The following is a 56024-nucleotide window of genomic DNA, read 5'->3' as shown; positions in this document are numbered from 1 at the left end:
GCGCGCACCGATGGTGATGCAGGAGGGCAGCTATCAGTGGTTTCGCAAGAAAGGCGAGGGTGCCTACAACGGTGATACGGAAGATCTGAAAACCAGTGGTCAGGTGTTGCTGGATTTCATCACACAGGCCGCGAAGAAATATCACACCGAGCCAAGCAAGGTTTACCTGGTGGGTTTCAGCCAGGGCGCGATCATGTCCTACGAAGTGGCGTTGCGTCACCCCGAGGCCGTGGGTGGGATCGCCGCGTTGAGCGGTCGGATCTTGCCGGTGCTCAAGTCCGAACTCAAACCTGAAGAAAAGCGCCAGTCATTGGCAATCTTCATTGGCCATGGCACGGCAGACAAACGCTTGCCTTTCAACGATGGCACCGAGGCTGAAAGCCTGTTGAAGAGCCTGTCACTCAAACCCGAGTTTCACGCCTACCCGGGCGTGGGCCACAGCATCAGTGCCACCGAGATGCAGGACTTGAGCGCCTGGCTGCAACGCCTTAATCCCTGATTTTCACTTGCCCGAGACGATTTGCTTGATCAGCGCTTCGTGGCCGGCATTGTCGCTGAGGCGGGATATCACCTGAACCAATGCCATGCGCGTGCCCGAGGCCGCCATCAGTGTGGTATCGAGGGTCTTGCCGCCGCCCTGGGTGGCGGTGCTGTCGATTTGCCTTACGCCCAGGCCGGTGCCTTTTTGTGTGAAGCTTTTTTCGCTGAGTTTGGTGAAGTCCGGCAATGCCTTGGTTTGCTCGGTGGCAAAGTCGGCGGCTGCGGCGTCCAGGAACGCCCCGTCGTTGTCCTTGGCATTAACGCCGCCGGGGACGGTGTTCTCGGCGACGATGACCACGGTCTTGGTGGTCTCATTGGTGTACATCGTGCCGCTCGCACCGGTCGGGCTGGCCGGAAGAGGGTTGGCAACAAAGCCCTTGGGCAAGGTGAACTTGAATTTAGCGCCCAGCAGCGAAACCTTCGGCGCCGGCCCGGTATCGGCTGCCTTGGCAGCATAGGCATTCAAAGTCCCCAGGCTGGCCACCGCAGCCAGCAACAGGACAACGGCTTTTTTACTCAACAGTGACATTCGTACTCTCCAGGGTGGACTCGCGGTGGGGGGCGATCATCCCATGGAGGCTGTCGCGTGTTCCAGCGCGAGCTAACGGACGGTCAGGTCAAACCCGGCGTGGGCTGCCACTTCCAGGATGGCTGTGGAAGGGTCCGCCGACGCATAGATGATCCGGCGCCCTGGCGGATTCCAACGGCCACCGGCCTTTTGCGCACCGACCCCGCTGGCCCAGGTGTTTTTAAAGGCCTCGCGATCCAGGCGCCAGGCATGCCATTTTCCATCCCAGGGCAGAGGGTTCATTGATAGACCCCGTACTCGATACGGGTCAAATAACCTTCCACTCGCTCGAAACCGAGCGCGTTGTCGAGGAGTTCCAAAGGGATCTGGCCTTCCAGATGCTTGCAAGGGCTGTTCAGCCATTGCTCGGCAAATGGTTTTCCGCCAAACACGCTATAGGCGTGATCGAGGAGCTGGGCATACTGAAAGGCTACGGGGTTTTGTTGCTGGTTCAATCGCATGGTGGCGCTCTCCTTGGCCATACCGTCTTTTGTCGTGACAACGCTACGCCTTGGGCTTCCGACGGCCAACCGGAAAAACATGTGGGAGAAATCTAGGAATAAGGGGTTTTTGTCGTCACTTGTGGGAAAGGTAAAAGGCCTCAGGTTGAGCAACCCTTATCCTGTCCGGGCTGGTTGGTTTAACAGGCGTTTAGTCACACCCAGCATCATCACCGATACCGCGATACCGAGCGCAAAACCACCGCCCAGGCCCAGTCTCGGCAAGGCCATCGCCACGACCAGGCAGAACGCGGCGAACGAATACATGCCGGTTGCCGTCGCCCGCAGCAGGGCGGCCGTGAAGGCCGGCCCGCGGCTCTGCTGGGAGAACACCGCCATCACACTGCCCAACACCGGAAACACCGCGAGCAGACCGCTCCAGCGTTCACCGACGGTGCTCGCCAGCCAGGTGACGGCGAGGGTCAGCAGGGCGCCTGCGATCATGCGCAGCAGCAATTTGTCGGATTTCGGCGCAGGGCCCGACACCACGGGTTGCACGGCGGGGAACAGGTACGGTGCCGCCAGCAGGGCGGTTGCAGCCGCGATCACCGAGATCACCAGGGAGGCCGGTATCAGCGACAGCACCCCGGCCGCCGTCGCCCAGACCAGCAATGAAACCGTCAGCGCCCACGGCCATCCGGCACGTTGGGCGACCTGGGCGTAGCAGATGCAGAAGGCGATCATCGCAAACATCGCCGACAAGGCTGCCGTCGCCGACTGCGCGGCGAACGCATCGCCCTGTTCGACGGCGAGGAAAAACAGAATCGGCCCGACGACCACTGGCAAACCCGACAACCAACCCGCAACACTCGGACCCCAGCGTTTACCGGCCAGTGAAATCAGCAGCAGAAAACCGGGAATGACCAGCAGTTTGAGCAACAGCACGCGTACACCTCCAACCTGTGAGTCGGCAACGTTAGCACCGTGGTGAATGGATTGCTCTATATCCGTATTAATTTTGTATACAACATGCGCCCCTGTAGGAGCGAGCTTGTCGAGGCGTCGAACCGTCGCGATGGTCGTTAACGGTGACGTGGGCTGTCTGGATGCCTGCGGTGTCTGGGGCTACCATCGCGGGCAAGCCCGCTCCTACAGGCCGTTGTATCTTTGTCCGATCGGCGCGAAACGTCTAAGCTGCCTCTCCCGTCTGTTTCTGGAATGCCTGCGTGAAATTCAGTTTGCCAAAAATCGCCACTGCGCCTTTTTGCCCGCCGGAAGTCGCGGGCAGCGTTGCCGTTGATCCGCATGCGTCTTTCTTCAAGCGCGTGCTGCGTTTTGCCGGCCCAGGCCTGCTGGTGTCCATCGGCTACATGGACCCGGGCAACTGGGCGACCGCCATCGAGGCTGGTTCGCGCTTTGGCTACAGCCTGTTATTTGTAGTGTTGCTGGCAAGCCTGGCGGGGATGGTGGTGCAGTGTCTGTGTTCACGCCTTGGCATCGCCACAGGGCGCGACCTGGCGCAGTTATCCCGCGAGCGCTACAGCACCCGAACCGCGCGGACACAGTGGGTACTGGCGGAAATCTCGATCATCGCCACCGATCTCGCCGAAGTGCTCGGCTGTGCGCTGGCGTTCCACTTGCTATTGGGCTGCTCGCTGAGTGCAGGCATCGCCCTCACGGCGTTCGACACCCTGCTGGTGCTGGCCCTGCAGAACCGCGGCTTTCGCCGACTGGAAGCGATCATGCTGGTGCTGGTGGGCACCATCGGTGCGTGCTTTTTCGTAGAGCTGCTGTTGATCAAACCTTATTGGCCGGACGTTGCCCGGGGATTCACCCCATCACTTTCCGCCATCGGCGACGCCGCGCCGCTGTATCTGGCAATCGGGATTCTCGGGGCGACGGTGATGCCGCATAACCTGTATCTGCACACCTCGATCGTGCAGACACGGATGATCGGCAAGGATCTGGCCAGCAAACAGGATGCGGTGAAACTGGCACGCATCGACACCATTGGCTCCCTGGCGCTGGCCTTGCTGGTCAACGCCGCGATCCTGATTCTCGCCGCGGCGGCCTTCCACAAGACTGGGCATACCGATGTGGTGGACATCCAGGACGCCTATCACCTGCTCGACCCGCTGGTGGGCGGAGCATTGGCCAGCGTCCTGTTCGGCGTGGCGCTGCTGGCGTCCGGGCAAAGTTCGACGTTCACCGGCACCATCGCCGGGCAGGTGATCATGGAGGGTTACCTGAACCTGCGAATTCCCTGCTGGCAACGCCGGTTGATCACCCGAGGACTGGCGCTGATACCGGCGTTCATCGGCGTGTGGCTGATGGGCGACAACGCGATTGGCAAACTGTTGGTGTTGAGCCAGGTGGTGCTGAGTTTGCAGTTGCCGTTTGCCCTGTATCCGCTGATCCGCATGACCAACGATCACCAGTTGATGGGGCCGTTCGTCAATCGTTTGCCGACACGGGTGCTGGCGTGGGGGCTGTTTGTGGTGATCAGTGGGGCCAATAGCTGGTTGATCCTGCAATTCCTGAGCTGAGGCCCACGCCCCACAGGCAGGCCCGGATCCAACGCCAGAAAAAAAGAACCCGGTGACACCGAAAGGTGCACCGGGTGTTTTGCCAGGCTGCGACGGTTCTTCGTGGGTCCCCGTACAGCCTGTCGAACGCGTTGGGGTTACGCCCGTTCCAGCGCCAGTGCGACGCCTTGGCCCCCACCGATGCACAGGGTGGCGAGACCTTTTTTGGCGTCGCGCTTGATCATCTCGTGCAACAGGGTCACCAATACGCGGCAGCCCGAGGCACCGATCGGGTGGCCGAGGGCAATGGCGCCGCCGTTGACGTTGACCTTTTGCAGGTCCCATTCCAGGTCCTTGGCCACCGCCAGCGATTGGGCGGCAAAGGCTTCGTTGGCTTCGATCAGGTCGAGCTGGTCGATGGACCAGCCGGCTTTGTCCAGGCAACGGCGCGTGGCCGATACCGGACCGATGCCCATGATCGCCGGGTCTACGCCCGCGTTGGCGTAGGCAGCGATTTTCGCCAGTACCGGCAGGCCCAGTGCCTTGGCTTTTTCGGCGCTCATCAGGATCACGGCGGCGGCGCCGTCGTTCAAGGACGAGGCGTTGCCGGCGGTCACCGAGCCGTCCTTCTTGAAGGCGGCTTTGAGCTTGCCCAGGGATTCGGCAGTGGTGCCTGCCCGTGGCTGCTCGTCGGTGGCGAAGGACAGCGGCTCGCCCTTGCGCTGCGGGATCAGGATCGGCGTGATCTCATCGACGAACCGTCCGGACTCGATGGCGGCCGTGGCTTTTTGCTGAGAAGCGGCGGCGAAAGCATCCTGTTGTTCGCGGCTGATGTTGTATTTCTCGACCAGATTCTCGGCGGTGATGCCCATGTGGTAGTCGTTGAACGCATCCCACAGGCCATCGCTGATCATGGTGTCGACAATCTGGGCGTGACCCATGCGCAGGCCGGTGCGCGCGCCGGGCATCACGTAATTGGCCAGGCTCATGCTTTCCTGGCCGCCGGCAATGATCACGTCGGCATCGCCGCAACGGATCGCTTGGGTGGCCAGGTGCAGGGCCTTGAGGCCCGAGCCGCAGACCTTGTTCAGGGTCATCGCCGGGACGGCGAAGGGCAGGCCAGCCTTGATCGAGGCCTGGCGCGCAGGGTTCTGCCCGGCGCCGGCGGTCAAGACCTGGCCCATGATCACTTCATCGACTTCAGCAGGGTCCAGGCCGGTTTGCGCCAGCAACTGGCGGATCACCGCGGCACCCAGGTCCACGGCGGATACGCTGGCCAGCGAACCCTGGAAACTGCCGATGGCGGTGCGCGTGGCGGCAACAATGACGACTTCTTGCATGGAAGGATTCCTCACTGGTCAGCGAACTGCATTTCTGGAACGTGCTCTGGCACGATCAGTTTACCGGCGGTTTTGGCAACGATTTCCTCGACGCTGACACCTGGCGCACGTTCCTTGAGAATGAACGCGCCGTTTTCGATTTCCAGGTAAGCGAGGTCGGTCAGTACGCGCTTGATGCAGCCCGCGCCGGTCAGCGGCAGGCTGCATTGGGACAAGAGCTTGGATTCACCGTCCTTGGAGGCGTGGGTCATGATGACGATGATGTTGTCGGCGCCGGCTACCAGGTCCATGGCGCCGCCCATGCCTTTGACCAGTTTGCCGGGAATCATCCACGAAGCGATATTGCCTTGCACATCCACTTCGAAGGCGCCCAGCACGGTCAGGTCGACATGACCGCCGCGAATCATCGCGAAGGATTCGGCGGACGAAAAGATCGAAGCGCCAATACGCGCGGTCACGGTTTGCTTGCCGGCGTTGATCATGTCGGCATCGATCGTTTCTTCGGTAGGAAACGGGCCCATGCCGAGCAGGCCGTTCTCCGATTGCAGCATGACTTCCATGCCTTCGGGAATGTAGTTGGCGACCAGGGTCGGAATGCCGATGCCCAGGTTCACGTAGAAGCCGTCCTGCATTTCACGGGCGACGCGTTGAGCCATTTGTTCGCGGGAAAGTGCCATTGTTGTTATTCCTTCATTCGGTCCGGGGGCAGGAGATCACTTGCGTACGGTGCGTTGTTCGATGCGTTTTTCGAACGTGCCGCAGATGATCCGGTCGACGTAGATGCCAGGGGTGTGGATCTGCGCCGGGTCCAGCTCGCCGGGTTCGACGATTTCTTCGACTTCGACCACGGTGATCTTGCCCGCCGTAGCGGCCAGCGGGTTGAAGTTCTGGGCGGTGTGACGATAGATCACGTTGCCGAAGTGGTCGGCCTTCCAGCCCTTGACGATGGCGAAGTCGCCGGTGATGGACTCTTCCATCAGGTATTTACGGCCGTGGAATTCGCGAACTTCCTTGCCTTCTGCAACCGGGGTGCCGACGCCGGTGGCGGTAAAGAAGGCCGGAATGCCGGCACCGCCAGCACGCATTTTTTCGGCTAGGGTGCCTTGCGGGGTCAGGATGACCTCGATCTCGCCTTTGAGCAGTTGCTCTTCGAACAGCTTGTTCTCGCCCACGTAGGAGGCCACGACCTTGCTGATCTGCCGGTCGGTCAGCAGCACACCCAGGCCAAAACCGTCGACACCGCAGTTGTTGGAGACCACGGTGAGGTCGCGGGTGCCCTTGCGCTTGATCTCGGCGATGAGGTTTTCCGGAATACCGCACAGGCCGAAGCCACCCGCGATCACGGTCATGCCGTCTTCAAGACCTGCCAGAGCTTCCTCGTAGGAACTCACGCGCTTGTCGAAACCTGCCATATGCACCTCTTTTATTCTTTGTGGGCGGCTGGCTAGCCGTATGGAATGAAGTGTCTCGCCGGGATATTCATTTGTTAAGTTGATTTTTAAGGTTGATTGATAGATAAAACTCAACAAAACACCGCTTCATGCTTGCAGCTTAAAGCTTGTAGCTTACAACTGGAGCCCCAGGACATGACTGTCAAGCAGATCCGCGCTTTCCTGGCCGTGGCCCAGAGCCTGAGCTTTGCCGTGGCCTGTGAGCGCTTGCACCTGTCGCAATCGGCCCTGAGCCTGACCATCAAGGCGTTGGAGGAGGGGCTGGGCGGCCGTCTGTTTACACGCAACACGCGCAATGTGGCACTCACCGCCGAGGGCGAGGCGCTGGTGCCACTCGCCCGTCGTTTGATCGCCGACTGGGACAACGCGGAGGATGAACTGCGCCAGCGGTTCACCCTGCAACGCGGTCGCGTGACCCTGGCGGCGATGCCTTCCTTTGCCGGCAACCTGCTGCCGCCGATCCTCAAGACCTTCCGCGCCCGCTATCCGAACGTCAACGTCACGGTCAACGACGTGATCAACGAGCAGGTGCTGGAGCTGGTGCGCGATCGGCAGGTGGAACTGGGCGTGGCGTTCGAGCCGAGCATGACCACCTCCCTTGAGTTCACACCGTTGTATCGCGACCGGTTTGTCGCGGTCGTGCCGCTGGATTCGCCATTTGCCAGCCGCGAAGACATTGACTTCCAGACGCTGCTGGAACAGCCGTTCATCACCCTGCAACGACCCTCGACGGTACGGGTGATGCTCGAAGAACATTTGCAGGCGCGGGGCATGAAGCTGCCGGTGGAGTTCGAAAGCCATCAACTGGCGACGGTGGGCCGCATGGTCGCCAGCGGCCTGGGGGTGAGCGCGGTACCGGCTTTGTGCGCCGGGCAGATGCGCGAACTGGGCGCACGCTGCATCACCTTGCAGGAACCCGTGGTGGAACGGGCGATTGGCGTGCTGACCAAGCCCGGGGTGGAGCTGTCTGCGGCGGCCCAGGCGTTGTTTGATGTGCTTCGCGAGTCGTGGAACTTGTAATCACCGTTCCCCTGTAGGAGCGGGGAGTTCAGGTGTTCAGTCGCTGCGCCAATAACGGCAACAACTGCTCGCAGGAACCCTCGATCTTCAGGTCGAGCAAATCGTCCGCCCGGGTCTTACCCAGGTTGATCGCGATCAGTGGCTTGCCTTGATCCACCACCGCCCGGCACAGGCGGAAGGCCGAGTAGGCCATTAGCGAAGAGCCGACCACCAATAGCCCAGCGGCGTTTTCGACCGATTCCATGGCCTTGGCCGCCGTCTGCTGCGCCACGTTCTCACCAAAAAACACCACGTCCGGTTTCATCCGTTCCCCGGCGCAGTGGGGGCAGTGCGGCACCTGGAAACGTGCCTCGAACGCTGCATCGAGCAGGGTGTCGCCATCGGGTGCCTGCACGGCGTCGACGCCGGCCAGATAGGGGTTCTGCGCCTCCATCAACCGCTGGATTGAATCACGCTCGCTGCGCTGCCCGCAGTCCAGACACAGAACCCGATGCAGGCTGCCATGCAGTTCGATCACATGGCGACTGCCGGCCTGGTCGTGCAAGGTGTCGACGTTCTGGGTGATCAGGCCGCCTATCTGCCGCGTGCCTTGCAGCGTGGCCAGGGCTTCGTGCGCCGCATTAGGTCGCGCCTGGCGCACCCGCGGCCAGCCGAGCATGGCCCGGGCCCAGTAACGGCGGCGGGACTCCGGGGCACCGAGGAATTCCTGGTACATCATCGGTTGCCGGCCCCGGCGCACGCCCTGGTTGTCGCGGTAGTCAGGAATACCGGACGGGGTGCTGATCCCGGCGCCGGTCAGTACCGCGAATGGCTGCTCGGCCATGAAGTGCTGGAGGCGATCAAGCTGGTCATGGATCGGGCGGTCGAGCATGTTCAATACTCCGGGTCACCTTGAATCCATGCACATTACCACCTCACCCCCCTGTAGGAGCGAGCATGCTCGCGATAGCGGTGTGTCATACAAAACTGTATTGCCTGACACACCGCATCGCGAGCATGCTCGCTCCTACAGAATAAGGGGGGTTATTTCCTCGCCTCCAAGATCAGGTTGAACGGCGTTTCTGTCGCCCGGCGGAATGTGCTGAACCCCGCCTCGGTGAACACTTGGCGCAATCGTGCCTCGCCTGCCTGGGCGCCGAGCCCGAGCCCGACTTCCTGGGACAGCGAATTGGGCGTGCAGATAAAGGTCGAGGCGGCGTAGAAAAGCCGTCCCACCGGGGTGATATTGTCGTCGAGCCGGTCGTTGGCGAAGGGTTCGACCAGCAGCACCGTGCCGTTGGGTTTCAGCGACTGGCAGGCATGACGGGCCGCGCCCACCGGGTCGCCCATATCGTGCAGGCAATCAAAGTAACAGACGAGGTCATAGTCATTGCCGGGGTAACTCTTCGCGGTACCCTGGAAGAACCGCGCCCTGTCGGACACACCGCCTTCCTGGGCACGCTGGGTGGCGACGCTCACGGACGGAGCATGGTAGTCGAAGCCAACGAACTGCGACTGCGGGAACGCCTGCGCCATGATCACCGTCGAGGCGCCGTGTCCGCAGCCGATGTCCGCCACCTTGGCACCGGCCTGCAGTTTTTCGACTACGCCGTCCAGGGCCGGCAACCATTCGGCCACCAGGTGTGCGCGATACCCGGGCCGGAAAAAACGCTCGGTGCCGCTGAACATGCACGGATGGTGGTCGCCCCAGGGCAAGGCGCCGTTGCCGCGCATGGCGTTGACCAGTTTATCCTTGTCGTGGAAGAACGACGCGACCACGCCGACACCCCCCGCCACGTACACCGGCGACGCTTCGATCGCCAACGCCAGCGCTTGTTCTTCCGGCAGGCGGAACTGGCCGTCGTGGTGTTCCATGTAGCCCGAAGCCGCATGGGCGCTGAGCCATTCGCGTAGCAGGCGGGCGTTACAGCCGGTTTTGCCCGCAAGGGCCTCGGGGCTAATCAATTGGCTGTCGGCCATGGCCCGATACAGGCCGAGCTCTTCGCCGAGGATGACATTGGCGAGCATGGCCGCGCCGCCCATGTCGCTCACCAGTTTGCCCATGAAATCGTTAAGCCTGGCCTCGTCCATCACGTGCGCTCCTGTTGCAGGGTCCAGGGTCATGTTGTCGGAGGCAGCGGGCTCTGGGCGGTGGTTGTGGGTTCATTGAGTTTAGTTCGCCGGCAGCGTGCAGGTGACCTGAGCGACGAAAGTACCTCTGATAACCACTTTTCTCTGTGGGATTCATGTATCGCAGTGTATCCAGGCACCCTCTCGATACACTCCCCACCATTTCCCGCTCGCCCCCGAACACAGCCCAGATACAAAGCTGCGATGAACTGTTCAGGTCGTTTGGCACCTACCGTCCGGGGATAACAATGAGCACGTTTAAGCCTGAAACAGACCTGAAATCCGAACCCGTGCAGCGTTTGCGCGTCGAGCAGTACACCAGCGGCCTCATCGGCCCGAGCCAGCCGATGCTGGGCCCGTTGGCCGACGGTGGCACCCTGGTCACCGGGACGCCGCCTGGCTGCTGGGGGCCGATGATTACGCCGGCTTTCGAGGGCGGGCATGAAGTGACGCAACCGGTGGCCATCGCGGGTGCCGAGATCGGCGACGCCGTGGCGATCAAGATCAAAAGCCTGCGCGTCACCTCACAGGCCACGTCCTCCGGGGTGATGAGCTTTGTCGAAGGCCGTTACCACGGCGATCCTTTCGTTGCCAAATTCTGCTCCAAATGCGGCACCGAACACCCGGCGAGCCACGTCGAGGGCATCGGAGAGGATTCGATCCGCTGCAATACCTGTGGCGCAGAAGTCAGTGCGTTCCGGTTCAGTCATGGTTACGTGATCGTGTTCGATGCGCAGAACCAGGTCAGCCTGACCGTCAATCAGGATGTGGCCAACCGCCTGGCCGGCAATGCATCACAAATGTCGGCGCTTCCGGAATTCGCCGCGCAGCATTCGATCCTGTCGCTGGCCCGTGCCGATATTCCCGGTGTTGCCGCGCACATGCGTCCATTCCTCGGCAACATCGGTACAACGCCGTCCCGAGATCTGCCGGATTCGCACAACTGCGCCGATTTCGGCCAGTACCTTATCGGCGCGCCGCACCGTTTTGGCATGACCCGCGAAGAGCTGCACGCGGCCAAGACTGATGGGCACATGGACACCAATTCGATCCGCGAGGGCTGCGTGTTGATCTGCCCGGTGAAAGTACCGGGAGCCGGTGTGTACATGGGCGACATGCATGCCCAGCAGGGCAATGGCGAAATCGCCGGGCACGCCACCGATTGCTCCGGCGAAACCGAAGTGCAGGTGCAGGTGATCAAGGCGCTGAGCCTGGAAGGCCCGATCATCCTGCAAAACCTCGACGACCTGCCGCCCATGGCCCGGCCGATGACCGCTGAGCAGCGGCGCAACGTTCGCGAGCTGGGCGCACGCTGGGGCCAGACCGAAATCGAACAGAGCGGCCCGATCACCTTCATCGGAAGCGGCGAGAACCTCAACGTGGCGGTAGAGAACGGTCTGCAACGTGCCGCCAGCGTCACGGGCTTGCCCTACGACGAAGTGCTCAACCGCGCGACCATCACCGGCTCCATCGACATCAGTCGCTTGCCGGGCACCGTGCGCGTGACGTTCCTGTGTCCGATGGATGTGCTCGACCGCATGGGCATCGGCCATCTGGTGCGTGAGCAATACGACCTGACCCCTTGAGATCGACATCATGCAAACCTCTGTTGCCTCAATCAAAACCAGCGTCGGGCTGGGCCTGCGTCGCGGTTTGATGAAAGATCTCCTGGCGGCCCCGATGGGTGATTTCGACTTTCTGGAAGTCGCGCCGGAGAACTGGATCGGCATCGGTGGTGCCCATGGCGCGGCGTTGCACACCCTGGCCGAACGTTATCCGCTGTCCTGTCACGGCCTGTCGCTTTCGTTGGGCGGGCCGGCACCACTGGATGTCGGGTTCCTCCGCGAGGTCAGGGTGTTCCTCGATCACTACAAGGTGCCGTTGTACAGCGAGCACCTGAGTTACTGCAGCGATGACGGTCACCTGTACGACCTGTTGCCGCTGCCGTTTACCGAGGAGGCAGTGCATCACGTGGCTGCGCGGATCCGTCAGGCACAGGACATTCTCGGCCGGCGCCTGGCCGTGGAAAACGTCTCGTATTACGCCGCACCCCGGCAGGACATGGACGAGGTGACCTTCACCAACGCGGTGTTGCGCGAAGCCGATTGCGATCTGCTGCTGGACGTCAATAACGTTTACGTCAACTCGATCAACCACCGTTTCGATCCGCAGGCCTTCCTGGCCAACATCGACGCGGGTCGGGTGGTGGCCATGCACGTGGCCGGTCATTTCGATGAGTCGGATACCTTGAAAATCGACACCCATGGCGCATCGGTGAAACCGGCCGTGTGGTCGCTGCTGGCAGCGGCCTACGCGCGTTTTGGCGCCCAGCCGACGCTGCTGGAGCGCGATTTCAACTTCCCGGCCTTTACCGAACTGGTCGGCGAGTTGCAGACCATTCGCCGCTTGCAAACGGAGGCTTCGAATCGTGGATAAATCAGCCCTGTTCGATGAGCAAACCAACCTGGGTCGTTACCTGCGCGATCCCGATCACTGTGCGCCACCGGTCGGGATGGACATCGCACGGGTGCAAGTCTACCGGGACCTGATTTTCAACAACCTTTCGCTATTGCTCAGTGGCACCTTTCCAGTGTTGATCAGGATTCTCGGTGATGAGCGCTGGCGTGCGCTGATGCGCGCTTTCCTGCGTGACCATCGTGCGCGCACGCCGAAATTCGGCGAGATCGCCCAGGAGTTCGTTGAATTCCTCGCCTCGCAACCCGCCTTGAGCGGGGAGGCCTGGCCGCCGTTCATGGTGGAGTTGGCACACTATGAATGGGTGGAAATGGCGCTGCAGCAGTCCGAAGCCGAGGCGTTTCCAGCCAGTGATGTCGGGCAGTTGTTGGGCCGCGCCTTGCGGGTTTCGGCGCTGGCATGGCCCCTGGCCTACACGTGGCCTGTGCATCGGGTGGGATCGGACTACCAACCTGAAACACCGCCGGCCCAGCCGACCTTGCTGCTGGTGCGGCGGGTGGAAGACTGGAGCGTGAGGTTTTCCGAATTGAGCCCATTGGCCTGGCGGTTGTTGCACCGTATTGGCGAGTTTCCTCAATTGAGTGGGGCAGAGCAGTTGCAGGGGTTGGCGGTTGAGGCCGGTGCGGTGGGATCGAATGAGTTCATCGAGAACGGCGCGGCGTTGTTGCGGCAGATGCATGCAGAAGGTGTCATCAGCCCGGCGTGATAATTCCCCTGTAGGAGCGAGCTTGCTCGCGATAGCGGCGTATCAGTCTTCATGGTTTTGACTGGAAAACCGCTATCGCGAGCAAGCTCGCTCCTACAGGGGAAGTTGTTACGTCACCGAAAAAAAGTACCGCGTCAGGTGAAAGAAGATCGGCGCGGCAAAGCAGATCGAGTCCATGCGGTCGAGCATGCCGCCGTGGCCCTTGATCATGGTGCCCCAATCCTTGGCACTTAGACTGCGCTTGATCGCCGACATCACCAGCCCGCCGAGAAAACCCATGGCGACGATGACAAACGACATCAGCAGCGACTGCCAGAAGCTGAACGGTGTCATCCAGAACATGCAGCCGCCAATCAGGGTGGCTGACAAGCCGCCGCCGACCAGTCCTTCGACGGTTTTCGACGGGCTGACCAGCGGCGCCACCTTGTGTTTGCCGAACAGCTTGCCGAACACGTACTGCAACACGTCGCTCAACTGCACCACGAACACCAGATAGAACAGGAGCAGCGCGTTTTGCCCCTGGAAGCCTTCGAGGTCCAGGAGCAGCAGGGCCGGTGCGTGGCTGATGCAGTAGATGCAAATCATCACACCCCATTGGATTTTTGCGGTCCTTTCCAGAAACGCGTCCGTGTCCTGGCTCAGCACCGCAATCGCTGGCAACAACAGGAAGGCGTACACCGGAATCAGCAGGGTGAACATCGAATACCAGTGCGTGCCGATCAGCAGGTACTGCAGGGGGATGAGGATGAAAAACGCGGAAAACAGTGCGTTGTGATCGCCCAGGGTGGTTGGCGTCAAGGTGATGAATTCCCTGAGCGCGAACAGCGAAATGAAGGCGAACAGCACGACGGTCGCATTGCCACCCAACTGGTAGGACACAAAGAAGATGATCACCATTCCCCACCAGGCATTCACCCGCTGGTTGAGGTTTTCGATGGTCGCCACCGAGCTTTCCGATGTCGCGCGCCGGGCCAGCACACGGCCGATGATCGAAGCCAGCGCCAGCAGGCAGGCGATGGCGAAGAAGAACCACAGGAACTTGGCTTCAAGACTCATTTGGACAGCCTCACAATGGCTTCACGCGCCCGCTCCAGAAACGCTTGTTTTTCCTCATGCGCGATGCGGGGCAGAGGGTCGCCGATGCGGATGGTGCAAATGATGGGCAACGGCACATGCTTGCCCTTGGGCATTGAACGGTGCAGGTTTTCCAGGTAGATCGGTACCAGGTCAACGTCCGGGAAGGTCTCGGCGAGCCGGAACAGCCCGGATTTGAACGGGCCGGGCAGGGCCTGGCTGGAGCGGGTGCCTTCGGGAAAGATGATGATCGAATGACCGTCGCGCACCACGTCGAAAATCGGCTCCAGCACATTCACTCCTGGCTCGGGGTTGCGTTCGATCAGTACGGCGTTGAGGCCTTGCTGCGAGATGTACGACAGGAATCGGTTCTTGCCCCAGTAATCGGCGGCGGCCACCGGTTTCACATTCTTGCGCGCTTCGGGAGGCAGGGCCGCGATGATCGCCAGGGTGTCCATGTGGCTGGTGTGATTGGCAAAGTAGATGCGCTGGCGCGACAGGTCCGGGGGGCTTTCCCAGCGCGCCGTCACGCCAATGAGAAAACGCAGGACGGAGATCAACGCATTACTGATCCACATGGGCGGCCCCTTTGAGTTGCCTGGCGATGGCCAGCGTGCGCGTGACGCAAGTGGCGGCGGAGCCGACGGCGATGATGATCAGCGCGATCAACAAGACGTAGTGGCTGGCGTAGACCGCCGCTTCGACGGCGTTGAGCAGCAGCGCCAAGGTCATCACCGCCATCCGGTGCTGCTTGGCCATCGGGCCGATGAAGCTCTGCGCCAGCCCGATGGAGCCGCCAAACACCCGCACGTAAGCGGTCAGCGCCGCCGCCAGCGCGGCAAACCAGCCCAGGTCCGAATAGCCGATGGCGTAGCCGAGTCCGACGATCAGCAGGCTGTCGGCGATGCGGTCGGGAAATTCGTTGTACAGGCTGCCGATAGGGGATTGCTTGCCGCCTTCGATCGCCACCATGCCGTCGAACAAATTGCACAACAGGCGCAGTTGAATGCCAATGGCGCAGAGGATCGAGCCAGCAACGCCTGTGTCGATGTTCAGCGCGCTGATGCCGATCAGCGCGAAAACGATGCTCGCCACGGAAATCTGATTGGGGGAGAGGTCGCGCTTGACCAGGATGTCGGTGATACGTCTGGCCCATCCCGAAGAACGGGTCTTGATGGGCCGGCGGTTTTCATCCATTGGCATGTCCTTGGCAATGATGAAGAGGGGACTGGAGTTTCAATATAGAGGCTTTCCGTGGCCTCTGCTCTGTGCTGCCTTGAACTTGTAGGAGCGAGCTTGCTCCGGGCGGCGTTCCGACGATGGTGGCCCACACACCGCGGGGATTCAGACAGCCATCATCATCGTTGACGACCATCGCAACGGTTCGACGCCTCGACATGCTCGCTCCTGCAGGTCAAGGTTTCAGGGGGCTGCTTGGCAGGGTCAATTCTGCGCACAGGCCGCCACCTTCGCGATTACTCAGGGTCAGCGATCCGCCGAGTGCCAGTGCCAGTTGTTGCGCAATGGCCAGGCCCAGGCCCGTACCGCCGGTGCTGCGGTTGCGTGAGTTTTCCACGCGGTAGAAGGGCTCCATGACGTGGGCCAGGTCTTCTTCGGAAATGCCAGGGCCGCGGTCCAAGACTTTCAGCGAAAGCTTGCCGTCAGCCCCGGTTTGCACCTGCAGCTCGGCTGCACCTGCGAATTTCAGCGCGTTGTCGGTCAGGTTCACCAACACCCGGCGCAAGGCATGCGGGCGGGTGTCGATGACCGCGTCGCTTTTTCCGCTCAGTTGCACGAGCTTGTTCATGTCCTGATAGTCGAACACCAGGCTGTCGAGGAAGGAGTCCAGATTGGTGCGACGTGTCTCTTCGGTGGCGCCATGCACACTGCGGGCATAGGCCACGCCTTCGCGCACCAAGTGCTCCATTTCGCTGAGGTCATTCCACAGTTTGTCTTTTTCGCTGGAGTCGTCCATGAACTCGGCGCGCAGTTTCATGCGGGTGATCGGCGTTTGCAGATCGTGGGAAATGGCTGCCAGCAGTTGCATGCGCTCCTTCAGGTACGCGGCGATGCGCGCCTGCATGGCGTTGAAAGCCCTGGCGGCGTGGGTCACTTCGGTCGGACCGTTTTCATCCAGAAGCACCGGGTGGGTGTTGGGGTCCAGGGTTTCCACGGCTTGCGCCAGGCGGGTGAGGGGGCCAATGGCGATGCGCACGGCCAGCCAGGTGCACAGGATGAGCAGCGCCAGTTGACCGAGCAACACAAAGGGTAACCACGGTGATAGCGGCACCATGCTCGGGCGAACATCGATGGTCACCGGGCTGCCATCGGCCAGTTTCAGGTGGACCTGAAAGCGTTTGATCGGGCCGGGAATATCGGTCACGGTCATGGGGTAGTCCATACCGATTGCGTCCTTGATCGATGTCACTGCAATCGGTGTGTCGTTCATGGCGCTGCCTGGCGAACCTTCATCGAGCAGGTAGCGATAGTTACGCCGGTCCAGCTGTGGCAACCAGCTTGCCCGCTCATCTGCCGGCAAGCGGTCGAGGATGGCAATCGAGGTGGAAACATCGGTTTCGAGGTTGCCGAGCATGGTGTTTTTGGCACTTTCGTAGCGCTCGTAATATTGCGCGCCGAAAGACAGCGCCTGCGCCAGGATCAGACCAACCAGGAAAATCAGCGACAGTCGCGAGGCGAGGGTACGGGGCCAGCGCAGCGGGTATTTCATGAGAGCTCACCGAGGATTTCCACTGGCAGGGAAAACACATAGCCCTCACTGCGCACGGTTTTGATGTAGGCCGGTTCGCGCGCATCGTCCAGCAAACGCTGACGCAAACGGCTGACCAGCAGGTCAATGGAGCGGTCGAACAGGTCAGCGTCGCGACCCTGGGTCAGGTTCAGCAACTGGTCGCGGGTCAGCACCCTCTGCGGGTGATCGAGGAACACCCGCAGCAGTCGATATTCCGCGCCGCTCAGGGCAACCATGGTGTCGTCCTTGTCCAGCAAATGTCGGGCTGAAGTGTCCAGGCGCCAGCGTCCGAAAGCAAGCAGCCGTCCGCTTTCGGTCACGACGAGGTTGGGTGGCAGCATCCGCGTCCGACGCAACACGGAGTTGATACGTGCCAGCAGTTCGCGGGCGGCAAACGGCTTGACCAGATAGTCGTCAGCACCCATCTCCAGGCCGATGATGCGATCGGTTTCATCATTGCGTGCCGTGAGCATCAGCACTGGGGTCGCCTTGTGTTTACCGGCGCGAATCTCGCGACACAGCATCAGACCATCGTCGCCCGGCATCATGATGTCGAGCACGATCAGGTCTACCGGCGTCGATTCCAGGAACGTACGCATCTGCCGGCCATCCGCGACGACCGTGGTGCGCAAACCGTTTTTCTTCAGGTAGTTGCCTACCAGTTCTCGGATTTCACGGTCATCGTCAACGATGAGAATGTGATCGACGTGTTCCATGGTGCAGCCTCAACAAAGGGGGATGGGCCGCAGTCTATCGAGCCTTTGCCCGCTCGCCCGACACGATTTGTATTGCAGTGTATCTGCTGTGTCGACGGATACACGCGGACAAAAAAACGCCGGATTTGAGGGGTTTTGTATCGCTGTGTATCTCCGGGCGTTCTGGATACGTACCGATTTACACGCGCCGGTTTTGGACACAGACGAGATACCTCTCAGGTTTTAAATGGCTTCCATCGAGGCAAACGCAACCGCCTCACTCGAACACCCAACCATTGAAACCTGAGGATCTCACCATGAACACCAAAACCATCTACGCCGCCTGCCTGTTTGCCGCCCTGAACATCTGCACCCTGTCGGCCCGCGCCGAAGCCGATGTCAGCGAGAAAACCTACTCGTACGGCACCCACCTGGACATCAAGAAAGTGGTGTCGCTGACCCAGGCCAGCAGCGATACCTGCGGCATTGTCGACGCCAAGCTGACCTACCTGGACTCCCAGAGCAAAACCCAGGTCCTGGACTACCGCAAATTCGGCGAATGCAGCTCGGACAACTGAGTCTGGCGTCTGCACATCCATTCTTTTCGAGACAGGAGCACCATCATGAACAACATCACGCGCTTTCTGACCGCGTCGGCCTTTGCCTTCGCCGGTGCTGCAGCCCACGCCAACGCGGCCGTTGAACAAAGCACCTGCGGTAGCAGCACGTGCTTCCAGCTGGCCCCGGTGAAAAACCAGGGCGCCCATGACTTCCTGGCACAGGACGGCGCGAGCCGTACGCCGCAGGGGCAATCGCTCGATAACCAGATGGCGTGATGTTGGGCGCTGCTCTTGATAACGCCGTTGATCCCCTTGTGGGAGCGGGCTTGCCCGCTCCCACAAGGGGTGATGTGGTGTGTCGTGAATACATAAAGGTGATCACCATGTTCCTCATCGCTTTCCTGGGCGGCATCCTGACCGTCCTCAGTCCTTGTATCCTGCCGGTCGTGCCGTTCCTGTTCGCCGGCGTCGACCGCACCCGTTCCTCGATCCTGTTGACCCTTGGCGGCATGGTCATGACCTTCGCCCTCATTTCCAGCCTGGCCGTGGTCAGCAGCGAGTGGGTGATCCAGGCCAACAACACCGGTCGGCACATCGCCCTGCTGGTCATGGCGCTGTTTGCCCTGTCGCTGATCTCCGCGCGAGTGGGCGGCTGGCTCGCACGTCCATTCGTATTGCTGGGCAATCGCCTGGACCCCAACACCCGCAAAATGTCGGGTCCGCTGGGTTCGCTGATGATCGGCGTGGCCACCGGCCTGCTCTGGGCACCGTGTGCCGGGCCGATTCTCGGGGTCATTCTCACCGGCGCGATGCTGCAGGGCGCCAACGCGCAAACCAGTTTGTTGCTGGTGGCTTACGGCCTGGGCAGTGCGTTGTCACTGGGCACATTGATCTTCGCCGGTCGTGGCCTGGTCAATCGCTTGAAAGCCTCGATTCCGGTCACCGGCTGGCTGCGGCGTGGCACTGGCTTCGCGGTACTGGCCGCTGCACTGGTGATCTCCACCGGTGCTGACAAGACCTTGCTGGCCGGCACTTCCTCCGAAGGCGTCAGCGCTCTGGAGAAAGGCGTACTGCAAAGCGTACCCAAAGTGGTCGACTACCTGGTCAGCAAGGTCCAGGCCGACATGATCGAGGACAATGCCAAAGGCGCCATGCCGTCACTGACCGGTGCCGTGGAGTGGATCAACTCGCCAGCGCTGACCAACGATGCGCTCAAGGGCAAAGTGGTGCTGGTGGATTTCTGGACCTTTGACTGCATCAACTGCCAGCATACCCTGCCGTATGTGAAGGATTGGGCGAAGAAATACGAGAAGGACGGCCTGGTGGTCATCGGCGTGCACACCCCGGAATACGGCTTCGAGCGCATCATCGATAACGTCAAGGCTCAGGTGAAGAAACTCGGCATTACCTACCCGGTGGCCATCGACAATAACTATGCGATCTGGCGCAACTTCGACAACCAGTACTGGCCGGCGCACTACCTGGTCGATGCCAAGGGGCAGGTGCGTTACACCCACTTCGGTGAGGGGCGCTACGACGAGCAGGAAAAAATGATCCAGCAACTGCTGCAAGAGGCCAAGGCCGACGCCCCCAAACCGGCAGCGTAAAACGCAAGGATCAATGGCTCACAGGTCTCGCACCATGAGCCATTGCTCCTTGTCCCAGGCGCGAAAACGCTCAAGCGCGGTCCAGCCACGTTTGGCGTAGTAGGCATGCTGGTCCTGGGTGTGCAAATAAATGTTCCGTTCACCAGCGGCTTTGGCCTGCTCGCAAATCCGCTCGATCAAGGCTTCCGCCAGGCCCTGGCCTCGTGCCTCGGGGGTGACGAACACACAGGCGAGCCACGGTCCCAGGTCTGGCCGCTGTTCCAGGTCAGACCTCGCCAGCGCGGCCCCTCCCAGCAATTGATCGCCCTGCAGTGCAATCAGGCATTTCCAGTCGCCGTTGAGTTGTCCCTGGGCAAACTCCCGTTGCCAGTCGGGGAGGGATTGCTCGGCGTACTCGTAGTGAAACTGTCGATGAATCCACGCGGCGAAGGTGTCGCTGTGTTGCGGATGATCGACCAGCCAGTCCAGGCGCAGTGCCATGCTTGAATCCTTTCAAAAAATGCAGGTGGCCCATAAGAGCCGATTCACGACGTCTCGGCAATCCCGATCTCATTACGGGGGCTAGTCTGCCCGCGCCGCCAGGCCGCAGGTGGCGCGCCGTATTCGCGCCGAAAGGCCCGGCTGAAGGCCGTGTCGGTCTGGTAGCCCACCTCTTCGGCGATGCGCAGCAGCGAGCTGTTACTGCTGCGCAACAGATTGGCCGCCAGCAGCATTCGCCATTGCGTCAAATACTGCATCGGCGACACCCCGACCATCTGCTGGAAGCGCTCGGCCAACACCGATCTTGACGTGCCGGCCGTGCGCGCCAGCTCCTCCAGAGTCCAGGTGTGACAGGGCTTCCTGTGCAGCGCATTGAGGGCGGCGCCGACGATCCGGTCACCCACGCCCGCCAGCCAACCGGTGCGACCCTCGCCCTGCTGGTGCATGTACAGGCGCAGCACCTCGATGAACAGCACCTCCGCCAGCTTGGCCAGGACGCCTTCGCCACCCGGACGAGGCGAGCGGGCTTCGGCCAGTGCGTAGCGCACCGAGGACTCGAGCCATTTGCCGGCGTTGGAACCCCGCACGTTGACTCGAACTACCGTCGGCAAGCCAGTCAACAACATGCCCGCCAGGCGCTTGTCGCACGCCAGGTAACCGCAGACCAGACGGCAGACCGTGCCACCACCGCCGTAATTGAGCTGCCGTGGACGGCGCGCCAGGATCTCGTCCAGCCGTGCGCTGGTTGCGGGTTTCAAACCCGGCTGGGAACTCATGCGATGGGCGTCTCCCTGGGGAAACAACACCACGTCTCCGGCACTCAGGAGCAGTGTCGGGGCATCGCCGAGCTCGACGTAACACTCGCCTTCGGTGATCAGGTGAAAAATCACCACCCGCTCGGCGTCGGGCTCCAGGAACGGGGCAGCGGTGTCGGCGTGGGGCGATTGATAGCACCAGGGGGCCGTAAATCTCGCACTGATGAAGATTGCACCGACCAGGCGGACCACACGCAGGGTCTGGGACAGGGCGTCCATGAGGGGTTTCCCCTGTTTGGCGAAATGTTTTTGATTGTGAGCCTGTTGTGGCGCTTGGGAAAACCTCCGGACGATCGGACAGTCTTGCCCGACGATCGGATAGGACGCTCCCGGTCAGCGGCGCGATAGTGGACGCACAGGGCCTGCCGGCCCTGTCATCCATAACAAGAATGAGAGGTTGCCATGCCCAAGTTCGTCATTGAACGTGAGATTCCAGGCGCTGGAACACTGTCAGAAAGGGATCTGAAAGCGGCTTCACAAAAGTCCTGCAAGGCGTTGCGAGATTTGCCCCAAGTGCAGTGGCAGCAGAGCTATGTCACCGGTGACAAACTCTACTGCGTGTACATCGCACCCGACGAGGAGTCGATCAGGGAACATGCCAGACAAAGTGGTTTCCCGGCCAACAGCATTGCCCGGGTTGCCACCATCATCGATCCCACCACGGCCGAATGAGCCTTGGCATTGTATTCCCTGAACGGAGCTGTTTTTTATGAGTACCCCCATTGATCTTGCTGCCTTGAAAAACCGCCAGATGGCCTCCTGGGCCAGTGGCGACTACGCCGTGATCGGCACCACCCTGCAACTGGTGGGCGAGCAGTTGGCCGAAGCCTGCGACCTGCTGTGCGATGAGCGCGTGCTGGATGTTGCGGCCGGCAACGGCAATGCGACGCTGGCGGCCGCGCGCCGAGGAGCCCACGTCACCTCCACCGACTATGTGGCGGCCCTGCTGGAGCGCGGCGAAGACCGGGCACGGGCCGAACGGCTGAAAGTGACTTTCCAGGTGGCCGACGCCGAGGCGCTGCCGTTCAAGGACGACAGTTTCGACCTGGTACTGTCTACCTTCGGTGTGATGTTCGCGCCTGACCAGGTGAAGGCCGCCGCCGAACTGGCGCGGGTTTGCCGCCAGGGCGGGCGAATCGGCCTGGCCAATTGGACGCCTGACGGTTTTGTCGGGCAGATGTTCAAGACCCTCGGCCGGCACTTGCCACCTTCCGGAGCACAACCGCCGTCGAACTGGGGCAGCGAGCCCTGGTTGCACGAGCACTTTGAAGAGCGGGATTTCCTGATCCAGGTGACCCGGCGCTCCTTCAACTTCCGCTATCGCTCGGCGGCGCACTTCATCGACACCTTCCGCACCTGGTATGGCCCGGTCCACAAGGCCTTCGCCGCACTGCCAGCCGAAGCGGCCCAGGCGCTGGAAGCGGACTTGACCGAACTGATCAACCGCTCGAACCGCGCCGGTGAGAAATCGCTGGTGGTGCCGAGCGAATACCTTGAAGTGGTGATTACTCGGCGCTGAGGTGGGTTATTGAGAGATTCCCCAGTGGGAGCGAACAGGCTCGCTCCCACAGGGGGTAGTGATCTATGTCGCGGGCACACCACACCCTTCGATGTCAGCGATGCCGCGCTTCGTCGAACCACTCCATCGCCGTGCGCCAGATGCAGATACCCAGGAAGTACGCCGACATCAGTAGCCAGAGACCCATCACCAGAGGGTTGATCACCGGGTGGTTGATCACCAGCGAAAGGCTGCACAGCAACCAGATGGCGGTCACGGCGATGTTGATCGGCATGAAACGGCGCACCCGGAATGGGTGCAGGAATTTCATCCGGGTCACGGTCAGCAGCGCCAGGCCAATGACAGTGAGCAGGGTGATCCAGGGCGACGGCGCAATGATGTACAGGCACAACGCAACCACATTCCAGGCAGCGGGGAAGCCCTGGAAGTAGTTGTCCTTGCTTTTCATGTTGACGTTGCAGAAACAGAACAGTGACGACACCAGGATCAGCGACACCGTCAGCAGCAGTGTGTAGTCCGGCAACGGGATGTAGCGATAGATGAACAGGGCAGGGATGAACACATAGGTGAGGTAATCGATCACCAGGTCGAGGATCGACCCGTCGAAACTGGGCAAGACAGACTGCACATTGACCTTGCGCGCGAGTGCGCCATCCAGCCCATCGACAATCAGCGCAACGCCCAGCCACAGCAGGCAATTGGTCGGCTGGTTCTCCAGCAGGGCGAGCGTGGCGAGGAAGGCCGTGACCACTCCGGTGGCGGTGAAACCGTGGGCACCCCACGCTTTGAGTCTGGCGATGTGTAGGGTCGAAATCACGGGGCATTCTCCAGAAAGTCAAACAAGCCAATCATCACCCTCGAGGTCCGGGGGCGGTGGCAAACCGGGTCGGGTTGCAGGTATCGACCGAAAATCCGGGAATAAGGTTCACCATCCGTAAATCTTAGCTGGGCCTCGTAAAAACACTGCGGATTAATCCAGTCGCCATTTTGCGTATTTGTCGGCTAAACGGTGCTGGCGCAATGGGGGACGCGGTCTATCGTTCTCAGACGGAATGTTCCCTTCGATGAGGACGTCGTCATGAACACCAGCGATTTGCTCGAACAACTGCTGCGAGCCGGCCAGGGCTCGATGACCCGTCCGGGCGGCGCGCCCCAGGGTGGCACGGGTGGCGACCTGGGTGGATTGCTCGGTGGCCTGCTGGGTGGTGGTGCCGGTGCGGGCGGCGGCCTGGGTGGCCTGCTGGGCGGGTTGCTCGGTGGCGGCTCGGCGTTGGGTGGTGCAAGTCAGCGCCGTTCGGGTGGTGGGACCAACTACGCCGCGCTCGCCTCGTTGGGCATGATGGCATTCCAGGCCTATCAAGCCTGGCAGCGCAGCCAGGCCGCCGCCCCCCAGCAGGCCTTGCGCACGGCTGACATGCTGGCCGGCCCGGAGGTCGAAAGTCACAGCCACGCGGTGCTGCGGGCACTGATTGCGGCCGCCAAGGCCGACGGTCGCATCGATGAGGCCGAGAGGCAGATGATCAGCACGGAAATCGGCCGTCATACCGACGACCCTGAGTTGCAGCAATGGTTGGACGACGAAGTCGCCAAGCCGCTGGACGCCCATGACGTGGCGCAATCAGCGACAGACCCTGCGATGGCCGCCGAGATGTATCTGGCCAGTGTGATGGTGGCTGGGGATCAGCAGGGTGCCGAGCGCGACTATCTGGATGAACTGGCGGCGGCGTTGCAGATCGACCCGCAGTTGCAGGTGCACCTGGAGCAGCAGGCCAGGGGCGTTTGAGTTTTGTGCCTTGGTTGAGTTATCCGGCCGCATCGCGGGCAAGCTCGCTCCTACACTGTATTCGCATCGCTACCGTAGGAGCGGGCTTGCCCGCGATGAGGCCATTCCATCCAATGCAGATAAAGGTGCCCTCCACAAAGTCCGTCCATCCCTGCATTCCAAAACCCGATTGAATTTTTGCCCCAGCGCATCGCTCTGCTGAACAAGAGACGTTGTTTCAGCGTCCTGCCCCGGCCAACAGACCGAGAGATGCGCCCATGACTGCCCTGACCCAAATCCATTCCCAGCCTGCTCAAGAGATCCGCAGCGCCGGCTGCCTAAAAGAGACTTACGAACAATTGCTGCTCGGTGATGATCCCGGCCAGCGTCGCGACCTTGGCCAAGCCTTTCTCGAGACTCAGCTACAGAAGGCCGCCAGCTTGCCGGATGAATTGCCACGGGACATTTCGGCCCTGCAAGGATTCGTCGAGCAGCACTGTGCCGACGTGGCGAGCCAGTACGGCGAATACCTGAGCGCGCGCCAAGAGGGTGGCCCGCGCCAGTTTTTCCATAACAAGGCACACGCACTGTTTTTCCTCCAGGCCGTCAGCCCGACCAAACTGGTCGACGGCGCCTGGCTATACGGTTTGCTTGAGCATTGGCGCGATCCGCGTTTCGACGGTTTGATCTGCACCTACCTGGAAGAGCTTGGTGACGGCAACCCGGCGCAGAATCATGTGCTGATTTATCGCAAGCTGCTGGCCGAACACGGTTTGGACAGCTCGGTGGTCCCTGACGAGTACTATTTGCAAGGCGCCATCCAGCTGGCGTTGGGCGAATGTGCCGAGCAGTTTCTCCCGGAAGTGATTGGTTACAACCTGGGTTACGAACAATTGCCGCTGCATTTGCTGATCAGCGCCTATGAACTGCGCGAGCTGGGCATCGATCCGTATTACTTCACTTTGCACGTCACCATCGATAACGCCAGCACCGGGCATGCGCAAAAAGCCGTGCAATCGGTGCTGGAGCTGTTGCCGATCGAGGGCGATCGCGAGGCGTTCCTGCGGCGGGTGGCAGTGGGGTATCGGCTCAATGACCTGGGGCTGGGGAGTCGGGCGATTATCGAATCGTTCGACCTGGACGCCGAAGTACTGGGCATGCTCGAACGCAAGCGACCTTTCGGCCAGCACATGCATTCCGATTACTGCCGTTTCGAAGGCAAGACCGTCAACCAGTGGCTGGCCTCGCGGGAGCAACTGCCCGGCTTTCTCGCCGCCATGGAGAACAAGGGCTGGATCAAGCGCAACCAGGACCCGCAGCAGAGCCGCTTCTGGCAGTTGATCGAGGGCAACGGAGCGGCGATGTTCGGGGTATTCAGTCCCTTTGAGAAACAACTGCTGCACGACTGGATCGCCGGCGACTGGAAGCCCGAACGCAAAACGCCGCCCGTGCGTAGCACCAGCACTCCGGCGATGGAGCCCACCCCCCAGCGGCCGACCCGGATGTTCAACGTTTGCAGGTCGCGCTACAGAGCGTGCCCGCCCATGAGCAGATGCAAGTGCTGCTGCCATGGTTGTCGGCCCATCGCCATGCGCACCCAGCCGGACTGCTTGCCACCCGCCGCTTCATCGAACTCAAATCCAGCCTGCGATAAGGAATGCCGCATGAATGAACCATCACAACTCAATGCAGCCGATCTGGCGCTGGTGCAACTGGGGCGCCGCTTGCAGGCGGACGGTTATCGCTTCATCACGCCGACGCCGCTGACCCATCAGCGAGTCAATGACCGGGCATTCGGTCAGGGCGCGCGGAACCTGCGTGAAGTGTTCGGCTGGTCTCGCTCATTCGAGCCAGGCCTGTTGTCGCCCGACGAGCAGCAACAGTTGCACCAGGCGGGCGTACTGGAAGAGAGCAATGGCCGAATGAAGAGCCGGATCCGCTGGTCGAGCCTGGATGACCTGCTGTTCGTGCATTCCGGGTTTCCCACCGATGCTGCGGACTCCGTGTTTTTCGGGCCGGACACCTATCGCTTTGCGCAACTGATCCACCGCCATCTGCAGCAGTCCTTCACTCCGATAAGGCGCGCGGTGGACATCGGCTGCGGCGCCGGTGTCGGGGCCATTGTCATTGCCCGGGCACGGCATGAGGCCCAGGTGCTGGCGGTCGATATCAATCCGGCGGCGCTACGTTTGACCGCTGTGAACGCGGCGTTGGCCGAAGTGAGCAACCTCACTGTCGAAACCAGCGATGTGCTGCAGGGGGTGGACGGCAGTTTCGACCTGATCGTCGCCAATCCTCCCTATATGGCCGACCCAAACGAACGCGCCTATCGCCACGGCGGGGGCGCACTGGGCGCACAGCTGTCGTTGCGCATCGTCGAGCAGGCGTTGAGTCGTTTGGCGCCAGAGGGTTCGCTGGTGCTGTACACCGGTGTGGCGATGGTCGATGGCTGCGACCCGTTTCTCGATGCCGTGACGCCTTACCTGGATTCGGCGCGATTTGGCTGGACGTATCAGGAAATCGACCCCGACGTCTTCGGAGAGGAACTGCTGACCCCCGGCTACCAACGGGTGGAGCGTATTGCCGTGGTCGCCCTGATTGTGACGCGGCTCGGCGGGGACGCTGGCGCCAAGGTTGAATCAGCCACAGGTGATTGAACATGAACAAGGATCTGGACGACTACAACCGTATGCGCGATTTCTCGGCCACGTCGGAGCCGGCCGCCAAACGCCCGGGCAAGAAATCCGCAAAGGCCCATGCCTTGCAGTTCTGTATCCAGAAGCATGACGCCTCGCGCCTGCATTACGACTTTCGCCTGGAACTCGATGGCGCACTCAAGAGCTGGGCCGTGCCCAAGGGACCGTCGCTGGATCCCAAGGTCAAGCGCCTGGCGGTGCATGTCGAAGATCACCCCATCGACTATGCGACCTTCGAGGGCAGTATCCCCGAAGGCCATTATGGTGCTGGCGATGTGATCGTTTGGGACCGTGGCGTATGGATACCCCAGGAAGACCCTGCCAAGGCGTACGCCAAGGGCAAGCTCAAGTTCGAATTGCAGGGCGAGAAGCTTGCCGGCTTATGGAACCTGGTGCGAACGCACATGCCCGGCAAGCAGGAACAATGGTTTTTGATCAAACACCAGGACAGTGTCGCCAAGCCTGAAAGCGATTACGACATAGTGACCGCCGAGCCGGACAGTGTGCTCAGCGACCGAACCATCGAGCCCAAAAAGGCCAGGACGGCCGCCAAGCCCAAGCCCGTCAAGAAACCGGCCAGTAAAGTCGCGGCCAAAGCTCAGTCGGCGAAACTGACCGGCGCGCACAAGGCCAAGCTGCCGGAGTCGTTCAAGCCCGAGCTGGCGACGCTGGTTGAAACGGCCCCGGAGGGCGAGTGGAGCTACGAGATCAAATTCGACGGCTACCGGATCATGACGCGCATTGATCACGGCGAAGTGAAACTCTTTACCCGCAACGGCCATGACTGGACGCACAAGTTGCCCAACCAAGCCGAAGCATTGGCGGCGCTGCAACTGGAGTCGGCCTGGCTCGACGGTGAAATGGTGGTGGCCAACGAACAGGGCGTCCCCGATTTCCAGGCATTGCAAAACGCTTTCGATAGCGCCCACAGTGAAAACATCCTCTATTACCTGTTCGATATGCCTTACCTCAACGGCGTCGACCTGCGCGAAGTGCCGGTGGAGGAGCGTCGAGTGGCACTGGCGACGGTGCTCAAGACCGCCAAGGACCCGCTGCTGCGCTTCTCCGAAGCGTTTGCCGAAGCCCCCGATGCGCTTTTGAACAGTGCGTGCCAGATGCAGATGGAAGGCCTGATCGGCAAACGCCTGGGTTCACCCTATGTCTCACGGCGCAGCAGCGACTGGATCAAGCTCAAATGCAAGCATCGGCAAGAGTTCGTCGTGGTGGGTTACACCGATCCCAAGGGGGCCCGCAGTGGTTTCGGCGCGTTGCTGTTGGGGCTGCATGACAAGGACAGTGGAGAACTGCGTTATGCCGGCAAGGTCGGCACCGGCTTCAATGAAGCCACGCTGATGCGTATTTATGAGCAGCTCAAGCCGCTGCAGGCCAGGAAGGCGTCAGTCGTCAATCCGCCGAGCGGGTTTGACGCCAAGGGCGTGCACTGGCTCAAACCGACTTTGCTGGCCGAAGTGGCCTTTGCGGAAATGACCAAGGAGGGTTCGGTGCGCCACGCTGTGTTCCATGGTCTGCGCAACGACAAGCCCGCCAAAGCCATAACTGAGGAGCGACCCACTGTGGTGACGAAAGCTGCCAAGGAAAAACCCGCAGGCAAGAAGGCCAGCCCCACCAGGAAGGCCGCCGAAAAGGTGGTACCGGCTCCGTCCCAACTGGGGCTGGCCCAGGGCAAGGTCCGTATCACTCACCCCGACCGGGTGATCGATGCCGCCAGTGGCACGACAAAGATGCAACTGGCGGAGTACTACGCCAGTGTCGCCAAGTGGATTCTGCCTCAGTTGAAAGATCGCCCTGTGGCGCTGGTGCGCGCCCCGGACGGCATCGCGGGCGAATTGTTTTTCCAGAAAAACGCCGAAAAACTGGCGATTCCCGGGATCACCGTGCTGGACAAGGAGCTCACGGGCCAGCCCATCATGATCGTCAATAATGCCGAGGCGTTGATTGGCGCCGTGCAAATGAGCACCGTGGAGCTGCACACCTGGAACGCCACTTCAACCAACCTCGACAAGCCTGACCGCTTCGTGCTCGACCTGGACCCGGACCCGGCGCTGCCTTGGAAAAGCATGGTTGAAGCGACGCATCTGACCCTGTCGGTTCTGGACGAACTGGGGCTCAAGGCATTCCTGAAGACCAGCGGCGGCAAGGGCATTCATATCGTGGTGCCATTAACGCGCAAGTTTGGTTGGGATGAGGTGAAGGATTTCAGCCACGCCATCGTCAGCCACATCGCCAAACTGCTGCCAGAGCGCTTTTCTGCCGTCTCGGGGCCAAAGAACCGGGTCGGACGAATCTTCATCGACTACCTGCGCAACGGCCTCGGTGCCACGACGATCTGCGCCTACGCGGCACGTACCCGCGAAGGGTTGCCGGTGTCGGTGCCGATCTTTCGTGAGGAAGTGGCTGAGCTCAAGGGTGGCAACCAGTGGAACATTCACAACGTCCATCAGCGCCTGACAGAGGTGGGGGACGAGCCCTGGGCGCAGTTGAGCAATACCCGGCAGTCGATTACCGCCGAGATGAGGCGCAGAGTGGGAATGAAAAAATAACCTCTTGCTCACGTAGTGGATTGATCTGATCTCGATGCCGCCTCTCAGGCATCGCGCAGCAGGTCATTGGCATTGAGCAAGGCAAAGGCAATCTCCGGACGCTTCTCCAGCCCGCGACGAATCGCGCTCGGGATCGCCTGCCGAGTCTTGCGACACAGTCCTGGCAGCTCGTCGATCGTAATGGCGATGCCGCGCATGGTGCGCACTTCGTTAAAACCAGGGGCGATCTCTACACGAATGCCCAACTGCTGGTACATCTTCTGCTGCATCCCCTCCAAATCGCTGAGACTTCGCAGGTTTTCCAGGCGCTCCAGCAGACGCTTTTCTTCGTTGCGCGTCAAAAACAGGATGCGCAGATCGGCGCCCGGCGTCTCCAGCAGCGGTTCACGCTCGCAGATGCAGGCACCGGGTGGGCAGGGTTGTCGGATCGTCAGCGAAGTTGTCATGGGCTCAATCATAAAGCGCTGCGCGACAATTTGCCCATCACTGTGAACGCCGCGGATTTACCCGTCTGCACGTCGTTCAGGCAGTGCGAAAAAACGTACTTGTGAATCAATTCATAGGCATAGCGCAGGTATCGCGAAACACCCTTTAAAGTCGATATTTTGACGTCATTCGACCTTGATTTTTATTTTTTACCGTTGAGGTGACGGGCCATTGACGTAATGGCTATGTGCTTATAGTCTGCTGAAAAACCGGTCACGATTCCTTCGTCCGGCAACAGAAACATCCGCTGGGCAGGGAGGCGGTTTATGCGCAAATCACTCGTCTTTAAATGCGTTTTGTTGTCGGTGCTCTTTAATGGTGCAGCTATCACCAGCGCGCAAGCGAGTCATTTGGCCTATGAAATTAGTCGCATACAAGGCTCTTGCGAGGCATTTGCGCCTCAACAGGGCACAGCCGCTGAAGAACAGATTGGCGCATCCTTGAATGTCGGCGGCGGTTCCGGAACACCCGCAGCAACCCTCGAAACCCATTCGGCCAACAACACCAAACAGCAGTTCAATTTACTCGTGAATTCCGCTGCCAAAGTGGGCGCCTCCGTCAATACTTCTGCCTGCGACGGATTAATGGCGCAACTTGCCAAGAGTAATTTTCTGGCAAATTCCGAGACTCAGACTAAGGTGTTGAGTGCAGGGGCTGAAGTCTTTACCAATCAACCAATTGCCGTCTCGTTGCCGGCTGCGGCGTGGCTGTTTTCATCGGCGCTGTTCGGTTTCGTGATGGTCGCCAATCGCCGCAAGGTGTAGCGATGGTTGATGGTCAATATTGAGAAGAAACAACTTGGTTGATATCAATTTGATGCGCCTATGGCGGCACCTTAGTTGATGCGTTTCATGCGTGTGTTTGGCGATGTAGTTGCTGAATGACAGGCTCTTGTAAATAGAGTGCTATTAATTTGGCGGGTATGCATCGGGGGTAATATGTTTGACTGCACATTGTTGTTAAATAAGAAACTTCCTTCGCAGAAGCCTGCCAACCAGAAGATTTTTACGCCGTTACGCCGACCATTGGCGGCTTCAAGGCGCAAAAATCTTCTTGTGAGCGATATCTCGATGTGAGCATGGGCGAGCGTGAATCGCTTCCCGTTTTATGCAAAGCTTCTTGCATGGCTATCTAGCGGAGGGACCCCGATGTCACGTTTCTTGCTACCTGTCTTTTTTGCGCTGGCTGTTCTGCCCAGCGTTTCCGGCGCCGCTGAAAGTAATTCCCCCTACTACTTGAATCCGGGTGACAGGATTGCGATCTCCGTCTGGGGCGAAGACAAGCTCAAGGAGGAGGTGAATGTGCTCCCCGACGGCAGCATTACCTTCCCGCTGGCGGGCAAGATCGACGTACAGGGGCTGGACTCCACCGCCGTCGAGGAAAAGTTGGCAGCCAGGCTCGAGAAGTTCATACCTGATCCGCAGGTAAGCGTTGTCATCACGGGTACCGAGGGCAATCTCGTCTACGTGCAGGGCAAGGTGCTCAAACCGGGCACCGTGCCGATGTCCCGCGCCCTCACGGTGCTGCAAGCATTGAGCCTCTCGGGCGGCCTCGACAAGTTTGCCGACAAGGATGAGATCAAGGTGGTGCGCAGCAAGGGCGGCACGCAACAGATCCTGCCCGTGCGTTATGGCGACCTGATGTCCGGGCGTGACATGTCCACCAATATCCAGCTCCAGGCCGGCGATACGCTGGTCGTGCCTTAACCTTGCGCAACGCATCTGGAGTGACCTTGATGACGCTGCGAAGAACCGGAATTGCGACGGCGATGTTTGTCCTGCCGTGCTCCGGCATGGTCTACGCTGCTACCTGGCAATCGGCAATCACGGTGCCATCGACTGTCGAGTACGACAGTAATCCGACGTTGGCGACCAGCGGCGAGAAAGGCGTGACACGCTACATCGTCGCTCCGGATGCGAGACTCGTGGGGACTGCCGACCAGGACGAGTTCCAGTTTGGGTTGGGCCTGTATGTCGTGCGCTCGTCGGACACGGCGATCGTGACCGACCGTGAAGATCCAAGACTCAAGCTGGGCTGGCTGCGGGAAACCGAAACCGGTGCCTTTGGCCTCACGGCGCGGTATGAGGAAAGCTCCACCTTGTCCTCGACGGTTCAGGAAACCGGTGTTGTCGTGCCTGACGGCACTCAGAAAATGTCGTCGCTGGAGGGTACCTGGCGCATGGCCTTGAGCGAGCGCAGCACCCTGAACAACGATATCGAGTACCGGCACGTCACCTACGATATCAATACGCTGACCAACTACGACGAGCTGTCGAACCGCTTGGGCTATACCTACGCATGGAGCGAACGTATGGAGCTGTTCACCCGACTGGGGTTCAAGCACTACAAGCCTGACTCCCAGGTGCCATTAGTGGAGTCTTCGAACAGCTACACCCCCGATGTCGGCGTGAATTACCAGTTTTCCGAGAAACTCCGGGGCACGGTGTACCTGGGTGTCAACGAGGAATCCAACGCCAACAGCGGCCCGAGTGCCCAAGGGGGGATGTCACTGGATTACAGCGGTGACCGCGCGGATACCGGGATCGAAGCCAGTCGTAACTCCGTGGCCAGCGGCGACGGCGGTTTTGTCGAGGTCGACAGCATCAGTGGTGTCTGGAGCTACGCCCTCGATGAAACCCGCCGTGCCGGCATTGCGGCCTCCTGGCAGGACTCCAAGGGCCAGACGCCCAACACATTGCGCAACTACAGCGCCTGGTTCAGTCAGGAGATCTCGCCTTTTTGGTTCGCGCGCCTATCCTACACATACAAACAACGCCAGCAAGATGGTTTGCCGGATGCTACTGCAAACGTCGTCGGGTTGACGCTGACTTATAGCTACCCCGGTTTCTGAAATTCTGTAGTGTGAGAAATATGGCCACTGAATACGAAATGTCGGTCAACGACTACCTTGCTATCGTCAAGCATCATGCGCTGCTGATCATCCTGAGCGTCACGGCCATTCTCGGCGTGTGCCTGGCCGTTGCGCTTTCCTTGCCGCCGACCTATGAGTCGTCCGGCACCATTCTGGTCGAGTCCCAACAGATTTCGCCGGACCTGGTGGGGCCCAACAACAATACCTTTGCCGATGAGCGCATCGAGGTGATTCGCCAGCGCGTGATGACCCGTGAGCACCTGGAAGGGATCATCAATAAATACAACTTGTTCACCTCGCAAAGCCGACAACTGACCCTGAGCGAAAAGATCGAGGAAATGCGTAACTCGATCACCATTTCGCTGGTCAGCGCCGATGTCAAAGGCCGGGGAGAGGTGACGATTGCATTTCGTCTGGGCTTTGAACACCGTCAACCGGACATCGCCAACAAGGTGGCCAATGAGCTGGTTACGTTGTTCCTGGACGAAAACATCAAGCAGCGCACCGAGCGGGCCAGTGAAACCACCGAGTTCCTGACCCAGGAAGCCGACAAGCTGCGGGTCGAACTCGAAACCCTGGAAAATCGCCTGGCAGACTTCAAGCAGGCGCACAGCAATGCGCTGCCCGAGCACCAGGAACTGCGCATGAACATGCTGACGCGTGCCGAGACCGAGCTCAAGGAGGTTGATCGCGACTACAAGTCCGCCCGGGAAGAAATGCGCTTCAACGAGCTGGAGCTGTCTGCGGCCAATTCCGGTCTGGCGTCCGCGCCTGGCGTGGGTGGTGCCGCCGCGGCCCAACCGCAGGACCTGGGCAGTCTGAAGGCGGAGTACGCGCGGCTGATGTCGCTGTACACCGAGGCTCATCCCGATGTGCGCGCGGTCAAACGCAAGATCGCTGCCCTTGAAGCCCAAGGCTCTTCGGGTAAAACGCTTCCAGCCAGCATGGATGTGGCCAAGGCCCAGGCGCGTATTTCCGCTTCCGAGGCGCGGATCCAGTCACTGGCCGACCAGAAGCAGCAAATCCTCAAGAAGATTTCCACCTACGAGGCGCAGATCCTGGAAACGCCGCAAGTCGAGCGTGGCCTTGTCACGTTGATGCGCGACCACGAAAATGCGCGCAAGAAATACGAGGAAATTCGCACCAAGGAAATGAGTGCGAAAATTTCCGAGAGCCTCGAGCAGGAAAACAAGGCCGAGCGGTTCGTACTGCTGGAGTCGCCGCTGATGCCGGAGCGGCCAATCAAGCCCAACCGCAAGAAAGTGGTTGCCATGGGCCTGGTGCTCGCCCCGGTGGGCGCGGGAGCCCTGGTCATGCTGCTGGAGCTGATCAACCCGCGTGTGCGTGGCGCCGAAGCGCTGGCCAGCGTACTGGGCAAGCGGGTACTGGTTTCCATTCCCTATATTCACACCCGAGCGGAATTGGCACGCCGCAAGCAATGGCGAGTGCGTCTGGTCATCATAGGGCTCGTGATTTTCACGATCTTCCTGGTGCTCGTGCACTTCCTCTACATGCCCCTGGATCTTTTGATGATCAAAGCTCTGGGCCGGTTTGCATAAGGAAAGACAGCGATGGACATTCTCAAGCCCGATGCCGACAAGGCCGAGCAACCCGCCTCGTCAAAGGCCATGACACCGACCGGTTCGGGGCTCAATGCGCTCAGTTATGTACAGACCAGGGTGGTGCCTCTGCGGTACGACCATCTGGAGCGCAACCGCATTGTTGCTTACAACAAGAACTCGAACATGGGTGGCGCGTTCGACCTGCTGCGTACGCAGGTCCTTAAAGCCATGGATGAAAATGGCTGGCGCACCCTGGCCATCACCTCGCCGACGCCGGAGGCCGGCAAGACGGTACTGGCGATCAACCTGGCCATGAGTATCGCCCATCACACTACCAAGACTGCGTTGCTGGTGGACTTCGACCTGCGTCGTCCCAAGGTGGGTTCCTGCCTGGGGTTGTCGATGGAGAAGTCGCTCAATGAGCTGCTGAGCAACCAGGCTGAACTGCATGATGTGCTGGTCAATCCGACGTTGCCGCGTTTTGTGGTCTTGCCCACGCGAGAGCCAATTCCCTTGTCCACCGAGGTGCTGTCGTCGCCCGAGGTGAGCAATCTGATCGTCGATCTGCGCGAACGTTACGACTCGCGTATCGTGATTTTCGACTTGCCGCCGGTCCTGAGTTCGGATGACGTGATCACCGTCCTCCCGAAATTCGACTGTGTGCTGTTGGTGGTGGCCAACGGCGTCAACAGTAACAAGGAAATCGAGGAAAGCCTCCATCACCTGGACGGCGCCAATCTCATCGGTACGGTGCTGAACAAGGCCGAGCCGCAAAACCGCACTTACTACTGAAGTGATGCTTATCGGCGCCGCGCGTTACGCGAGGGCGCCGATGATCACTGCCAGGGGTGCTTCTGCTCCCACGCCCAGGCGTGCGTAACGATCTGTTCAAGTGATGCGAACTGCGGTTGCCAGCCGAGTATTTCATTGGCCTTTTTCGGGTCGGCGACCAGGCGTGGCGGATCACCGGCACGGCGTGGCGCTTCACTCACACAGATCTGCTGCCCGGTGACCCGGCGTGCGGTGTCTATCACTTGCTGCACCGAAAACCCCAGGCCATTGCCGAGGTTGAAGGCCGTGCTCGCACCGCCCGCCCGAAGGTAATCCACGGCCAGGGCATGCGCGACGACCAGGTCACTGACATGAACATAATCGCGGATGCAGGTGCCGTCAGGTGTGTCGTAGTCACGACCGTACACCGTGATGGTGGTGCGCCGTCCGGACGCCGCCTGCAGGATCAACGGCAGCAAATGGGTTTCCGGCTCATGGCGTTCGCCCAACTGACCTTCGGGGTCCGCGCCGGCGGCGTTGAAATAGCGCAGGCAAACCGACTTGAGCCCGTAGGCGCGATCGAAATCCTCGAGCATCTGCTCGACCATCCATTTACTGCGCCCATAAGGGTTGATCGCCGCCTTCGGATGCTCTTCGTCCATGGGAACATACACTGGGTCGCCGTAGACGGCGGCGGTCGAGGAAAAGATGAAGTGCCTGACGTTGGCGCGGACCATGGCTTGCAGCAGAGTCAGGGTGGCGGCCAGGTTGTTTTCATAATACTTGGCCGGTTCGCTGACGGATTCACCCACCTGGATGAAAGAGGCGAAGTGAAACACCGCATCAAAGCGCTGCGATGCGAACAGGTGGTCGAGAGCCTTTGCGTCAGCGATATCCAGTTCCACGAGTTTCGCGCCCATCAGCGCACTGCGGTAGCCCGTGGAAAAGTTGTCGGCAACCACCAGCTCGTGCCCGGCGCGTTGCAGCTGTTTGACCATGTGCGAGCCAATGTAGCCGGCGCCGCCAACCACCAGAAAATTCATTCTGTCCTCCTGGACGAGTGTTGCTGTGTAAACGCGGATTGTGCCATCAACGCGTGGCACTTTTCCTTAAAAACAACCAGTTGGCGGTTTGCAGCCCTTCGAGCTTGAGCGTGTAGCGCCCATCGGCGTAGGTGGCGGGCAGCTTCTTCAACTGCGCCAGTACGCCTTGGGTGAACAGGGTCAGCCCTGGCGGTGCCTCAATGGTCAACGTGCCGGCCAGTGGTTCGACGAAGTAGGGCGGTCGCTCTTCCTCGTTCGCAATGGCGCGTGCGCCCAGGGAAATCATCAAATCTGCGGACTGGCCCAGGGGCGTGTCGTTCAGGCTCTGCACCACCACGCTGGCGTTGGCGGTTTTGGCATTGACCTGGATGTTGTCGAGGTTGATCGACTCGCCGCCAATCCAGCCGGAAGCGGCCTGGGTGCGCGGCGTATTGATCGTGTACACACCGCGTTTCCAGTTGCGCTTCAGTTCGCCGGTGTCGGAGGTGGATTCGCTGGCATTGGCGTCCAGCAGCGACTGGTTGGGATCGGCAAACACCTTGGCGTTGTTCGCCGTCGAACCGGTTGTCAGCCAGGGCAGAGCCGGTGTTTGTGGCATGACGATCTGCAACTTGCCTTTCTCCATGGCGGTGCGCAGCAGTGCCGAGTTGCTCGGTGTAATGGCCTGGCCGAACAGCGTGTCCGGCGTCGGCGCGAAGGCATACGTGGTCTTCGCCTCGGCAACATCGCCGCGCCGGTAAAGCAGGGCGGCGGCGGGAAAGGTGGACAGCAATGCCGGGTCGTTATAGAGGTTCCAGTTGCCGACCGTCCTCCACGTTCCGGAGAGACCCTCCTGGCTATAGGCATACTGCATCATCGCGTCCCAACCCTGGTAACTGGCGGTGCCCGCCAGATAGAGCGGCACGGCGTGGCGGTCGGGCGTGGGGAAAGGTTCGCTGTTCCACTCAGTGACGGTCAGCGGTTTGCCGCTGACCTGGGCGGCGCCAATCCAGTTGATGATGCCGGGGCTGGTCAGCGGGTTTTTCTCCAACTGGCCGAGGCCGCCGTAGCTGTGGGCATCGATGACATCGCCGGAAGTCAGGGCCGGCAGCGCCACGAGACCGTCGCCACCCCAGCTGTTGGTTGTGGCGATGGGCACTTTCACGCCAAGGTCGCGCAGGTGCTGGATCATGTCGACGTTGAAACGACGTTCCAGGTCATTGAGGAACATCTTCGAGGCACCGTATTCCCAGGCGCGCCAGGTCTGGCTCGAGGACAGGTTGTGCTGCCTGGCAAACGCCTCGGCCTCGGCCATGTAGACCTTGCTGTGCTTGGGCACATCCTTGTCGCCCAGCAGGATATTGCCGAAGTGGTTGGTGATGTCGTTCTCGTTGGTGATCAGCACGGCGGCGATCGCCGGATCGTCCTTGTAGGCGAGGCCTGTGTAACTGTTGACGTGGTTCATGTAAGCGGCGGTAAAGCGCTTCATCGCCTGTTGAATGGTGATGTTGACGTAGTTGTAACCCTTGAGTCCCGCGTTGCCGTGCTCATCCTTTGGCAGCTCTTCGAAACCGTAGATATTGTCCCTGGCAGTGAAGGCCCGTTCGACGTGCATGTCGAGCCACACATAAATACCTTCGTCTTTCAGGTACTTGATCCACAGGTCGAGCTGTTTCAGCGACGCCGGACTGGGTTGTTGGGTGTCCGCGTTGGGCGCCTTGCCGAAGACGTTCGGGCTGACCCAGGGGGAGTCATGGTGGTGCAGGCGCACGAGGTTGATGCCCAGTGCCGACAGACGCCTGGCCTGGCGCTTGATGTCTTCTTCGGCGGTGTCGTACAGCGAATAGGCTGACATGTTGGTGCCCCAGAAGCGCGCCGGGGTGTTGTCGGCGAACATCAGTTGCTCGCCGGAAGCCTTGACGAAGCCGCGCTTGCCGGCGGGTTTTTCGTTGGCATTGAGGAATGACAGGTCGACCGGTGAGGTTTGCCAGTCGATCTTGTCGGTTGGCCAGGTTTTCGGATCGACCAGGCCGAATCGCTCGCTCGTGGTCGGAGCAAGGGCCACGTCGCCTGAGATGCTCAAGGTCGCCTTGAAATGCTGCTGGCCGGGCTTGATGGAGTTTTTGTAGAAAAACGCCCTCACTTCAGACCCATCGCCCGGTTCGACAAAGACATCCGCCAGCGCCGGCTCAAAGCGCATCTCGATGCGTCGGCCCTGGGCATTGCCCCAGGCCCAGCCCTTGTTGCCATCGAGCAACTTCGGCTTACCCATATCGCCCTGGAACAGCGCCGGGTCGAAGTTGAACACGAAGCCTCCGCCGATGACGTTCGGCTTTGCGCTGTGTGCATCAAGGGTGACGTCCCAGCTCAGTTGCTGTTCGCCTTCCTTGCGGATGTTGGCTTTGAGATCAAAGTCGAGGGTCGGGTTCTGCCCGATCAGGCTGTAGCTGTAGGGCGCCTGGGTGGTGAATTGGGTCGGGAACCCCGTCCAGCCATAATTGGCCTCGAAAAACACGAATGAGGACGCCAGGGCAGGGCTGCCCCCTTGCGTCAGCGCGGGCAAGCCACTTTTTTCATCGACATTGGCCACCCAGTCCGACGCCCCGGCGCTCAGTGGCAGAAAAACGACAGACAAGACAACCGGAAGCAGCAAGCGGATGCGGCGAGCAATGTGAGCCATGGGGTTACCGGAGTTGGAGGTGGGCACTGGCCGTGACGGCGGGCGCGGTTTGCTTGAGATTGCGCACCATTCGGACGTAGGCAACGCCCAGCCCGGCCACCGACCAGTACACCACTGGAATGATCGTGATGCTGCTGACGGTGAAAATGGTCACCATGATGCCGGCCAGTGTCGCGAACAGCGCCCGGCCGAGCCTGCGCCCTTCATCATCCTTGTCGGGGAACGAACGCATGGACTTGCGGATGCCGAACAGTACGGTGGCAAAAAAGGCGACGAACACGGTCAATCCGACCAGTCCATAGGACAGTGCGACGCCGATGTAAGTGTTGACGATATCAATGATGCCCTCGCCCTGGATCATGACCTGCATCTCTGGGGCCTTGCGGTAATCGAAGGTGCCCAGCAGCGGGTTGCGCTGGATCACCAGGAGGGAGTTGTCGATCAGGCGTTCACGGTAAGTGATGTTCTCCACCTCCACCGTGCCGATGAAGGGCAGCAGGTCGAGGACCTTCTGCCCACCCGGCACGAGGGTCAGTGCGGGGAGGGAGAGTACCCCGGCGCATCCCAGCAGAATCATGCGCTTGATCACTTTCTCGCCGGTGGCGATGTACACCAGGAACATGGCCAACGCCCCCATCCACGGGCCCCGGGACAGCGGCGCGAACAGTCCGCCGGCGAGCAACAGGGCGCCCAGACGCCGTTGCAGCTTGCTGCGCACGCTTTGTTGCAAATACAGGTAGAAACCGAGCGCCGCGCTGATCACCAGTCCCAGCGCGATGGCCTGGCCGGTGGTGACGCTGGCGCGCAGCAGGCCGCCGCGACTCAAGTAGCTGGACATTTCCCATTGCATGCCCATGGCGCCGATCAATGCGCTGTAGAGCAACCAACCACGGGCAAACTCGAAAAAGCCGATCAGCGACATGACCATCGCGGCGAGGACAAAACCGAGCAGGGCGTCCTTGAAGTCATTGATATTCTTCAGGGCACGGCTGGCCACGTAATACGGCAGGAAAACGTCGGTGAACTGGTAGAGCGTCTGGCGCATGGTGTCGGTGACGGTGGTTTCGCGCAACAGAAGCAGGCTGGTCAGGACCAGGTAGACGGCGAGGAATTTGTCAGGCCAGGTGCGACCGAAACCTTGGGTGTCGCTTTGCCGACGCAGTGCCAAAAACGCCGGCAGCAGCACGCACAGAGACAGCAGGCGCACGTAGTTGAGGTCGAAAAAGTAGTTCATCAGGCCGAAGCCGGGGATTCGCGCCTGAGCGGGCGGCACCAAGAACGCCAGGATGAAGAACAGCGCCACGGGGTTGTGTTCGCGCTTTCTCGCCACGGTCAGAAGGATCGTGGTCACGGCCACGTAGATCCAGAAGCTATGGGAAACGAATGCCAGGACGGTCAGCACGAACCACAGGTTGCGTCGACGGGTGAAGTCCTTGGCTGGGATCAGGTCGCTTGCGGGCCGGCGTGCCATGTAAAAAACGACACCGGCTAGAACCAGAATGACAACTAACGCGCGAAAGTGCTCAGGCATGGAGAGTCAGGCTTACCGGTGGGTGAATGACAGATACTAGTAGAATGGCAAAGTGCGACTATAGTACGTTTTTAGGGAGTTGAGTCCGGGGTTGTTCTGATGCCACCAGCTGATATCTCGCCAACGTTGAGCCTTCGCAGGCGAGCCATCTTTGCCGGGGCATGGAATTTGGGGGCGCTGATCACGTCCCAGGCCATCCGCCTGGGCGGCAACCTGATCATGGCCCGCCTGTTGATGCCTGAAATGTTCGGCATCATGGTCATCGCCACCACCGTTTCGGTGGTGCTGCACCTGCTGTCCGATGTCGGCTTTCGGCAGAACATCATCCAGAGTCCTCGGGGCGACGATCCGGCCTTTCTCAATACCGTGTGGACGGTGCAGATCATCCGCGGGTTCATTCTTTTCGCCTTCACCCTGTTGATTGCCGGCTGTTCCTGGTTCACCCAGCTTCTGCACCTGTGGCCGGACCAGTCGACCTACGCCTCGCCGCAACTGCCACTGGTACTGGCCGTCACCGGATTTTCGGCGATCATCTACGGATTCCAGTCGACCAAGGTCGATGTCGCCGTGCGCGACTTCCAGCAGAAAAAAGTCGTGCTCGCCGAGTTCATTTCGCAGTTGGCGGGCCTGCTGACCATGTTGGTCATCGGCTATTTCACCCGGTCGATCTGGGCGCTGGTAGGTTCTGGCCTGGTCGCCGCCCTGGCCATGACGCTGCTGGGGCACTTCTGGTTTCCGGGCAAGCCCAACCGTCTACACTGGGATCGTGAGGCGCTTGCCGAAGTCGTGGTGTTCGGCCGCTGGATGCTGTTGTCCTCGGCGGTTGGCGTGCTGGCCATGAACGGCGACCGGATCTGGTTCGGTGGCAGCATGTCGGCCAATGAACTGGGGGTCTTTTCAATTGCCGTGCTGATACTGGGGGCGTTGCAACTGGGCATGGCGCGGTTGCTCGGAGCGGTGGCGCTACCGGCATTCAGCGAGGCCTCCCGGGTCAACGACACGGCACGGTTGCACCTTTTGTATGATCGCTTCAAATTGATATTCGATCTGGTTTCGTTGTTCATCTGCGGGTTGTTCTGGGTCATCAGCCCGTTGCTCATCAACATTTTGTATGATGAGCGCTATGCCGAAGCCGGCCACATGCTGTCGGTGCTTTCGCTGTCGTTTTTCACCTGGCGTTTTGCGGTGGCGCATCAGGTCTGGCTGGCGCTGGGGCTGACCAAGTACCAGGCCATGGACAACATCATCCGCGCGGTGTCGTTGTGGGTGTTGCTACCGCTGCTGTTGTCCATTGGCGGCGTGCATCTGGCCATCTGGGGGGTCGCTCTGCACGCCTTGCCGACGGTGTTCCTGGTGGTCTACGTGAATCGCAAGGTGGGCTTGTTCGATCTCAGGCGTGAGCTGATCGTCCTGCCCATGGTGTTGGTGGGGGTTGTTTGCGGGCAAATGGTGTTGGGGATTGCTGATTGGTTTTGATCTTGATGTCGGGGAGCTTTGAATCATGAATGAACTTGATTTGAGTACTTCTGCGATGGATCGCAGGGACTTCCTCCAGGTGTTTGCGCTGTTGAGCCTGGGAGTGTTGGCCTTTGGATGTTCCGAAACCGTCGCCCGGCCTTCCGCAGTCAAGTCCGGGTACATCGTTATCAATGGATGGGTGCTGCCTGCCCAGCACTTTCAGCCAGCGCAAACATGATCAAAGACTATCAAACGCAAAAAGAGCTGCGCGACTTCTACGACATCTGCATCATCGGTGCGGGGCCGGCGGGCATTACCCTGGCCTTGCAGCTGGCGGTCAATGGCCGACAGGTGTTACTGCTCGAGGGCGGCGGGCACGAGTATTCGCAAAACTCGCAGAGCCTTTACCAGTGTCCCTCCACTGGACTTGAGGTCTATGCAGAGGAAACCCGCCTGCGTTATCTGGGGGGGACGTCCAATCATTGGTCGGGGCGCTGCCGTCCCTTCGAGGCGTCCGACTTCAATACCGGCCCGCCGGTGCGCCTGCCCGGTTGGCCGATCGCATTTTCCGAAATGGAGCGCCACCTGGCGCAGGCAATGGCGATTGTCGACCTGGTGCCCAATGCCAGCTTCAAGGCGATCAACCCGTCCCTGGACGGCGCCGACTTTGTAGCGGATCGATTCCTGCTCAGCCCGCCGACGCGTTTTGCCAAGAAGTACGCCAAGGAGCTCAATGACACCGAAGGGCTTGATGTCTTCATCAACTGCAACTGCGTTGATCTCGAATTCAACAGCAACACCGGGCGGATCGAGACGATCGTTGTCGCGGACTACGAGCAGCATCGTGAACGGGTCAAGGCCAGGCAATTCATCCTGGCCACCGGCGCGATCGAGAATGCCCGGCAACTGCTCAACAGCGAGTCCCTGGCCGTGGGCGGAATCGTCAGCGAGGGCGGCCTGGTCGGCAAATGTTTCATGGAACACCTGAACGTCGAGCTCGGCACCTTCATTCTCAAGGACGGGCAGGGCAAGGATTCCCGGGAGTACTTCACCACCGATACCTTCGTCTCGCAGCACAAGGCCGGCAAGGGCAACGTGGCGATCTCGCTGGTCTCCGAAGTCAAAACCTACGGGCGAATGGCGGCCATCAAGAGCTTCTTCGAGAACCTGATCTGCGATGTTGGTGTAGAGCAGAAAATCGAATTCATCACCAAGTTCGATTGCCCGGGCGACGGCGTCATTGGCACGCTGATCGAACAGTTTCCCAACCTCAATAGCCGCGTCTCGCTGGTGCCCGAGCGGGATGCCTTGGGCATGCGCAAGGCGACCGTGCATTGGGAACTGGGCCCTGCAGACCGTGACACCGTAAAGTCCATTGGCCTGGAAATGGCCAAGTGTTTCGCCGATACCGGCCTGGGCCTGGTCAAGCTGGAGCAGTGCGTCTATGACGAAACCGTGCCATTGAAGCTCAACCCCCATGCGCATCACATGGGGACCACACGGATGGCCACGGCGCCGGAATTCGGCGTGGTCGACGAGAACTGCAAAGTGTTCGGCGTCGAGAATCTCCATATCGCCGGCAGCAGCGTTTTTGCGACCGGCGGTGCGAGCAATCCGACCATGCCGCTGTTACAACTGACACTAAGACTGGCGGAGCACATTAATAGTATAAGTTAGCGCTTGATTGGATTTTCTGGCTGGTGCTCGTCAGGGTGGCTCGATCACGGCTCACCTGGCTGGATGTGCATCGGAATTTGGTAGCCAGCCTCTGGTTTTCCGGAGGGGGAATGGAGATAGCCTGTTGAAAGTGACTTTTGTTCTGAGTGTGGCCAGCATGTCCGGCGGTATTCGCGTGGTGACCATCTACGCGCAGGCATTGGCCGACGCCGGGCACGACGTGACACTCGTCTCCCTGCCTTATCCCGCGATTCCGCTGCGCAGAAAGATCAAGAGCTTCGTGACAGGCAAGGGCTGGTTGGTCACACCGGTCATTCCTTCCTATCTGGACGATATGGACCTCGATCACCGGGTGATCGAAAAGTACCGACCCATCGTGGAGTCGGATGTCCCGGATGCCGATGTGGTCATCGCCACCTGGTGGGAAACCGCCGAGTGGGTGAACGACCTCAGCCCGGCCAAGGGCGAAAAGGTGTATTTCGTGCAGGGCCACGAGATTTTTCCGTTCTGCCCGACCGACCGGGTCATCGCGACCTATAACACGTTGCCACTGCACAAAATCACCATTTCCCGGTGGCTGGCCGATCTGATGCGCGTGGAGTACGGTGACGCGGATGTCGACCTGGTGCCCAACAGCGTCGATCACCAGCAGTTCTTCGCGGCACCGCGGGGCCGTCAGCAGCGACCGACCCTTGGCTTCCTGTACCACGAAACCCCGTTGAAGGGGCTCGACGTGACGATCGACGTGATTAGCGCGCTCCAGAAGAAAATCCCGGACCTGCGCGTCATTTCCTTCGGCAGCTTTGCGCCCACGGGGGCGTTCGAACTGCCGGCGAGTGTCGAGTTTCATTTGGCGCCCGATCAGGAACATATCCGCGACCTCTACACCCAGTGCGATGTCTGGCTCGCCTCCAGCCGCAGTGAAGGCTTCAACCTGACGGCGATGGAAGCCATGGCCTGTCGCACGCCCGTGGTGTCGACCCGCACGGGTTGGCCGCTGGAAGCCATCACCTGTTTCAAGAACGGCGTGCTGGCCGACATTGATGACACCGAGGCGCTGACGGCGGGTGCCGAACACCTGCTGACCCTGGACGATTCGCAATGGCGCGCGGTGTCCGAGGCGGCCCATCAAACCGTGGCATCGAGCTCCTGGGAGCACTCGGCGAAGCTGTTTGAAGCGGCATTGGTCAAGGCGGTCGGAAAGCGATCCTCCGGGCAACGTCTGGCCAAAACAGCCTCTTCCGTGGTGTAAACCGGTGTGCCTGCCAGATTCCAGTGGTATGGCTGACGGCGACTATAGTACCTTTTCGTGTCATTGATTCCGGGGTTGTAGTGATGCCACCAGCTGATGTATCGCCACCGTTGAGCCTGCGCAGGCGAGCGATATTCGCCGGGGCGTGGAATCTGGGGGCGCTGGTGGCATCCCAAGGCATTCGCCTGGGTGGCAACCTGATCATGGCGCGCCTGCTGATGCCGGAAATGTTCGGCATCATGGTCATCGCCACCACCGTGTCGGTGGTGCTGCACCTGCTGTCCGATGTCGGCTTTCGCCAGAACATCATCCAGAGCCCGCGTGGCAACGATCCGGCATTCCTCAATACCGTATGGACCGCACAGATCATCCGCGGCTTCATCCTTTTTGCCTTTACCCTGCTGATCGCCGGCGTTGCCTGGTTCGCCCAGTACATCCATATGTGGTCGGAACATTCCACCTACGCCGCGCCCGAGTTGCCTCTGGTGCTGGCGCTGACGGGTTTGTCCGCGATCATCTATGGCTTCCAGTCGACCAAGGTCGACGTGGCGGTGCGCGACTTCCAGCAGAAAAAAGTCGTACTCGCCGAGTTTGCCTCGCAGATTGCCGGCCTGTTGACGATGTTGGTCATCGGTTATTTCACCCGCTCGATCTGGTCGCTGGTGGGGGCTGGCCTGGTGTCCGCCCTGGTCATGACGCTGCTGGGGCACGTATGGTTTTCGGGGCCGCCCAACCGCCTGCACTGGGAGCGTCGTGCGCTCGAGGAAGTGGTGGGCTTCGGTCGCTGGATGCTGTTGTCTTCCGCCGTTGGCGTACTGGCCATGAATGGCGACCGGATCTGGTTCGGCGGCAGCATGTCGGCCGGCGAGCTGGGCGTCTATTCCATTGCCGTGCTGTTTCTGGGCGCCCTGCAAATGGGCATGCAAAGGTTGCTTGGAGCCGTGGCGCTACCGGCATTCAGCGAGGCCGCTCGGGTCAATGACACGGCGCGACTGCACCTGTTATATGACCGCTTCAAATTGATGTTCGACCTGATCTCGCTGTTTCTCTGTGGCTTGGCGTGGGTTCTCAGCCCGCTGCTGATCCACTTTCTGTACGATGAGCGTTATGCCGGCGCTGGCCATATGCTGGCGATTCTTTCGTTGTCGTTTTTCACCTGGCGCTTCGCCGTGGCGCACCAGCTCTGGCTGGCGCTTGGGCTGACCAAGTATCAGGCCATGGACAACATCATCCGCGCGGTCTCGTTGTGGGTGCTGTTGCCGCTGTTGTTGGCCGTTGGCGGTGTGGAATACGCGATCTGGGGCGTCGCCCTGCATGCGCTGCCGACGTTGTTCCTGGTGGCGTATGTCAATCGCAAGGTGGGGTTGTTCGACATCAGGCGTGAACTGATCGTCTTGCCGATGGTGCTGGTCGGTTGGGCGTGCGGGCAGTTGCTGCTGGGGCTGTTCCAATGGTTTGACTGGGTGTGACGACAGTCGTGCCGGATTTCGGCGTGGGGACTACGCTTAGGGACACGAATCGAGAACCAGGGTGAACCGAACCCTGGCGCAGATGTTTACTGGTTTTTTGGGGCTGACAGGATGATTGGTCTACTGAAACGCGCGATTGCTTGTATTGCCATGAGAACGGGGCGTTTAACCTGGATCTACAAGCGATTTTGTCAACCGGATGGCCTGCAATGGGCTATACATATGGCTCGCTGGGGCGGGCTGCACTCCATTGGCAAGAACGTGTGGATCAATCTTGGTTGCAATATCGCCGACCCGACGCTGGTACGCCTGGGCAACAACGTCGGGTTATCCGATTGCACACTGTTCGGCCACGACGCGACAGTTGGTCTGCTCAACGTGCGCTACGGCACCAAACTCGATTCCGTCGGCCCGATCGACATCCTTGATAACTGCTTTATCGGTCATGGCGCGATCATCCTGCCGCGCGTGACGATTGGTCCGGATTCCGTCGTGGCAGCGGGAGCCGTGGTGCTCCGGGACGTTCCACCCGGGGTGGTCGTGGGGGGAAATCCAGCCAGGGTGATCTGTACGATGGAAACGCTATTGAAAAATTCCCAGGAACGCTGCGCCGCTTATCCGTGGATGGACCTGATCCGCGAGCGTGACGGTGAGTTCGACCCGGAACTGGAGTTGAAGCTGCGAGCCATGCGCGTCGAATATTTCTTCGGTGAAAAATCCAATGGCTAGTGCTCCCCTCGATGTACTGGTGGTCAACTACAACACGGCGGGCCTGTTACAGCCGATGTTCAACGCATTGCGCCAACCCGCCAATGCCGAACCTGCGCGCTTTCTGGTGGTGGATAACGCCTCGGTGGATGATTCGCTGGAGCGTTTGGCGACAGTCTGTCCCGAAGCCTTGCTGTTGGCCAACGAGAACAACGTCGGGTTCGGCCGTGCCAACAATCAACTGGTTGAACACCTTCAAGGCAAGTACGCGCTGCTGCTCAACACTGACGCGTTCGTCGCTGCGGACACCTTGAGCAAGACCCTCGAGTACATGGAGGCCCATCCCGATTGCGGCGTCCTCGGCGTGCGCCTGGAAGGCCGGGAAGGGGATCTGCAACCCTCTTGCCGTTATTTTCCGACGCCCCTGAATGTCTTTCTCTCACGCACGGGGCTGGAACGTTTTTTCCCGATGATCAGGCGAGTCGACGACCTGCAGTGGGATCATGCCTCGGTCCGCGAATGCGACTGGGTGCCGGGCTGTTATTACCTGATCCGCCGTGAGGTGATCGACACCGTCGGGCTGTTCGACCCGCGCTACTTCCTTTACTACGAAGAAGTGGATCACTGTAAACGCGTCAAGCAGGCGGGCTGGAAAGTCATTTTCTACCCGCACACGACGGTGGTGCATATCGGCGGTGAAAGTGCCAAGTCCGTTGACGAACTCAACGCGGCGAGCCGGCAAATCCCCAGGCTGCAAATCGAAAGCGAGCTGCTGTATTTCCGCAAGCACCACGGCGTGGTGGGCCTGGCCTGGCATATGGCGCTGGTGTGCGCGGGAGACCTGATCCTGGCGCTCAAGGCGTTGCTTAAAGGCCGCGGCCGTCCGGCCATGGCTGCGTGCTGGGAGCACGCACGGGTCACCTGGGCACTGCTGCGTGATACCAAACTTGCCACCCAACCCACACGGTAGAGCCTTTCATGTTTGACAACATACGCGCGGATTTACGTGCCTACGGCGGTGATTGGGGCGCCCAGGGGTTCTGGGTGATGCTGGTTTATCGCTTCGGGCGCTGGCGTTATGGCGTACGCCCGGCACTGTTACGCAAGCTGTTCTCCTTCATCTACAAAGTGCTGTTCAAACTGGTGCAGATCGTCACGGGCATCGAGTTGCCATGCGAAGTGGCGGTGGGGCGCAACTTTGTCATCGATCATTTCGGTGGCATCGTCATCAGCGGCTACGCCCAGTTCGGCGACGACTGCCGGATCCGCAATGGCGTTGTCGTGGGCCTGAAGAATGTCGAAGAGCCCATCGCGCCGGTGATCGGCAACAACGTCGACATCGGTTCCGGGGCGAAGGTGCTGGGCAATATCCGCATCGGTAACAACGTGGTCATCGGCGCCAATGCCGTGGTGTTGACCGACGTACCGGACGACTGCGTAGCCGTGGGCGTCCCCGCGATCATCAAACAACGCAAGCCAGCGCAGGCCAGGGAATGCTCATGAACATTTTTGCTTGCCGGACCTGGTGAACGCCTTGATCAATGACATGGGGGTCGTGGTCATCGGGCGCAACGAAGGCCAGCGCCTGGAGCGTTGCCTGGCATCACTGGTGGGTGCAGCGCAGCAGATTGTCTACGTTGACTCCGGGTCGAGCGATGGTTCGGTGCAAATGGCCCGGGCGCTCGGAGTGGCGGTGGTCGAGCTGGACATGACGATTGCGTTCACCGCCGCCCGTGCGCGCAATGAAGGGTTTGCCTGCATGCAAAGGCTGCTGCCGACCCTGCGTCATGTGCAGTTTGTCGACGGCGACTGCGAAGTGGTTGCCAGTTGGTTGCCCCGGGCACAGGCGTTTCTCGATGCGCGGCCCGAGGTCGCGGTGGTGTGTGGCCGGCGCCGTGAGCGCTTTCCCCAGCGCTCGGTGTACAACCTGATGTGTGACATCGAATGGGACACGCCGATCGGCGAGGCCAAGGCCTGCGGTGGCGATGCCCTGATGCGCGCGGATGCCTTTGCCGCCGTCTCCGGATACCGCTCGGCCCTGATTGCCGGCGAAGAGCCGGAGCTGTGCGTGCGCTTGCGGGCCAAGGGCTGGCTGGTCTGGCGGCTGGACGAGGAAATGACCCTGCACGATGCGGCCATGACTCGTTTTGGCCAGTGGTGGAAGCGCACCTTGCGCGGTGGCCACGCGTTTGCCGAGGGCGCCTCGCTGCATGGGGCGACGGCGCAACAGCATTGGCGACGTGAATCGCGGCGTGCCTGGTTTTGGGGCCTTGGCGTGCCACTGGTGACACTGGTTGCCTGTTCGCTGCTGGGCGCGGCGGGGTTGTTGATCCTGTTGATCTATCCCTTGCAGGTGGCGCGCCTGGCTCGCCGTGGTGGCCGCTCGACACGGGAAAACTGGCTGCTGGCGTTTTTCCTGGTGCTGGGGAAATTTCCCGAGATGCTGGGCCAGGTCAAATTTCTATTGAGCAAATTCGGCGCCGGCAAGTCGGCCTTGATCGAATACAAGTGAGGCGTTCATGGATTATTGGCTCACCCTCAAAAGCTTGCTGAAGCTCAATGCCGGGGTCACACCGAGGGCGTTCAAAAACCAGCTCAAGGTGCCTGGGCTGGTGGCAAAAAACCGGCCGGCCCTCGAGCTGTTTTCGTCACGCATGGTCAAGGCGCTGGGCGCGAATGGCTTGCAAACCCTGGGCACCGATTGCCTCGGCGTCGTTCAATGGCCTTATGTCAGCAAGCGCTGGGAGGCCGAACAAAGGCTGAGCGCGATCGCGTCACATTACGAGGTGGTCACCCAGCGTTGCCCGCAACTGCTGTTGTCCGGGCGCGATGAAAGCCTGAAGTTGGGCGACTTGTCCGAGTGGGCCGCCGAGTGCGCCTTGGTGATGGATCGACCGAAATGGTTCATGCGCGAAGGCGAATTGGTGCTGAACCTGTTCCAGGACGATCTGCGAATCGCCTCACTGGCGTTCACGCTCGGGCGCACCGAGGCCGGAGTCTGTCTGTTCATTGGCGCTGTCCAGGGGATTCACAAAGGCGTGGACAGTGACAGGTCCCTGGCAATCTACCGGGATCTGACCAAGGCTTTTGAAGGCCTGCGCCCCAGGAGCCTGCTGATTGAAGTGATCAAGCACCTGGCGGTCAGGCTGGGCGTCGACAGGCTCTACGCAGTCGGGGATGAGTTTCGTCATCATCGCCATCCGTATTTTGGTGCAACCAAGGCCCAGGAATTGGCGGCCAATTACGATGTGATCTGGTTGGAGCACGGGGCGACGCCCTCTGATCGCGAAGACTTTTTCGAGATCCCCATGGCGCCGTCGATCAAGCCCCTGGAAACCATTGCTGCGAAAAAACGCGCCATGTATCGCCGGCGTTATGAGTTGCTGGAAAGCACGTTCAACAAAGTCGACAGCGTATTGATCGGCAGCGGTGCGGCCAGTCCCGCCCCGCGCACCGATACACAGGCAGCCGTGGCCATGCCCGCCGCCGTCACTCCCAACGATCTTTAAGCCCGGTCCCTATGCGCATCGCTTACTTCATCAATCAATACCCCAAGGTCAGCCATAGCTTCATTCGTCGCGAGATCCTGGCGTTGGAACGCCAGGGGTTCGAGGTGCAGCGCATTGCCCTGCGGGGCTGGGATGCCGAATTGGTGGACGCCGAGGACGTGTCCGAACGGGACAAAACCCTTTATGTCCTGCAGGGCGGGGTCATGGCGCTGCTCAAACCGGTGCTGCAAGTGCTGCGCCACCGGCCACGGGCATTCTTTTCGGCATTGTGGCTGGCGTTGCGCATGGGTCGGCGTGCCGATCGCGGCTGGCCGTATCACTTGATCTACCTCGCTGAAGCCTGCCGTATGCTGCCCTGGCTGCAAACGTTCGGTGCAGAACACGTGCATGCGCACTTCGGCACCAACTCCACTGAAGTGGTGATGCTGGCCAACGCGCTGGGCGGCCCGACGTACAGCTTCACCGTGCACGGTCCGGAGGAGTTCGACAAAGCGCAGTTCATTCACCTGGGTGAAAAGGTCCGGCGCTCGGCGTTCGTCGCTGCCATCAGTTCATACGGGCGCAGCCAGTTGTATCGCTGGGTGGACCATGGGCATTGGGCCAAGGTGAAGGTCGTGCATTGTGGGCTGGAGCGGGCGTTCCACGATGTGCCGGCGGTGCGGATCCCCGCCGTGCCACGCCTGGTTTGTGTCGGGCGTCTGTGTGAACAGAAAGGCCAGTTGTTGCTGATGGAAGCTGCACGCCTGCTGGCGGCGAAAGGCGTGGCATTTGAAATGGTCCTGGCCGGCGACGGTGAAATGCGCGGGCAAATCGAAACCCTGATCGCGCAACACGGCCTTCAAGCACAGGTGCGCATCACCGGCTGGATCAGCAGTGAACAAGTGCGCGAGGAAATCCTGGCGGCGCGCGCCATGGTCTTGCCAAGCTTCGCCGAGGGGTTGCCGGTGGTCATCATGGAGGCGATGGCGTTGCGTCGTCCCGTGCTGACGACCTATGTGGCGGGCATTCCCGAACTGGTGCGCCACGGTGAGAACGGTTGGCTGTTTCCCGCAGGCGCCGTGGAGGAGTTAGCGGACGTGCTGGAAGATTGTCTGATGCAACCCGATGAGGTGTTGCAAAGGATGGGCGAAGCCGCGTATCAGCGTGTGCTGCAGCGACACGACATCGACACCGAAGCGGCCAAACTGGCGGCATTATTCAAGGCTCAGGCATGATCACACTTCTCGGTTGGTTGTTCAGTGCGGTGTTGCTACTCATCGTGTTGCCGGTGCTGGTGCTGTTTGTCCAGGTGCTGCTGGCCTGCCTGCCGGTGCGCTCGAATCAGCCCCTGCGAGGGCCGCGACCACGGGTGGCGGTGCTGGTACCGGCGCACAATGAATCCTCGGTGATCGTCGCGACGATCAACAGTATCAAGCCGCAGCTCCAGGCAGGTGATCGTCTGCTGGTGGTGGCCGACAACTGCAGCGACGACACCGCCGCCGTAGCCCGTACTGCCGGTGCCGAGGTGGTTGAACGCAGCGACGACCAGCAGCGCGGCAAGGGCTTTGCCCTGGAGTTCGGCGCCCGTCATCTGGCCAGCGATGCACCTGAGGTGATGGTCGTCATCGACGCGGATTGCCAGTTGGGGGAGGGCACGATCGAACGTCTGGCCATCCGCTGCATCGAGTCAGGGCGGCCGACCCAGGCGCTCGACCTGATGCACGCGCCAACAGGTTCCGGGCTGAAGGTGCAACTGGCGGAATTTGCCTGGTGCGTGAAGAACCGCGTGCGCCCGCGTGGCTGGGCATGGCTCAATCTGCCTTGCCCGTTGATGGGCACGGGCATGGCGTTTGTCTGGAAGGATCTGGCGCTGATCGAGTTGGGCAGCAACCACATCGTCGAAGACCTGAAGATGGGCCTGGATTTCTGCCGCAGTGGCAAGCCGCCGCTGTTTTGCCCCGATGCGCTGGTGACCAGCTACTTTCCCCGTACCGATGAAGGCCTGGCCAGCCAGCGAACCCGCTGGGAGCATGGTCACCTGGGCGTGATCCTGGGGGATGCACCGAAGTTGTTCGTCGAATCGATCCGCCGCAAAAACTGGAACCTGCTGGCGATGACCCTGGATATGTGGGTTCCGCCGCTGGCGTTGTTGACCCTCATGCTGGGGGCCGGGTTCGTTCTGGCATGGCTGGTGGTGCTGTTGGGTGGCCCTGGCGCGCCGGCCTCCATCGCCACGGCGGGGATGGTCCTGCTGGGCGTCTCGATCCTGCTGGCATGGAGCCAATTCGGGCGGGCGATCATTTCGTTCACCGCGCTGATGTACGCCCCCCTTTACGCACTGAAGAAAATCCCCCTGTATATCGGCTTTTTGCTCAAGCGCCAGGTTGAGTGGGTGCGTTCGAAACGGGATGATCATTGATGAGCACCTGGGGCTGGCAACGTCACTGGCAAACGATCGTGCGCAAAATCCGTGTGGTTGGCGATGCAAGCGATGAACAAGCGTTGATTGAAGGCTTGTCCGACCCGCAAAAGGCCACGGTTGTCGGCTTCGTCAACGCCCATGCGATGAACCTGGTGACGGGCAACGACGATTACTACCAGGCCCTGTCGGCGGCCGACGTATTGCTGCGTGATGGCTCCGGCATGACTATCCTGTTTCGCCGGCTGGGTACCGAGCCCGGGCTGAACATGAACGGTACCGATCTGATTCCGAAGTTGCTGGCCGCTTACAGTGGGCGGCGGGTGGCGTTCTGGGGAACACAGGAACCGTGGTTATCCAGTGCGGTACGACAAAGCGAAGCAAGGTTTTCGGTCAATGTCGTTTCGGCTCACCATGGTTTTGCGCCGATGCAGGAATACGTTGATCTGGCCGTCAAACATCAGCCGCAACTGATTGTGCTGGGCATGGGCATGCCCAAACAGGAGGCCGTCGCCGCCATGCTGGCGGCCAGCAGCGAGCCCTGCGTGATTGTATGCGGCGGGGCCATCCTGGACTTTCTCGGAGGCAAGGTTTCCCGCGCTCCGCAATGGATGCGCCGCCTCGGTTGTGAATGGGTATTCAGGCTGATCAGCGAGCCGAAACGCCTGTTCAGCCGTTACGTGGTGGGTAACCCACTGTTCCTGTTACGGACTTTTCTCAGCAAGGATTTTTGAGGGGAGTCGGCCTAAGTAACAGTTCTGAAATATCTTGCAAAACACTCGGCTTGCATCTTTACTCTGCTTAGTATTTCGACTTGGCGGGTGTGCTAAAACTTTTATCTTCACAAGGGTTGTTGACGACTTAATGGCGTCAAAAACCGGTGTCCACGGAGGGAGTTGCGAGTTTATCGCAAGAAGGAAAGTTGGCATGTATTCAAAGACGTGTAATGTCATGTTTTTGCAGCACGTCGTAGAGCGCTGATGTCGAATAGTGGGTTTATGGGTTTTAAACCTGAATAAACTTTATTTGACGTGTATTGAAAAAATGAAAGAAAAAGCAGCGCAAATATTACGCAAGTTATTATCACCATCGGTGCGATTTGAACTGCGAAAAATGCTCGCCTGGTTTCAGGATATCGCCGCGCGGGCCTGTTTCTGGCAGTGGGAGGTAGTCCGATTCAAGCTACGAGAAGACAGCGCTCACGACATCCTTTACCTGGGCACGAAAACACGCCGAGCGTTTGCGCAAGTGTTGTTGGGCGCAAAGCCCCAAGGTGCCGATAACCGGATGCGGCTGCGAAAGTCGGCGCACACCGTGCTGGTCACTGAACTGCCCACCCCCGGTGCCTTGTACGTGCCGCAATTACTCAGTGCGGTGGTTCCGCTGAACCGCTCTATTGATGAGATTGCCGGACAATACAACGCCGAACTGCGGCGAAACCTGCGAAAGAATCGTGCTCGTTATCGTATGCAACAGGCGTTGAACGATGATGACATCGCCAGCGCGGACCGTGACATGCTGCAGCCCTATGCCAGCGCCAGGCATGGTTCCGCGGCCTCGCAAATTGCAACCCATGAGGTGCATCGCGTTGCAAAAACCGCCGGACGACTCGATCTGGTGCTGTTGGAAGATGAGGTCGTCGCTTGCCACCTTGGCTGCACCGTGACCCGCGCGGGCAAACGTTATTGGAGCACCGTACGGTTCGGGTATCCCGATACCGTGTTTTGTGATCAGAAAAAGTTGCGTGAAGTTAATTCAATTACCACGTTCATGGCACTTGAATGGGCGATTGAAAACAACTTCGATTACTACGATATTGGAACTTGCCTCGCCCGTCCGGATGACGGGCTTCTTGAGTGGAAGAGAAGGCGCGGTGGTGATGTCGATACGCTGGGTAATCACGGTTATTTGTTTGTAATCCTGCCGAAAGCGGGCGCTGCAGAGTTTCTTTGGGAAACGCCACTCTTCGCAGTTGAAAGTGGAAAGTTGACACTGCACTTGGGTGTGCCTGGCGATAAGAGTGATGCACAAGTTGCCACTCGTTATCGGGAAATGGGGTTCGGTGGGTTATCCAGGGTCTACCTCCATTGTCCAGATACACCACGGGAAGAACTGCTGGATATCTTGCGCAGTCGATACAGTCACCTGAACGATCCCCCGCTCCTTGAAACAGTTTTGTCGCCTGAACAGTCGCCCGTTGAAAGGGTCGTTGGGTATAGCCGCGGTTAGAGGGGGTGAGGACATGTTGCAGTTAAACGCGTTGGCCGGCAGCAGTCCATCGAAGTGGAGCCTTGCTGCGTACAAATACATGTTCAATACCCGAGTGACCCGCAAGCCCTCGGCGACCCTGGAAAGCCTCGCGGTCAAGTCCTGGGACATTGCGCCCGGCTCGAGCGCTATTGCACCGCCAGCGTTTTACCTGCCCAACCAACTGGAGCGGGTCACCGGTTGGGAAGAGGCGTTGTTTTATCCCAACGAGCACCCCCGTCGGACCATGGAAGGCACCGGGCTGGTTGAGCACGGCGCAACCCGGGGCTTTCTGCTCAAGGATGTGTGGATGATCGATGGCGCGCTTTACAAGGACAACGCCAAATCCTGGCTCACGCCGGGTGCCGGCCGGCTGCCGGGGATCCGCGTGGACCAGGAGATCGAGCGTGGGGCGTTGTATTGCACCGTCGGCGGCAACAAATGGTTTGGCACCTGGTTGATGGATGATTGCCTGACCTATCGCCTGGCCTGCGAAGAGGGTGTTCCAGTTACAACAGCTCCTTTTGCCGACAACGCATCCGTCGCCCGCAACGGTATCCTGCACGCACCCGGTTACGAGCGGTGGCTGGGGATGAGTCCCGTGCGGGTGCGCAATGCGTTTTTTCGCGAGCTGGTGATTTTCAACGACCTGAGCCAGAACTTGCATAAACACCGGCGTTTCCGGGCGAT

54 protein-coding genes and 2 pseudogenes (2 of these 56 running past the window's edge) are annotated in these 56024 nt (G+C 60.3%); 35 read left to right on the top strand and 21 right to left on the bottom strand.

The window, feature by feature from the left end; translation table 11 throughout:
- Positions 1–499, top strand: partial view of an alpha/beta hydrolase gene (locus tag AB4N33_RS11015; RefSeq protein ID WP_476457281.1) — the 3' portion only. Its footprint begins 218 nt before the window's first position; only the last 499 of its 717 coding nucleotides appear in the window; its start codon lies off the left edge, out of view; it ends in the stop codon at positions 497–499.
- Between the two features lie 3 nt (positions 500–502).
- On the opposite strand, the gene AB4N33_RS11010 is transcribed toward AB4N33_RS11015, so the two are convergent.
- The 4 genes and pseudogenes from AB4N33_RS11010 to AB4N33_RS10995 all read right to left on the bottom strand — a co-directional run bounded on the left by AB4N33_RS11010 (position 503) and on the right by AB4N33_RS10995 (position 2493).
- Entirely contained in the window at positions 503–1069 is a 567-nt protein-coding gene (locus tag AB4N33_RS11010; protein WP_476457280.1) for a hypothetical protein, read from the bottom strand.
- Between the two features lie 87 nt (positions 1070–1156).
- Positions 1157–1351, bottom strand: a pseudogene (locus AB4N33_RS11005) (RES family NAD+ phosphorylase); the annotation flags it as partial.
- Positions 1348–1569, bottom strand: coding sequence for an antitoxin Xre/MbcA/ParS toxin-binding domain-containing protein (locus tag AB4N33_RS11000; protein ID WP_460126449.1), 222 nt, complete (start codon positions 1567–1569; stop codon positions 1348–1350). The pseudogene AB4N33_RS11005 and the gene AB4N33_RS11000, both read right to left, overlap by 4 nt.
- Before the next feature lie 156 nt (positions 1570–1725).
- On the bottom strand, positions 1726–2493 hold the full coding sequence (locus AB4N33_RS10995) for a hypothetical protein (RefSeq protein ID WP_460139582.1): 768 nt from the start codon (positions 2491–2493) through the stop codon (positions 1726–1728).
- 281 nt (positions 2494–2774) lie between these two features.
- On the opposite strand from AB4N33_RS10995, the gene AB4N33_RS10990 reads away from it, so the two are divergent.
- Positions 2775–4094: an Nramp family divalent metal transporter gene (locus tag AB4N33_RS10990; protein WP_460126445.1), complete on the top strand. Its 1320-nt coding sequence runs from the start codon at positions 2775–2777 to the stop codon at positions 4092–4094.
- Between the two features lie 137 nt (positions 4095–4231).
- Here AB4N33_RS10990 and AB4N33_RS10985 read toward each other — a convergent pair whose 3' ends face one another.
- From AB4N33_RS10985 to AB4N33_RS10975, 3 genes are read right to left on the bottom strand one after another with little or no spacing between them, the layout of a single operon-like run.
- Entirely contained in the window at positions 4232–5413 is a 1182-nt protein-coding gene (locus AB4N33_RS10985) for an acetyl-CoA C-acetyltransferase (protein ID WP_476457279.1), read from the bottom strand.
- 11 nt (positions 5414–5424) lie between these two features.
- Entirely contained in the window at positions 5425–6090 is a 666-nt protein-coding gene (locus AB4N33_RS10980; protein ID WP_460126441.1) for a CoA transferase subunit B, read from the bottom strand.
- A 36-nt stretch (positions 6091–6126) separates the two neighbouring features.
- Complete coding sequence (locus AB4N33_RS10975) at positions 6127–6825, bottom strand: CoA transferase subunit A (RefSeq protein ID WP_007975747.1); 699 nt, start codon at positions 6823–6825, stop codon at positions 6127–6129.
- Between the two features lie 174 nt (positions 6826–6999).
- On the opposite strand from AB4N33_RS10975, the gene AB4N33_RS10970 reads away from it, so the two are divergent.
- Positions 7000–7884, top strand: coding sequence for a LysR family transcriptional regulator (locus tag AB4N33_RS10970; protein WP_460126439.1), 885 nt, complete (start codon positions 7000–7002; stop codon positions 7882–7884).
- A gap of 28 nt (positions 7885–7912) precedes the next feature.
- Here the strand turns inward: AB4N33_RS10970 and AB4N33_RS10965 are convergent, their stop codons facing one another.
- Positions 7913–8755: an NAD-dependent protein deacetylase gene (locus AB4N33_RS10965; RefSeq protein WP_476457278.1), complete on the bottom strand. Its 843-nt coding sequence runs from the start codon at positions 8753–8755 to the stop codon at positions 7913–7915.
- Between the two features lie 152 nt (positions 8756–8907).
- Positions 8908–9954: a class I SAM-dependent methyltransferase gene (locus AB4N33_RS10960; protein ID WP_476457277.1), complete on the bottom strand. Its 1047-nt coding sequence runs from the start codon at positions 9952–9954 to the stop codon at positions 8908–8910.
- Between the two features lie 287 nt (positions 9955–10241).
- On the opposite strand from AB4N33_RS10960, the gene AB4N33_RS10955 reads away from it, so the two are divergent.
- Genes AB4N33_RS10955 through AB4N33_RS10945 form a run of 3 tightly spaced genes read left to right on the top strand, consistent with a single transcriptional unit; the run spans position 10242 to position 13174 of the window.
- Entirely contained in the window at positions 10242–11579 is a 1338-nt protein-coding gene (locus tag AB4N33_RS10955; RefSeq protein WP_476457276.1) for an acetamidase/formamidase family protein, read from the top strand.
- Positions 11580–11589: 10 nt separating this feature from the next.
- Complete coding sequence (locus AB4N33_RS10950; RefSeq protein ID WP_476457275.1) at positions 11590–12429, top strand: HvfB family MNIO-type RiPP peptide maturase; 840 nt, start codon at positions 11590–11592, stop codon at positions 12427–12429.
- Positions 12422–13174 (top strand): HvfC family RiPP maturation protein, encoded by a 753-nt coding sequence (locus AB4N33_RS10945; RefSeq protein WP_476457274.1) that lies wholly within the window; start codon positions 12422–12424, stop codon positions 13172–13174. The genes AB4N33_RS10950 and AB4N33_RS10945 overlap by 8 nt, the downstream gene beginning before the upstream one ends.
- A 108-nt stretch (positions 13175–13282) precedes the next feature.
- Here the strand turns inward: AB4N33_RS10945 and AB4N33_RS10940 are convergent, their stop codons facing one another.
- From AB4N33_RS10940 to AB4N33_RS10920, 5 genes are all read right to left on the bottom strand, one after another.
- Positions 13283–14230 (bottom strand): phosphatidate cytidylyltransferase, encoded by a 948-nt coding sequence (locus AB4N33_RS10940; RefSeq protein WP_476457273.1) that lies wholly within the window; start codon positions 14228–14230, stop codon positions 13283–13285.
- The gene (locus AB4N33_RS10935) at positions 14227–14826 is read right to left on the bottom strand and encodes a lysophospholipid acyltransferase family protein (RefSeq protein ID WP_476457272.1); all 600 of its coding nucleotides are present in this window, start codon (positions 14824–14826) and stop codon (positions 14227–14229) included. Before AB4N33_RS10935 ends, AB4N33_RS10940 begins: the two co-directional genes overlap by 4 nt.
- Positions 14813–15445: a CDP-alcohol phosphatidyltransferase family protein gene (locus tag AB4N33_RS10930; protein ID WP_476457271.1), complete on the bottom strand. Its 633-nt coding sequence runs from the start codon at positions 15443–15445 to the stop codon at positions 14813–14815. The genes AB4N33_RS10935 and AB4N33_RS10930 overlap by 14 nt, the downstream gene beginning before the upstream one ends.
- A 217-nt stretch (positions 15446–15662) precedes the next feature.
- Positions 15663–16976, bottom strand: a complete 1314-nt coding sequence (locus AB4N33_RS10925) for an ATP-binding protein (protein WP_476457270.1) — start codon at positions 16974–16976, stop codon at positions 15663–15665.
- Positions 16973–17713: a response regulator gene (locus AB4N33_RS10920; RefSeq protein ID WP_460126425.1), complete on the bottom strand. Its 741-nt coding sequence runs from the start codon at positions 17711–17713 to the stop codon at positions 16973–16975. Before AB4N33_RS10920 ends, AB4N33_RS10925 begins: the two co-directional genes overlap by 4 nt.
- A 296-nt stretch (positions 17714–18009) precedes the next feature.
- Between AB4N33_RS10920 and AB4N33_RS10915 the strand changes: the two genes are divergently transcribed.
- The 3 genes from AB4N33_RS10915 to AB4N33_RS10905 all read left to right on the top strand — a co-directional run bounded on the left by AB4N33_RS10915 (position 18010) and on the right by AB4N33_RS10905 (position 19859).
- The gene (locus tag AB4N33_RS10915) at positions 18010–18270 is read left to right on the top strand and encodes a DUF2790 domain-containing protein (protein ID WP_476457269.1); all 261 of its coding nucleotides are present in this window, start codon (positions 18010–18012) and stop codon (positions 18268–18270) included.
- Between the two features lie 45 nt (positions 18271–18315).
- Positions 18316–18528: a hypothetical protein gene (locus tag AB4N33_RS10910; protein WP_460139574.1), complete on the top strand. Its 213-nt coding sequence runs from the start codon at positions 18316–18318 to the stop codon at positions 18526–18528.
- Between the two features lie 107 nt (positions 18529–18635).
- Positions 18636–19859, top strand: coding sequence for a cytochrome c biogenesis protein DipZ (locus tag AB4N33_RS10905; protein WP_476457268.1), 1224 nt, complete (start codon positions 18636–18638; stop codon positions 19857–19859).
- A gap of 18 nt (positions 19860–19877) precedes the next feature.
- On the opposite strand, the gene AB4N33_RS10900 is transcribed toward AB4N33_RS10905, so the two are convergent.
- Positions 19878–20339, bottom strand: a complete 462-nt coding sequence (locus tag AB4N33_RS10900) for a GNAT family N-acetyltransferase (protein ID WP_460126419.1) — start codon at positions 20337–20339, stop codon at positions 19878–19880.
- Between the two features lie 44 nt (positions 20340–20383).
- Complete coding sequence (locus tag AB4N33_RS10895; RefSeq protein ID WP_476457267.1) at positions 20384–21373, bottom strand: AraC family transcriptional regulator; 990 nt, start codon at positions 21371–21373, stop codon at positions 20384–20386.
- Between the two features lie 183 nt (positions 21374–21556).
- On the opposite strand from AB4N33_RS10895, the gene AB4N33_RS10890 reads away from it, so the two are divergent.
- Together AB4N33_RS10890 and AB4N33_RS10885 are read left to right on the top strand one after the other, a co-directional pair.
- Positions 21557–21826 (top strand): DUF4242 domain-containing protein, encoded by a 270-nt coding sequence (locus tag AB4N33_RS10890; RefSeq protein WP_460139571.1) that lies wholly within the window; start codon positions 21557–21559, stop codon positions 21824–21826.
- A gap of 37 nt (positions 21827–21863) precedes the next feature.
- Entirely contained in the window at positions 21864–22673 is an 810-nt protein-coding gene (locus AB4N33_RS10885; RefSeq protein WP_476457266.1) for a class I SAM-dependent methyltransferase, read from the top strand.
- Positions 22674–22767: 94 nt separating this feature from the next.
- On the opposite strand, the gene pcsA is transcribed toward AB4N33_RS10885, so the two are convergent.
- Complete coding sequence (gene pcsA / locus AB4N33_RS10880) at positions 22768–23490, bottom strand: phosphatidylcholine synthase (protein ID WP_460126412.1); 723 nt, start codon at positions 23488–23490, stop codon at positions 22768–22770.
- 261 nt (positions 23491–23751) lie between these two features.
- Here pcsA and AB4N33_RS10875 point away from each other — a divergent pair, with 261 nt between their 5' ends.
- From AB4N33_RS10875 to ligD, 4 genes and pseudogenes are all read left to right on the top strand, one after another.
- The gene (locus AB4N33_RS10875; RefSeq protein WP_460126410.1) at positions 23752–24456 is read left to right on the top strand and encodes a tellurite resistance TerB family protein; all 705 of its coding nucleotides are present in this window, start codon (positions 23752–23754) and stop codon (positions 24454–24456) included.
- A gap of 257 nt (positions 24457–24713) precedes the next feature.
- Positions 24714–26089: pseudogene (locus tag AB4N33_RS10870) on the top strand (iron-containing redox enzyme family protein).
- Between the two features lie 10 nt (positions 26090–26099).
- A complete protein-coding gene (locus AB4N33_RS10865) occupies positions 26100–27092 on the top strand; it encodes a methyltransferase (RefSeq protein WP_476457265.1) in 993 nt (330 codons plus the stop codon).
- Between the two features lie 2 nt (positions 27093–27094).
- On the top strand, positions 27095–29692 hold the full coding sequence (gene ligD, locus AB4N33_RS10860; RefSeq protein ID WP_476457264.1) for a DNA ligase D: 2598 nt from the start codon (positions 27095–27097) through the stop codon (positions 29690–29692).
- A gap of 44 nt (positions 29693–29736) precedes the next feature.
- Here ligD and AB4N33_RS10855 read toward each other — a convergent pair whose 3' ends face one another.
- On the bottom strand, positions 29737–30138 hold the full coding sequence (locus tag AB4N33_RS10855; RefSeq protein ID WP_460126404.1) for a hypothetical protein: 402 nt from the start codon (positions 30136–30138) through the stop codon (positions 29737–29739).
- Positions 30139–30444: 306 nt separating this feature from the next.
- On the opposite strand from AB4N33_RS10855, the gene AB4N33_RS10850 reads away from it, so the two are divergent.
- From AB4N33_RS10850 to AB4N33_RS10830, 5 genes are all read left to right on the top strand, one after another.
- On the top strand, positions 30445–30942 hold the full coding sequence (locus tag AB4N33_RS10850; protein ID WP_476457263.1) for a hypothetical protein: 498 nt from the start codon (positions 30445–30447) through the stop codon (positions 30940–30942).
- 384 nt (positions 30943–31326) lie between these two features.
- Positions 31327–31884 (top strand): polysaccharide biosynthesis/export family protein, encoded by a 558-nt coding sequence (locus AB4N33_RS10845; RefSeq protein ID WP_476457262.1) that lies wholly within the window; start codon positions 31327–31329, stop codon positions 31882–31884.
- A 26-nt stretch (positions 31885–31910) separates the two neighbouring features.
- Positions 31911–33029, top strand: a complete 1119-nt coding sequence (locus AB4N33_RS10840; protein WP_476457261.1) for a hypothetical protein — start codon at positions 31911–31913, stop codon at positions 33027–33029.
- Positions 33030–33049: 20 nt separating this feature from the next.
- Positions 33050–34609 (top strand): GumC family protein, encoded by a 1560-nt coding sequence (locus AB4N33_RS10835; RefSeq protein ID WP_476457260.1) that lies wholly within the window; start codon positions 33050–33052, stop codon positions 34607–34609.
- 69 nt (positions 34610–34678) lie between these two features.
- Complete coding sequence (locus tag AB4N33_RS10830) at positions 34679–35404, top strand: CpsD/CapB family tyrosine-protein kinase (protein ID WP_460126748.1); 726 nt, start codon at positions 34679–34681, stop codon at positions 35402–35404.
- Positions 35405–35448: 44 nt separating this feature from the next.
- Here AB4N33_RS10830 and galE read toward each other — a convergent pair whose 3' ends face one another.
- From galE to AB4N33_RS10815, 3 genes are read right to left on the bottom strand one after another with little or no spacing between them, the layout of a single operon-like run.
- The gene (gene galE, locus AB4N33_RS10825) at positions 35449–36426 is read right to left on the bottom strand and encodes a UDP-glucose 4-epimerase GalE (protein WP_476457259.1); all 978 of its coding nucleotides are present in this window, start codon (positions 36424–36426) and stop codon (positions 35449–35451) included.
- Positions 36427–36472: 46 nt separating this feature from the next.
- Positions 36473–39085: a cellulase family glycosylhydrolase gene (locus tag AB4N33_RS10820; RefSeq protein ID WP_476457258.1), complete on the bottom strand. Its 2613-nt coding sequence runs from the start codon at positions 39083–39085 to the stop codon at positions 36473–36475.
- A gap of 4 nt (positions 39086–39089) precedes the next feature.
- The gene (locus AB4N33_RS10815; RefSeq protein WP_476457257.1) at positions 39090–40616 is read right to left on the bottom strand and encodes an O-antigen ligase family protein; all 1527 of its coding nucleotides are present in this window, start codon (positions 40614–40616) and stop codon (positions 39090–39092) included.
- Positions 40617–40715: 99 nt separating this feature from the next.
- On the opposite strand from AB4N33_RS10815, the gene AB4N33_RS10810 reads away from it, so the two are divergent.
- The 15 genes from AB4N33_RS10810 to AB4N33_RS10740 form a co-directional block, all read left to right on the top strand.
- Positions 40716–42092, top strand: a complete 1377-nt coding sequence (locus AB4N33_RS10810; protein ID WP_476457256.1) for an oligosaccharide flippase family protein — start codon at positions 40716–40718, stop codon at positions 42090–42092.
- A 25-nt stretch (positions 42093–42117) separates the two neighbouring features.
- Positions 42118–42312 carry a hypothetical protein gene (locus AB4N33_RS10805; RefSeq protein WP_460139562.1) on the top strand — a complete coding sequence of 65 codons (195 nt, stop codon included), beginning with the start codon at positions 42118–42120 and terminating at the stop codon, positions 42310–42312.
- On the top strand, positions 42309–43751 hold the full coding sequence (locus tag AB4N33_RS10800) for an FAD-dependent oxidoreductase (RefSeq protein ID WP_460126389.1): 1443 nt from the start codon (positions 42309–42311) through the stop codon (positions 43749–43751). The genes AB4N33_RS10805 and AB4N33_RS10800 overlap by 4 nt, the downstream gene beginning before the upstream one ends.
- A gap of 130 nt (positions 43752–43881) precedes the next feature.
- Positions 43882–45003: a glycosyltransferase family 4 protein gene (locus tag AB4N33_RS10795; RefSeq protein WP_476458806.1), complete on the top strand. Its 1122-nt coding sequence runs from the start codon at positions 43882–43884 to the stop codon at positions 45001–45003.
- A gap of 83 nt (positions 45004–45086) precedes the next feature.
- Positions 45087–46472 carry an oligosaccharide flippase family protein gene (locus AB4N33_RS10790; RefSeq protein WP_460126388.1) on the top strand — a complete coding sequence of 462 codons (1386 nt, stop codon included), beginning with the start codon at positions 45087–45089 and terminating at the stop codon, positions 46470–46472.
- 111 nt (positions 46473–46583) lie between these two features.
- Complete coding sequence (locus AB4N33_RS10785; protein ID WP_460126386.1) at positions 46584–47201, top strand: acyltransferase; 618 nt, start codon at positions 46584–46586, stop codon at positions 47199–47201.
- Positions 47194–48150, top strand: coding sequence for a glycosyltransferase family 2 protein (locus tag AB4N33_RS10780; RefSeq protein ID WP_476457255.1), 957 nt, complete (start codon positions 47194–47196; stop codon positions 48148–48150). The genes AB4N33_RS10785 and AB4N33_RS10780 overlap by 8 nt, the downstream gene beginning before the upstream one ends.
- 8 nt (positions 48151–48158) lie before the next feature.
- Positions 48159–48683 carry a serine O-acetyltransferase gene (locus AB4N33_RS10775; protein WP_460126383.1) on the top strand — a complete coding sequence of 175 codons (525 nt, stop codon included), beginning with the start codon at positions 48159–48161 and terminating at the stop codon, positions 48681–48683.
- A 43-nt stretch (positions 48684–48726) separates the two neighbouring features.
- On the top strand, positions 48727–49692 hold the full coding sequence (locus AB4N33_RS10770; RefSeq protein ID WP_476458805.1) for a glycosyltransferase family 2 protein: 966 nt from the start codon (positions 48727–48729) through the stop codon (positions 49690–49692).
- Between the two features lie 7 nt (positions 49693–49699).
- A complete protein-coding gene (locus tag AB4N33_RS10765; RefSeq protein WP_476457254.1) occupies positions 49700–50689 on the top strand; it encodes a DUF535 family protein in 990 nt (329 codons plus the stop codon).
- A gap of 11 nt (positions 50690–50700) precedes the next feature.
- On the top strand, positions 50701–51903 hold the full coding sequence (locus tag AB4N33_RS10760) for a glycosyltransferase (RefSeq protein WP_476457253.1): 1203 nt from the start codon (positions 50701–50703) through the stop codon (positions 51901–51903).
- Positions 51900–53087, top strand: a complete 1188-nt coding sequence (locus AB4N33_RS10755) for a glycosyltransferase family 2 protein (RefSeq protein WP_476457252.1) — start codon at positions 51900–51902, stop codon at positions 53085–53087. Before AB4N33_RS10760 ends, AB4N33_RS10755 begins: the two co-directional genes overlap by 4 nt.
- Positions 53087–53821 (top strand): WecB/TagA/CpsF family glycosyltransferase, encoded by a 735-nt coding sequence (locus AB4N33_RS10750; RefSeq protein WP_460126377.1) that lies wholly within the window; start codon positions 53087–53089, stop codon positions 53819–53821. Before AB4N33_RS10755 ends, AB4N33_RS10750 begins: the two co-directional genes overlap by 1 nt.
- A gap of 310 nt (positions 53822–54131) precedes the next feature.
- Positions 54132–55316 (top strand): hypothetical protein, encoded by a 1185-nt coding sequence (locus AB4N33_RS10745; protein ID WP_476457251.1) that lies wholly within the window; start codon positions 54132–54134, stop codon positions 55314–55316.
- A gap of 13 nt (positions 55317–55329) precedes the next feature.
- Positions 55330–56024 carry the 5' portion of a glycosyltransferase 61 family protein gene (locus AB4N33_RS10740; RefSeq protein WP_476457250.1) on the top strand. 460 nt of this gene lie beyond the right edge of the window, so the window shows 695 of its 1155 coding nt (coding positions 1–695); its start codon is at positions 55330–55332; its stop codon lies off the right edge, out of view.

Source organism: Pseudomonas sp. S1_E05, from assembly GCF_056337105.1.
The sequence above is the reverse complement of the archived record's forward strand: the minus strand, read 5'-3'. Positions and strand labels throughout refer to the sequence as shown.

What these genes read in the sequence shown, in the direction of transcription:
- AB4N33_RS10780 (WP_476457255.1), top strand. Translation starts at nt 47,194, where the DNA reads ATGGCTAGTGCTCCCCTCGATGTACTGGTGGTCAACTACAACACGGCG.
- AB4N33_RS10800 (WP_460126389.1), top strand. Translation starts at nt 42,309, where the DNA reads ATGATCAAAGACTATCAAACGCAAAAAGAGCTGCGCGACTTCTACGAC.
- AB4N33_RS11000 (WP_460126449.1), bottom strand. Translation starts at nt 1,569, where the DNA reads ATGCGATTGAACCAGCAACAAAACCCCGTAGCCTTTCAGTATGCCCAG.
- AB4N33_RS10765 (WP_476457254.1), top strand. Translation starts at nt 49,700, where the DNA reads ATGGATTATTGGCTCACCCTCAAAAGCTTGCTGAAGCTCAATGCCGGG.
- AB4N33_RS10920 (WP_460126425.1), bottom strand. Translation starts at nt 17,713, where the DNA reads ATGGAACACGTCGATCACATTCTCATCGTTGACGATGACCGTGAAATC.
- AB4N33_RS10965 (WP_476457278.1), bottom strand. Translation starts at nt 8,755, where the DNA reads ATGCTCGACCGCCCGATCCATGACCAGCTTGATCGCCTCCAGCACTTC.
- AB4N33_RS10875 (WP_460126410.1), top strand. Translation starts at nt 23,752, where the DNA reads ATGAACACCAGCGATTTGCTCGAACAACTGCTGCGAGCCGGCCAGGGC.
- AB4N33_RS10915 (WP_476457269.1), top strand. Translation starts at nt 18,010, where the DNA reads ATGAACACCAAAACCATCTACGCCGCCTGCCTGTTTGCCGCCCTGAAC.
- AB4N33_RS10975 (WP_007975747.1), bottom strand. Translation starts at nt 6,825, where the DNA reads ATGGCAGGTTTCGACAAGCGCGTGAGTTCCTACGAGGAAGCTCTGGCA.
- AB4N33_RS10865 (WP_476457265.1), top strand. Translation starts at nt 26,100, where the DNA reads ATGAATGAACCATCACAACTCAATGCAGCCGATCTGGCGCTGGTGCAA.
- AB4N33_RS10925 (WP_476457270.1), bottom strand. Translation starts at nt 16,976, where the DNA reads ATGAAATACCCGCTGCGCTGGCCCCGTACCCTCGCCTCGCGACTGTCG.
- ligD (WP_476457264.1), top strand. Translation starts at nt 27,095, where the DNA reads ATGAACAAGGATCTGGACGACTACAACCGTATGCGCGATTTCTCGGCC.
- AB4N33_RS10950 (WP_476457275.1), top strand. Translation starts at nt 11,590, where the DNA reads ATGCAAACCTCTGTTGCCTCAATCAAAACCAGCGTCGGGCTGGGCCTG.
- AB4N33_RS10935 (WP_476457272.1), bottom strand. Translation starts at nt 14,826, where the DNA reads ATGTGGATCAGTAATGCGTTGATCTCCGTCCTGCGTTTTCTCATTGGC.
- AB4N33_RS10855 (WP_460126404.1), bottom strand. Translation starts at nt 30,138, where the DNA reads ATGACAACTTCGCTGACGATCCGACAACCCTGCCCACCCGGTGCCTGC.
- AB4N33_RS10905 (WP_476457268.1), top strand. Translation starts at nt 18,636, where the DNA reads ATGTTCCTCATCGCTTTCCTGGGCGGCATCCTGACCGTCCTCAGTCCT.
- AB4N33_RS10960 (WP_476457277.1), bottom strand. Translation starts at nt 9,954, where the DNA reads ATGGACGAGGCCAGGCTTAACGATTTCATGGGCAAACTGGTGAGCGAC.
- AB4N33_RS10830 (WP_460126748.1), top strand. Translation starts at nt 34,679, where the DNA reads ATGACACCGACCGGTTCGGGGCTCAATGCGCTCAGTTATGTACAGACC.
- AB4N33_RS10985 (WP_476457279.1), bottom strand. Translation starts at nt 5,413, where the DNA reads ATGCAAGAAGTCGTCATTGTTGCCGCCACGCGCACCGCCATCGGCAGT.
- AB4N33_RS10750 (WP_460126377.1), top strand. Translation starts at nt 53,087, where the DNA reads ATGAGCACCTGGGGCTGGCAACGTCACTGGCAAACGATCGTGCGCAAA.
- AB4N33_RS10760 (WP_476457253.1), top strand. Translation starts at nt 50,701, where the DNA reads ATGCGCATCGCTTACTTCATCAATCAATACCCCAAGGTCAGCCATAGC.
- AB4N33_RS10785 (WP_460126386.1), top strand. Translation starts at nt 46,584, where the DNA reads ATGATTGGTCTACTGAAACGCGCGATTGCTTGTATTGCCATGAGAACG.
- AB4N33_RS10835 (WP_476457260.1), top strand. Translation starts at nt 33,050, where the DNA reads ATGGCCACTGAATACGAAATGTCGGTCAACGACTACCTTGCTATCGTC.
- galE (WP_476457259.1), bottom strand. Translation starts at nt 36,426, where the DNA reads ATGAATTTTCTGGTGGTTGGCGGCGCCGGCTACATTGGCTCGCACATG.
- AB4N33_RS10775 (WP_460126383.1), top strand. Translation starts at nt 48,159, where the DNA reads ATGTTTGACAACATACGCGCGGATTTACGTGCCTACGGCGGTGATTGG.
- AB4N33_RS10895 (WP_476457267.1), bottom strand. Translation starts at nt 21,373, where the DNA reads ATGGACGCCCTGTCCCAGACCCTGCGTGTGGTCCGCCTGGTCGGTGCA.
- AB4N33_RS10885 (WP_476457266.1), top strand. Translation starts at nt 21,864, where the DNA reads ATGAGTACCCCCATTGATCTTGCTGCCTTGAAAAACCGCCAGATGGCC.
- AB4N33_RS10770 (WP_476458805.1), top strand. Translation starts at nt 48,727, where the DNA reads ATGGGGGTCGTGGTCATCGGGCGCAACGAAGGCCAGCGCCTGGAGCGT.
- AB4N33_RS10755 (WP_476457252.1), top strand. Translation starts at nt 51,900, where the DNA reads ATGATCACACTTCTCGGTTGGTTGTTCAGTGCGGTGTTGCTACTCATC.
- AB4N33_RS10900 (WP_460126419.1), bottom strand. Translation starts at nt 20,339, where the DNA reads ATGGCACTGCGCCTGGACTGGCTGGTCGATCATCCGCAACACAGCGAC.
- AB4N33_RS10980 (WP_460126441.1), bottom strand. Translation starts at nt 6,090, where the DNA reads ATGGCACTTTCCCGCGAACAAATGGCTCAACGCGTCGCCCGTGAAATG.
- AB4N33_RS10930 (WP_476457271.1), bottom strand. Translation starts at nt 15,445, where the DNA reads ATGGATGAAAACCGCCGGCCCATCAAGACCCGTTCTTCGGGATGGGCC.
- AB4N33_RS10955 (WP_476457276.1), top strand. Translation starts at nt 10,242, where the DNA reads ATGAGCACGTTTAAGCCTGAAACAGACCTGAAATCCGAACCCGTGCAG.
- AB4N33_RS10805 (WP_460139562.1), top strand. Translation starts at nt 42,118, where the DNA reads ATGAATGAACTTGATTTGAGTACTTCTGCGATGGATCGCAGGGACTTC.
- AB4N33_RS10810 (WP_476457256.1), top strand. Translation starts at nt 40,716, where the DNA reads ATGCCACCAGCTGATATCTCGCCAACGTTGAGCCTTCGCAGGCGAGCC.
- AB4N33_RS10910 (WP_460139574.1), top strand. Translation starts at nt 18,316, where the DNA reads ATGAACAACATCACGCGCTTTCTGACCGCGTCGGCCTTTGCCTTCGCC.
- AB4N33_RS10845 (WP_476457262.1), top strand. Translation starts at nt 31,327, where the DNA reads ATGTCACGTTTCTTGCTACCTGTCTTTTTTGCGCTGGCTGTTCTGCCC.
- AB4N33_RS10820 (WP_476457258.1), bottom strand. Translation starts at nt 39,085, where the DNA reads ATGGCTCACATTGCTCGCCGCATCCGCTTGCTGCTTCCGGTTGTCTTG.
- AB4N33_RS10890 (WP_460139571.1), top strand. Translation starts at nt 21,557, where the DNA reads ATGCCCAAGTTCGTCATTGAACGTGAGATTCCAGGCGCTGGAACACTG.
- AB4N33_RS10815 (WP_476457257.1), bottom strand. Translation starts at nt 40,616, where the DNA reads ATGCCTGAGCACTTTCGCGCGTTAGTTGTCATTCTGGTTCTAGCCGGT.
- AB4N33_RS10745 (WP_476457251.1), top strand. Translation starts at nt 54,132, where the DNA reads ATGAAAGAAAAAGCAGCGCAAATATTACGCAAGTTATTATCACCATCG.
- AB4N33_RS10970 (WP_460126439.1), top strand. Translation starts at nt 7,000, where the DNA reads ATGACTGTCAAGCAGATCCGCGCTTTCCTGGCCGTGGCCCAGAGCCTG.
- AB4N33_RS10940 (WP_476457273.1), bottom strand. Translation starts at nt 14,230, where the DNA reads ATGAGTCTTGAAGCCAAGTTCCTGTGGTTCTTCTTCGCCATCGCCTGC.
- AB4N33_RS11010 (WP_476457280.1), bottom strand. Translation starts at nt 1,069, where the DNA reads ATGTCACTGTTGAGTAAAAAAGCCGTTGTCCTGTTGCTGGCTGCGGTG.
- AB4N33_RS10790 (WP_460126388.1), top strand. Translation starts at nt 45,087, where the DNA reads ATGCCACCAGCTGATGTATCGCCACCGTTGAGCCTGCGCAGGCGAGCG.
- AB4N33_RS10850 (WP_476457263.1), top strand. Translation starts at nt 30,445, where the DNA reads ATGCGCAAATCACTCGTCTTTAAATGCGTTTTGTTGTCGGTGCTCTTT.